The sequence below is a fragment of the Pseudomonas sp. NPDC089752 genome, assembly GCF_044748725.1.
Taxonomy (GTDB): Bacteria; Pseudomonadota; Gammaproteobacteria; order Pseudomonadales; family Pseudomonadaceae; genus Aquipseudomonas.
Window position 1 is genome coordinate 228,976 of record NZ_JBIVGP010000001.1, and the last position, 42,828, is coordinate 271,803.

The following is a 42,828-nucleotide window of genomic DNA, read 5'->3' on the forward strand; positions in this document are numbered from 1 at the left end:
CGGCCTGCCGGGCGCCGCGTTGCCAAGCGTGCTCGGTGGGCGGGTCAACCGTCAGCTGATGATCGCCGTGGGATTGGTGGCGGTGTTCATCTCCATCGCCCTGCTCACTGGCCACACGCGCACCCCGATGCAGCTATGTGCCGCGCTGTTGTTGCTGAACTTCGGCTGGGTGCTGTCGCTGTCGTACTACATGGCACTGATCACCACCAACGACCCGACAGGCAAGCTCACGCCGCTGGTCAGCATCACCTTGATGGGAGCTGCAGCAGTGACCCCGGCGCTGATCGCGATGCTGGTGGACGGCTCCAATCAGCAACTGATCTTTCTGCTGGGGACCGGGGCGCTGGTGATTGCCTTTGCCGTGACAGGCCTTGGGGCCATGCCCAAGCGAGTGCGCACTCGGGCTGCTTGCTGATCGAGGCCGGATAGTCGCCGCTACTGCAACGTTGGCGGCTTCACACCCAGAGGTAACCTCTCGACGACTGCCTCGATCTGTGCAATCTGCCGCGCAAGCTGCAGCGCCTCTTCAAGCATGCCGGCCGCCTTCAGACGGTCTCGTTCCTTGCGTAATGCGAGCAGGTTTTTTTGCAGTGCCAAGCCAGACGTATTGAACGGGTCCATGTATCTCTCACGCTAAGGGGCCTCCGTGCCGTTGTAGGAAAATGGACCGTAGCAGCTCAATAATCCTGCGGAAACTGAGGTTTCATACAGCGAATGCTCGACACCACGAAACGTCGCACCTGTAGTGGAGAAACGTCCTACAAATTGGAGTTGTACCTGTTTCCATTCGTGTAGAAAGGAGACCTATCTGATACCCGAATTTGCTGGGGCTTATGGCAGTGGGCGGGCGGAAGATGCTGAAGACTGCGTCCATGGCGCAGAGGCGCAGTCTGAAATCTGATGTAGCAATTAAGCGCCATCTGATACGCTTTTTTTTCACCAACCTGAATCTGTAACCGTATCAGCCCGCCGCCCATAATGCTTTTCATCCCCACACCACATTTGAAGAGGTTCCAATGGGCAAGCTCGCGCTGTTTCTGGGTGGTTTTTTGCTGCTGACGATTCTGATCGGCCTGCTGGGCACTATTCCGCCAAGCTGATTTTTCGCCCACCCTCCGGCCCATCTCCTCCGTCAGATGGGCCCATTTCCTGCCTGGCTCCGCAGCGTATCTTGGTATACCGCTGGACTAGCGGTAGCTGCAAGTCGTTCTCAAGTGCAAACAGCTCGTGTACTCTCGCGCTCGCGTCACAATGGGTCGCATAGCACCTGGTCTTTTGCTTTGGAGTCGATACATAGATGGAATGCAAGAAGGGCACTTCAGCCATGCTGGAGTGGCGTAGCCGTTTTCTCACTGCCGACATCCTCGAAGAGGACGAATACGATCAGGCGTTGCGCAGTGCCGAAGCCTTGGAACAATCGGGTGAGATCACCGCGGTTGAATGGATCGAGCTGGTCAAAGCGGCGAATGCGGCACTGCTGCGCGTGCGATAAGTCCTTCTTTGCAAGAGGAAATCTGTCCACAAAAATCGTGGGTAGGTCTGTGGATAAAATGCTGCAAGCCAAGCCGTTTGTGGCTTCTGTTAAATTGAGCAGATTTTGAACAGCCCTCAGCCGGCCTGTTCAATCGCCGCTTCACCTGCCTGGCGCAGCGCCATTAGCAGCTCGCGTACCCGTGCTGGCAGCTCCCCGGCGGGGTACACCGCATGCATCTGAGGGTCTTGTCCGGTGCTGGAAGTCAACCGGTATTGCGCGCATACACGCACCAGGCGTCCGGCTCTGACTTGCGCTTCGCCGACCCAATCAGCCAGCCGAGCGATGCCGGCACCTGCCAGCGTGCTGTGGTACACCGCATCACCTGAACTCAGCCGCAGCCGCGGATGTGGGCGCAGGCTGGTGATGCGGCCATCGCGACAGAAATGCCAGGCCTTGAGAATGCGTGGAGCGGTGTGCAGGATCAACGCATGATCCACTAGCTCTTCTGGCTGCCGAGGTGTGCCATTGCGGGCCAGGTAGGCAGGGCTGGCATAGACATGGCGTTGGTAGCGCCACAGCGGATAGCCGATCAGCTCACTCGATTGTGGGAAGGCGCCGCGCACCACGAAATCGAGCTTGCCCAGCAGCGGGTCCATGGCCTCATCGCCGTACTGCACATCCAGGGTGACCTGCGGGTGACGTTGGAAAAACGCCGCCAGCACACCCGGCAGCACATGTTCACCGAGCAGTTGCGGCACGCCGAAGCGGATCCAGCCTTGGGCGCTTCCGCTGAGCGCAGCCAGCTCGTCGGCAGCGTCACGTTGCACATCCAGCAAGCGTTCGGCATGTGGGAGCAAGCGTTCACCCGCGTCGGTGAGTGTCACCGCATTGGCATTGCGGTTGAGCAGCTTGCACCCGGTGTTCTCTTCAAGCATCTGCACCGCGCGCGTCACGGCGCTGGGAGAGCGGCCAAGGGCACGGGCGGCGGCGACGAAGCTGCGCTTGTGCGCGACGCTGACGAAGGCCTGGATTTCGCGCAGCATGTCCAATGCCATGAATGGCTCCTTGTTGCGGTTTTTGCAATATGGCATTTCAACACAAGCGCGCTGTTTTGATTAGCCTTGCCGTCTGACATCCCTGCCTGGAACCGCGTCATGATGGATATTGCCGTACTTTCCCTGTTCGCCTTTGCCGCCGGCCTGATCGATGCCGCCGTCGGCGGCGGCGGGCTGATCCAGATCCCGGCACTGTTCAACGTGCTGCCTACCGCGCAACCCGCAGCCTTGCTGGGCACCAATAAGCTGGCTTCAGTCTGCGGTACGGCCTTCGCGGCGCGCTCGTTCATCCGCAAGGTGACATTGGATTGGGGATTGATCGTGCCTGCGGCGCTCAGCGCGTTCGTCATGTCGTTCGCAGGCGCCGCCACGGTGTCGCTGGTGCCGCCCAGCGTGATGCGTCCGGCGGTGTTGGTGATGATCGTGCTGATGGCGATCTACACCTTCTGCAAGAAGGACTTCGGCACTTTGCACAAACCGGCGAAGATCGGCCGCAAGGAGCAATGCCTGGCCGTGCTGATCGGGGGCGCCATCGGCTTCTACGATGGTCTGTTCGGCCCGGGCACCGGCAGTTTCCTGATCTTCCTGTTCATTCGCTTCTTCGCCCTGGACTTCCTGCATGCCTCGGCCTCGGCCAAGGTGGTCAACATCGCTACCAACCTGGCGGCGCTGGTGTTCTTCGTGCCCTCCGGCAATGTGCTGTACGCCATTGCCCTGCCGATGGCGGCGTGCAATGTGCTCGGCGCGCTGACCGGCACCTGGCTGGCGGTACGCAAGGGCGCAGGGTTCGTGCGCGGGCTGTTCCTGATTCTGCTGTGCGTGCTGATCGCCAAGCTGTCCTGGGATTTGCTGACGGGTTGAGTCAGACAACCTGGCGCTGGGCTTCGGCCAGTTCGACGCGATTGCGGCCGTGGGCCTTTGCGCGGTACAGCGCCTGGTCCGCGCGGGCCAACAGTTCGTCAAGGCCTGGCGCCGCGACATCGGCAGCGCAGCCGTCGAGGCCGATACTGACAGTCATCTGCAGGCGCGCATCGCGTTGAGCCACATGCAGGTCCTGCACCGCCCGGCGCAAGCGTTCGGCGGTGAACTTGGCACGTTCCGGCGCAAGCCCCGGGAGTAGCACGACGAACTCCTCTCCGCCCATGCGCGCCAGCAGCTCGCCGTCCTGCAACTGGTCCTGTAACGTGCGGGCGAACTGGCGCAGAACCTGGTCGCCAACGCCATGGCCGTGGCGGTCGTTGATCGATTTGAAGTGGTCGATATCCAGCATCATCAAGGTCAGTGGCAGTGCCTGAACATGCTGTTGGCGGCTGTCGAGCAGAGCGCTGGCGCGCTGGGTAAAGGCGCTGCGGGTCAGCACGCCGGTCAGATGATCGATGGTGGCCTGATGCGCCAGGCGTGCCAGCAGGCTGCGGTTGGCCTGGCTGACACAAGCGACCACCAGGGGCCCGAGCACCAGCATGGCGATGCCCAGGCGCGCCGACATCAGCGTGGTGACGCCCGGCTCGCTCTGCGGCACGCTGAAATGCATGAGGTTCTGCGCCACCGCGACGATCAGCGTGCTGCCAGCCGTGAGTGTCAGCAGGGACACCAGGAAGGGTGAGTAGGTCCAGGCGCACCACAACAGCGCCGCGATCGGGAAGGCAATCGCCCCCGGCCCGCCGAAGAAAATGCTCAAGGCCAGCGACGCCAGCAGCACCAGCAGGGGAGCCAGGCGGATAGCCTGGGCGCCGCTGCGTACCAGCGCACGGACCGAGGGCGCGGTAAGCAGCACGGGCAATACCAGCACGCTGGTCGAGAACTGCTCGCTGAACCAGGCCAGCCAGGTGGAGCGCAACGATTGCTCGAACCATGGCGCGGCCATCACGCAGGCCAGGCTGGCCGCCACTGCGGCCCCTGCAGTGCTGGCGCCGAACATGCTGAGCACGCCCTGTGGGCTGCGCATGCGTCGGTGGCGGCGCGGCAGGCGTGACAGCAACTGCCACACCGTCACTACAACACCCAGGTTGCACAGGTTGAACCACAGCGCCGGCGCCCAGGCGCTGCCGCAGGCCAGGTCGGCGGCGACCATCGCCAGCCAGATCAGGGCGAAACCGACCGGGCCGGCTTGGCGTGGGTAACGCAACAGCATGCCCGCCAGCACGGCATTGACGGGCCAGAACAGCGACAGGGACTCGATCGGCCTAGCCAGAATCCCGCCCAGGGTCAGGGCAAAGGTCAGCCCGAACAGGGCGACATGGGGCAACAAGCGCGATTTGGCTGGAAAAACCATAGGCTCGACCGACAAGCGGAGACGAAATCCAGGACAACGGCTGTAGGCACCTGGGGCAGTAACGTGTCAGTGTGTTTCCATAGTCTAGTTGATGTCAATGTGCTGCGATTGCGCAGGATAGTGCCAATTAGCATGCCTTCACTGCCAAAAGGCTCATAAGCCGTAAAACCACGGCACCGTCAACACCGTTACTATCATCACCAGGAGCGTGAAGGGCACCCCGACCTTGACGAAGTCGCCAAAGCGGTATTGGCCTGGGCCCAGTACCAGGGTATTCACAGGCGAGGAGACCGGGGTCATGAACGCCGCCGAGGCTGCCAGGGCCACAGTCATGGCGAACGGGTAGGGCGACAGACCCAATTGGGTCGCGGTGCTGATTGCCACGGGCGCCATCAGCACCGCAGTGGCGGTGTTGGAAATGAACAGGCCAATCAGGGCGGTCACCATGAACAGGCAGGCGAGCATGACGAGCGGGCCGGCGCCACCCAGCAGGCTGACCAGCCCGCCCACCGCCAGGTCGATGCCGCCGGTCTTTTGCAGGGCCTGGGCGAACGGCAGCATGCCAACGATCAACACCAGGCTTTGCCAGTGGATTGCCCGGTAGGCGCTGTTCATGTCGATGCAGCGCCCGGCGCCCATCAGCAGGCAACCGATAAGCGCGGCGATCACGTTGGGCACCGCACCGCTGACCATCAGCCCGACCATTACCGCCAGGCTGATCAAGGCATAAGGGGCGCGAGCGCGCGCCGGTGCCACCTGGTCGATCTCGGCGGGCAGGCTCAACACCAGAAAGTCCTTCGGTTGGCTTTGCAGCTGGCGCACCGCCTTCCAGAGGCCGACCACCAGCAGTGTATCGCCCTGGCGAAGCGGCTCTTCCACCAGATGTTCTTCGATCGCTGCCTGCTCGCGGCGCAGGCCGACCACGTTGAGGTCGTAGCGGGTGCGGAAGGCAAGGTCCAGGATGCTTTTGCCGATCAGTTGCGAACCAGGTGGCAGCGAGACTTCGGCCATGCCCAGCTCCTGGGACTGGTCGATGAAGTAGGCCGCCTTGAAGTGCAGCGGTTCCAGTTGCATGGTCTGGCACAGGTTGCGCAGGTCGTCGCGATTGGCGAACAGGTCGAGCAGCAGGACATCGCCCTGATGCAGCACGGTATTGGAGTCGGCGGCGATGACCCGCGTGGTGAACTTGTGCTGGCGCTCGATGCCGATCACGTTGGCGCCATGCCGGGTGCGCAGCGCCAACTCGCCGAGGGTATGGCCGATCAGAGGCGATTGCGGGCGAATACGCAGGCGCCGTTCGCGGCCATTGAGTTTGTAATCGAGCACCAGGTCGAGCAGGGTGCGGCGGCTTTCCACCCGCCCATCTTTGCGTACCTCGCCGTTCAGCCAATTGCGCGTCAGCAGCATGTAACCGACGCCCAGCACCAGCACTACCAGGCCAAACGGGGTAAAGCTGAAAAAGCTGAAGCCCGATTCACCATGGCGCACCAGTTCGCTGTGCACCACCACGTTGGGTGGGGTGGCCACCAGGCTGAGCATGCCACTGATCAGGCCGGCGAAGCTCAGCGGCATCATCAGGCGGCTGGGTGAGATCCTCAGGCGCGCGGCGATGCTCAGCACCACCGGGATGAAAATTGCCACCACGCCGGTCGAGCTCATCACCGAGCCCAGCCCGGCCACCGACACCATCAGCAATACGAGAAGGCGCGCCTCGCTGTTGCCGGCACGCGCGCTCATCCATTCCCCTATGCGGTAGGCAATGCCAGTACGCACCAGCCCCTCGCCGATCACGAACAAGGCGGCGATCAGCACCACGTTGGGGTCGCTGAAACCGGCCAGCGCCTGTTCGGCGGTGAGAATGCCCATCAACGGCAGAGCAAGGATCACCAGCAGGGCGACCACGTCCATGCGCGGGCGGTTGATGACGAAGAGGACGACGACGACAGCCAGCAGGCCGAGGACCCAGAGTAGTTCCTGATTCATGGGGCGGGGGTGTTCCTTCACTCAAGGGGCACGCGAGACAATAGCAGTCAGTGTGGCAGCTTGTAGTGAAAGGGTATTGATGTGTTGCAGGGTTCACGCGAGCGCTTGAACAAAAAGGGCCGCGAAGGCGGCCCTGATGCTGTATGACTCAGTGACGGTGACGGCGGTGCTTCTTGCCGTTGTTATCACCCAAATGGTTGCCGATAGCGCCACCCGCCGCGCCGCCAAGGCCGGCGCCGATGGTCGAGCCGGCCGAACCGCCGACCTTGCCGCCCAGCAGCGAGCCGCCCGCCGAACCCAGGCCACCGCCGATGGCGGCTTCGGTGCGGTTGCCCTTGCGTGCGGCGACTGCGCTGCCTGCCGCGCCGCCCACGCCAGCACCGATGGCCGCACCGGTGCTGCCGCCGAGCTGTTTGCCGACAACGTTACCCAGGACGCCACCCAGGCCACCGCCAATGGCGGCAGTGCCGTCACCGGCGAAAGCGCCTTGGCACAGCAGCAGGCCAAGTGCAAGGGAAGGCAAAGTCAGACGCATGATAGGAGCCTCGGAGAATCATCAGTTATGTGTGGAGTGGAAAGACGTATCAACGGTAATCGCGGTCACGGTAGCGGCGATCATCATCGTCGCGATCATGCCGCTGGTGGTGACGGTGGCCGCGATCACCATCACGCCAGCCGTCATCGTCATCGTGGTAATGGTGGTGGTGGCAGCCGGCGATCAGCAGGAATGCACCGATCAGCGAAAAGCTTGCAAGGCGGGTCATCACGATATAGGTCCTTGATCCGCATGGGTTTACGGGGCACTTGCTAGGACTGTTATCGATCCATTTGGTTTCCTGCGCGCACAACATTTGCTGCGCCGTCGATGAGCGGCGCAGCATGATGCCTTGAGTCAGGAGGCGGGGTGGATAGCGAGAACTACGCCGTTGGTGATCTGCACCAGTACATAGTGATCACCCATACGCACCCAGTGGCTTTCCTTCTCGGGTTCCGGCAAGCCCTTGGCTTTCCAGTCCTTGATGGTCTGGTCGTCGCGTTTGTATTGATCCGGTGCTTTGTCACCCACTTTGAGTTCGCGGTTATGGGTTTCCGGAGCGGTGACACTTTCTTCGGCCGATGGCGCAGCTGAAGCGACCAGGGGCAGGCAGGGCAGGGCGGCGAGCAACAGCGATGGCAAAAGACGGCGTGCTTTCATGACGAATCTCCTGTTATAGGCATGCCTTAACTGCGACAGCAGCCAGTGCGGGACAATTCACTCGCCCTGCCCGGCAGTGCTAGAGTCGCTTTCTTTTTTGCCCCGAGGATGGAACATGCGAGCAATTCTGCCGATGGCTGCAGCGCTGGTGTTGGTCGGTTGCGCTTCAGCGACCATGGATACGGCACGCGGCGGTAAGCCGACTGCGCAGCTCGACTCGCGCAAGGCGCCGGAGTTGGTCGCCCAGTGCATTCAGTTCAGCTGGCAGAAAGAGGATGTGTTCGGGGATGACGCCAGTGGCTACCTGGAGGCGCGCAAGCAAGGCGGCCTGACTGTTTATACGCGTGAGGCGGAATCATTTGTAGATGTGTATTCGCAGGGCAGCGGCACGCGGGTGGACTACTATGCGCAGAAGAACGATGGCGTGGCATTGCAACGCCGCGCGGCGGCTGCTACCTGCTTGTAATCAGCCGCTGGAAAACCAATGGCAACAAGGATGTTCACCATGGATCGATCACAGCAACTCAACCGTGCCAGCTGGGACGAACGTGCCCCTCTGCATGCCGCGTCAAAGGACTACGAAGTCGAGCGGCTGGTCCAGCAGCCTGCGCATCTCTCTGAAACCGTGTGCTTCGACTTGCCGCGGCTCGGCGACATTCACGGCTTGAGCACCGTCCACCTGCAATGCCATATCGGTACCGACACCCTTTCACTGGCACGGCTGGGCGCACAGGTGTGCGGCCTGGACTACTCGGCAGCTTCTCTGACCGAAGCGCGCCAGTTGGCCACGCGTTGCAATACGCAGATCGAGTATGTCGAAGCCGATGTCTATCAGGCTGATCAGGTGCTGCAGGCGGGTACGTTCGACCTCGTCTACACCGGTATCGGCGCGCTCTGCTGGCTGCCGCATATCGAACCCTGGGCCCGCACCGTGGCGGCCTTGCTCAAGCCGGGAGGGCGTCTGTTTCTGCGTGACGGGCATCCGATGCTGATGGCGGTCAACGAAGACCACCAGGATCGGCTGCTGCTGGAATATCCGTATTTCGAGCACGAGACGCCAACGATATGGCACAACGACCAGACTTACGTCGACAGTGACCAGCGGCTCACCCTGACCGAGACGCATGAGTGGAACCACGGCTTGGGCGAGGTGATCAGCGCCTTGCTGGCGCACGGCCTGCAACTGACGGCTCTGGTCGAGCACCAGAGCATCCCCTGGGAGGCGCTGCCAGGGCAGATGGACAAAGGCCCCGACGGCGAGTGGCGCCTGCGCGAGTATCCCGAACGCCTGCCGCTCAGCTACACGCTGCAGGCGATCAAGGGCTGATCAGGACAGGTAGCCACCGTCCACATTGAGCGCGGTGCCCGTGGTGTAACTGGAAGCATCGCTGGCCAGGTACAGTACCGCGCCGGCCATCTCCTTCGGGTCGGCCACGCGCTTGAGGGGGATCTGCTGCAGCGCGGCATTGAGGATGGCGTCGTTTTTCACCAGTGCCGAGGCGAACTTGGTGTCGGTCAAACCTGGCAACAGGGCGTTGCAGCGGATGCCGAATTGCGCGCATTCCTTGGCGAAGACCTTGGTCATGTTGATCACTGCGGCCTTGGTCACCGAATAGATGCCCTGGAAGTGGCCTGGCGAAACACCGTTGATCGAGGCCACGTTGATAATGCTGCCGCCGCCGTTTTCACGCATCAGTTTGCCGGCTTCCACCGACATGAAGAAATAGCCGCGGATATTGACGTCGACGGTCTTCTGGAAAGCGTTCGGGTCGGTGTCCAGCACGTTGCAGAATTGCGGGTTGGTGGCGGCATTGTTGACCAGCACATCCAGGCGCCCGAACTGTTCGCGGATGCCGGCGAAGACTTGCTGAATCTGCTCCAGCTCACCGATGTGGCAGGCCACTGCGGTGGCCTTGCCGCCTGCCGCGATGATCGCGTCGGCCACTTGCTGGCAGCCATCGAGCTTACGACTGGAAACGATCACATGAGCGCCCTGCTGCGCCAGCAGGTGGGCGATGGCCTCGCCAATGCCACGGCTGGCGCCGGACACGAAAGCGATCTTGCCATCGAGGTCGAACAGGTGGGTCTTGGACATGCTGTTTTCCTTGTTGTCTGCCGTCAGAGCGTGGACTTGGCGATGACCTGCAGGCTCATTTGCTCCAGCAACCGGTTCATGTGGATGAACTGGGCGAAGCGCTTGTCCTGAGTCTGGCCGTGGTAGAAGCGGTAGTAGATCTGCTGGACGATGCCGGCCAGGCGGAACAGGCCGTAGCAATAGTAGTAGTCGAAGTTGTCCAGGCTGATGCCTGCGCGCTCGGCGTAGTAGTCGACGAACTGGCGGCGGGTGAGCATGCCGGGGGCATTGCTCGGTTGGCGGCGCATCAGTTGCACCGGCGCCGGGTCGCTCGCTTCGATCCAGTAGGCCAGGCTGTTGCCCAGGTCCATCAGCGGGTCGCCGATGGTGGCCATCTCCCAGTCGAGCACGCCGATGATGCGCATGGGGTTGTCGGCGTCGAGGATGACGTTGTCGAAGCGGTAGTCGTTGTGCACGATGCCTGGCCGCGGATGGTCGGCCGGCATCTTCTCGTGCAGCCAGGCGACGACTTGTTCCCAGCGTGGGGCATCGGGCGTCAGGGCTTTTTCATAACGGCTTGTCCAGCCTTCGATCTGACGCTGCACATAGCCTTCCGGCTTGCCCAGGTCGGCCAGGCCACAGGCCTGATAGTCGACTTGATGCAGCTCCACCAGGCGGTCGATGAAGCTTTTGCACAGCGCTTCGGTGCGTGTGGCATCCAGGCCAAGCTCGGCAGGAATGTCCGAGCGCAGGATGATGCCGTTGACCCGCTCCATCACATAGAACTCGCCGCCGATCAGTGTTTCATCGGTGCAATGAGCATAGGCCTTCGGACAGTACGGAAAACCGCTGTTGAGCTGATTGAGAATGCGGAATTCGCGGCCCATGTCGTGGGCCGATTTGGCTTTCTGGCCGAACGGCGGGCGCCGCAGCACGAATTCGCGGCCCAGGTAGGCAACCAGATAGGTCAGGTTGGACGCGCCGCCGGGAAACTGGCTGATCCTTGGCGTGCCTTCCAGGCCTGCGATGTTGGCCTTCAGGTAATGGTCGATGACGGCCGCGTCGAGTTCTTCGCCGGGGCGTACCTGGGTGGACTGGTCGGTGAGCGTCATGCGTGTACCTTATTATAGATCGCAAGGATTATTGGCTAATCTAATGGCGTTACTGCTCTGGAACAAGCGTGCCAAACGCCCAATAGGTGAGGGTGTTGCCGGCCGATCAATACCCCGAATGCCGCCGCCGGGCAAAAAAAAACCGAAGCTGTTCAGGCTTCGGTTTTCGCTTCGCTTGGCGCGTCCGTCACTCAGGAAGGGAACAGCTCGCTGAGCTTCATCGACAGCATCATGTCGCCCTCGACGCGCAGTTTGCCGCCCATGAAGGCCTGCATGCCGTCGGTTTCACCGCTGACGATGCCTTTCAGGGTTTCGCTGTCCATTACCAGGGTGCAGTTGGCATCCGGGTTCTCGCCTTCCTGCAGGTCGCAAGTACCGTCCTTGACGATGAGGGCGTATTTTTTGCCTTCGTCGGTGATGTCGAAGCCGAACACCAGGTCCAGGCCGGCGGCAGCGGCTGGGTTGAACTTCTCTTGCATCTTCTTGACGGCATCAGCTACGGAGGTCATGGCGTATTCCTTATAGAGTGATTTACACGTCCCCGCAGGGACACAACAGGCCGGGCTCATCGATAAGTGATGAGTTCCGGCGCCTTCAACAGCTGCACATGGGCTTGGCTGTTGAAGGAGGCCAGTGCCACGTCGCGGCCACGGAATTTCAATTGGCTGAGCGACGTGTTGATGATCTGCCAGTTCAGCGCGAAGGCTTGACTGGGGGTAATACCGGTTACCAGGTGAAGCAGGGCGGCAATGGTGCCGCCTGAGGTGAACACGGCGATGTTGTCGCCACTGCCAGCAGTTTCCAGCACACGCTGCAGGCCGGCGTTGACCCGGGAGGTAAATGCCTGCCAGGTTTCCAGGCCATCGTCGGCATGTTCGCCGGCGTGCCAGCGCTGCACCATCAGCGCGAACAGGCGCTGAAACTCGCTGCGGTTTTGCACACCGTTACGCAAGATGTGCCGCGCGTTCGGCTCATCGGCCAGGAGGCCCGGCAGCAGAGCGCCGATCACGCCATCGGCATCGAACTCATTGAACGCCGCATCGGTTTCAATGGCCGGAACTGCGTGGCCATTGTCTTGCAATGCTGTGAGTGCCAGCCGCGCTGTGTCCTGCTGACGGCGCAGGCTACCCGCAACGCAACGGTCCAACCTCAGGCCCAGATGCGCGAAATGCTCGCCGAGTGCCTGGCTCTGCTGAACGCCTACGCCCGACAGGACGTCATAGTCGTCGGCACCAAAGGAGGCTTGGCCATGTCGGATCAGGTAGAGGTTGCCCACAAAAGTGTCCGGCCGCTTGAAGGTTGATGCGAGGTTAGGACGCGCCACACAGGCTGTCAACGAAAAAACATACAAGCGTTTGAAAAGGTTGTTTGAACTGTGTTGCCAGCGTTTGCCGCCGCTGGCAGCGCCACGGTCGCACCGGTATGCTTGCAACAGTTTCGCGCCGTACTGGCGCTGGTTCATGAAGGAGTCAACGTGGAGTTTCTTGCCGAATACGCAAGCTTTCTCGCTAAAACCGCCACCTTGGTGATTGCCATCCTGGTTGTGCTGTCCGCCATCGCCGGTTTGCGCGGCAAGGGGCGGCGCAAGGCGGGCGGGCAATTGCAGGTCACCCGTCTCAACGAGTTCTATAAAGAGCTGCGCGAGCGCCTGGAGTCGGGCCTGCTCGACAAGGCCCAGCTCAAGGCCCTGCGCAAGCAGCAGGCCAAGGCGGAAAAACAGCAGAAGAAGGTCAAGGCAGAGGAGAAGAGCCGGGTTTTCGTGCTCGACTTCGATGGCGACATCAAAGCATCTGCCACCGAGAGCCTGCGTAATGAAATCACCGCACTGCTGACCCTCGCCACACCGCGAGACGAAGTGGTGCTGCGCCTGGAAAGCGGTGGCGGCCTGGTCCACAGCTACGGTCTGGCCGCCTCGCAGTTGGCGCGTATCCGCCAGGCTGGCATCCCGCTGACCGTTTGCATCGACAAAGTGGCCGCCAGCGGTGGTTACATGATGGCTTGTATCGGCGAGAAAATTGTCAGCGCGCCTTTCGCTGTGTTGGGCTCAATCGGTGTGGTCGCGCAATTGCCCAACGTCAACCGGTTGCTGAAGAAGCACGACATCGATTTCGAGGTTCTGACCGCAGGCGAGTACAAGCGCACCCTGACCGTGTTCGGCGAGAACACCGAGAAGGGCCGGGAAAAATTTCAGGAAGACTTGGACATCACGCACCAGCTGTTCAAGGACTTCGTCTCCCGCTATCGCCCTCAACTGCACATTGACGAGGTCGCCACCGGGGAGGTCTGGTTGGGCGTCGCCGCGCTGAACCGGCAGTTGGTGGACCAATTGCAGACCAGCGACGAGTATCTCAGTGACCGCGCCCGCAACGCCAATCTCTTCCATCTGCACTACGCCGAACGCAAGAGCCTTCAGGAGCGTATCGGCATGGCTGCCAGCGGCACCGTGGAGAACACCCTGGTGGGTTTGTGGAGCAAACTGGGCCGCTTGCGCTAACACCTTGAACACCTTGAATATTTTTTCTGTTCAGGGGGTTGCAAGGTTGGATGAATGCAGACATAATGGCGCCCATCGAAACGCAGGAAACTTTGAAAAAGGTTCGGCGTTTCAAGGAGGTAGAAGCGTAAGCAACTAGCTCCGAACTTTGAGGCCGAGTAGCAAAGTGGTTATGCTCCGGATTGCAAATCCGTCTACGCCGGTTCGATTCCGACCTCGGCCTCCACATTCGAAAGCCCCGCAGATTAACGTCTGCGGGGTTTTTCATTGGGCGATTGAAAATGCTTGACCAATCCCCTCCTGGTACATCGATGTGCAGAGGCGAATGGCTAGGGCGTTGACAAAAGGGCGGCGGTGGAGTTTTAGTCCGACCGCCGGTGAGGACGACCATTACCCAACGGTGCAAATCCAGCGATGGTTGTGTCGGTATGGCGCTCTGGTAAATGCAACGTCTGTCACAAGGGTCATGCCGCGCTCTTGAAGGGCTTCGGCAAGTTGAGCGAGTGTCTCTGCTTCGATAGTCATTGCTGTTACCTCGTCAGATTTACTGCGTTCATAATTCCTGACCGAGTGAACAACCAGCAGATTCAATTTATTTGCCTGCTTCGAGTCAGCATTGGGGATGATCTGGTAGTGCGTTTCGGCGCAGCCATCCATGCAGCTTGAATTTCAGCGGCCACGTCTCAAAATCACACAGCGATTGTGTGATTGCGTCCTTAGAGGGCCACCCAGAAAAGAAAAACCCGCCAACAAGGGAAGTGGCGGGCCTAAAGAACGTACGAAGCAATCTCATTGTGCCTAAGCACTTGTCATGAAAATGTGAAAGAGAAGGCTCCGCTTGATGGCTCGTTGGTTGATGAGCGAGCAGGCAAAAAAAGCCCGCCGTGAAGGCGGGCAAGGAGCGTTTGAAGGGAAAGGCTGTAGGATGAAGCCCTGCGGTTAAGTCAGCATTAACCATCATCCATTGACCCTGGCGGACGATGTGCCTATACAGGCGAACCCCATTCCCAGGAGCGACCATGCACGACGAAGACGACCTGCCCGAACCCGAACACGATCACCTGCTCGATCACGAGTTTCTCTACGACGACATCGAGCCCGAGGCCGACGCCCAGGGTGCCGAGGATGAGGTCGAGGAGGATGAAGCGGGGCTGGATGACCTCGATGACGACGAGTACGATCACCCCGCCTGGCACGATGACCTGGACGACTGATTCAGCGTCCGTCGAGCGAGAAGCGCCCGGGGCCGGTCACTGCAAGCAGTAGCAGGCCGCCCATGATGCTCAGGTTCTTCAGGAACTGGGTCATGTTGGCGGCACGCTCAGGGTCGACCATGTTCCAGAACGGATGACCAAGCAGCGCTGTGCCTAGCACGAACAGGGCGAACAGAAACGCCAGCGGGCGGGTATAGAAGCCCAGGATCAGAATGATGGCCACGAAGAACTCCATGATCACCGCTACCGCTGCGGCGAGCATGGGGGCGGGGGCGCCCAGCGAGGTCATGTAGCCGACCGTACCGTCGAATCCGGTGAGCTTGGCCCACCCTGAAACCACGAAAAGAATCATCAACAGCACGCGGGCGATCAGGATGATAACGTCGCGTTGACTGGCGAAAAGGGAGTAGCGCATGGTCGGATTCCAGTGGACGGTGACAAGCTCCACTCTAGCAGTTGCGCAAAGTATTTCCGCCGCATAGCAAAAAGGCGCCGCAAGGGCGCCTTTTAAAAATGGTGCGAGTGGCGGGACTCGAACCCGCAAGGCTCACGCCGACAGATTTTAAGTCTGCTGTGTATACCAATTCCACCACACTCGCACGCTTGAAAGGGTCGCTTGGACCGGCGCGCTTCTAAGCAGAAGGGCCTGACAATCAAGGGCGCTTTATAACCCATTGTTATATTTGAGTCAACTACAGCACCTATGATCTAAGGATCGAAGCGGCAATCCGGCGGAGAATTGACAGGATGCTGCCATTAGGCCACTGTTGCCCTCCTGGTTGGATCCAACGAGTGCAATCGCCATGTCGCAGAGCAGCCCCTTCAACACTCACGGGCCCATTGTCCGGCCTCGGCTGATCTGGCGTCTGCTATTCGTGCTGGTGTGCCTGCTGGGCGCTTTCCTCTACTTCAGCCTTCTCTGTTTCGCCGGTTATCTGCTGATGCTCGGCTTCGATGGCGAACATCCTTCGGAGCAACGGCTGGTGGCGCTGGGCAGTGGCGGCCTGATCCTCTTCGTGGCGCTGTGGCTGTTGAAGGTGGCGATGCCGCGGCGGTTCAGCCCGTTGCTGGTTGAGCGTGAGCGCTGATTCCCCGTGGCCTGACCGAAGCGAGTACTATTGGCTAAGCTCATAACGTCCCCCTCGCTGCGCCTGTGGAGTTTGCATGGTTTCGGCTGACTGTATCGATCACCCTGTCATGCCCGCCAGCCGCTACGAGCAGCTGGTGCAATCGGTGGTGGATTACGCCATCTATATGCTCGACCCTTCAGGTCGCGTTGTATCTTGGAACGCCGGGGCCGAACGCATCAAGGGCTACCGCGCAGAGGAGGTGATCGGGCGGCATTTTTCCCTGTTCTTCACCCCCCAGGATTGCGCGGATGGGCGCCCCGACCTCCTGCTCAAGCAGGCCTTGGAACATGGTGTGGCGCAGGATGAAGGTTGGCGGATGCGCAAGGACGGTACCCAGTTCTGGGCGCTGGCAGCACTCGATGTGATCCGCGATGACTCGGGCCAGGTCATTGGCCTGGCGAAGGTTACTCGCGATATCACCGACCGGCGCGAGTCGGCGCTGCAGCTCGACGCTATTCGTGCGCAGCTGTTCCAGGCGCAGAAGCTCGAAGCGCTGGGCCAGCTGACAGGAGGGCTGGCGCACGACTTCAATAACCTTTTGACCATCATCATCACCTCGGCCAAGTTGGCTCTGGGCAGCCAAGACTCGATTCGCGTGCAGCGCATGCTCGAGCACATTCTCGATGCCGGCCAGCGGGGTACTGAACTGACCCAGCAACTGCTCACCTTTGCCCGCCATCGCCAGTTGGATGTCAGCCTTATTGCGCCCGCTGCGGTGCTGGCTTCGACGCGAAGCCTCCTGGAGCACGCGTTGCCTCGCGAGATCGTTCTGCAAGAGCGGCTGCAGCCCGGCCTGCCTTCCATAGAGGTGGATGCCGGGCAGCTGCAGATGGTGCTGCTCAACTTGCTGTTCAATGCCCGTGATGCAATCGGCGAACGTGGCACGATCTGCATAGCCCTCGACGCCGTTGCGCTGAACGGCGAAGTGGACGGATTGCACGGCAAGTTCGTGCGCTTCGAGGTGCTTGACGACGGGGCAGGCATCGACCCGAAGGTGTTGCTGCGCATCTTCGAGCCTTTCTTCACCACCAAGCCTTTTGGCAAAGGCACGGGCCTGGGGCTAAGCCAGGCCTACGGCTTTGCCAAGCAGAGCAATGGCGCAATCACTGTTGACAGTACGGTTGGCGTGGGCACTTGCATGCGCCTTTATTTGCCAGCGTCCGAGCAGGACTCGGGTTTACAACCCCATAGGTAGCAAGATGGTTCAGGCACTCAAACGACTGGCGACGGGAATAGAAGGGCTCGATGCACTGCTCAAGGGCGGCCTGGTTGCGGGCGCTTCGTACATTGTTCAAGGCCCGCCAGGAGCGGGCAAGACCATTCTTGCCAACCAGTTGTCCTTTGGTCATGTACGCAGCGGTGGCCGGGTATTGGTGGCGACCTTGCTCAGCGAGTCGCATGAGCGGCTGTTTCAGTACCTGGCGACCCTCGACTTTTTCGACCCGAGCCTGGTCGGTGATCAGATTCAATTCGTCAGCGCCTTCGATACCCTCGAGCAGGAAGGGCTGGATGCGGTGGTCAAGTTGCTTCGCCAGGAAATCGTGCGGCAGCAGGCCAGCCTGTTGATCGTGGATGGCGTACTCAACGCCCGGGTACGCGCGGAAACCACGCTGGACACCAAGAAGTTCGTTTCGGAACTGCAGGGCCATGCCGCTTTTGCCGGGTGTACCGTGCTATTGCTGACCAGCGCACGGCTGGACGAGGGCAGCCCGGAGCACACCATGGTTGACGGCGTCATCGAGTTGGGCGAGCAACTGATAGGCAGTCGTGCCGTACGCCATGTACAGCTGCGCAAGACGCGTGGCAGCGGCTCGCTGTCCGGGCGCCATGAATGCCTGATCGATGAGGCGGGGATGCATGTCTACCCACGCCTGGAGTCCCTCTACAGCCATCCCAGCCAGTTGGGCTCGGCCACATTGGCGAGAGTCAGCACGGGAGTGCCGGCACTCGATGAAATATTGGGCGGCGGGTTGGTCGCAGGCTCGGTCAGCCTGCTGATGGGCCCTTCCGGGATCGGCAAGACCTCGCTGGGTATGGCGTTTCTTGGCGCCGCCACCTGCGATGCGCCCGCGCTGCATTTTGGATTTTACGAAACACCGGCGCGGCTGCGCCTGAAGGCCGCGTCGCTGGGTTACGACTTTGCCGAGCTGGAACGGCAAGGCGCCTTGCAACTGTCCTGGCAGCCGACAACCGAGGGGCTGCTCGACCAGGTCGGCGCGCGGCTGCTCGAGCGGGTCGAGCAACAGGGCAGCAAACGCGTGGTGATCGACAGCCTGGGCGCGTTCAGCCGTCTGGCGGTTGATCCGGCGCGGCTCAACGCGTTCTTCCGCGCGCTGGCCGGGGAGTTGCGGGCACGTGATGTCAGCGTCATGCTCACCTGGGAGATGCGCGACCTGTTCGGTTCGGAAATCACCGCTCCGGCGCCTGATCTGTCCAGCATCGTCGACAACCTCATGCTGATGCGCTTCGTCGAGTACGAGTCACGGTTACGGCGCATGCTATCGATCCTCAAGGTGCGCGACAGCCACCACGACCCCGCGTTGCACGAGTTGCAGATAGGCTCGCAGGGGATCAGCCTGTGCAAGGCCTTCGAGGGCGCCTGTGGCGTGCTCTCGGGGACACCGATGCCGCAAGGGAGCGGGTGACGGGTCTGCAGATGAACACCATCCTGATCGTCGATGACGAATACCTGATCGCCGACATCCTGGGGTTTGCCCTGGAGGATGAAGGTTTTCTGGTAGAAAAGGCGAGCAACGGGCGTAAGGCCTTGGAGGCACTGAAGGAGAAGCGGGTGGAGCTGGTGATCACCGACTACATGATGCCGGTGCTCAATGGCGAGGAGCTTGCCAAGGCGATACGTGAAGAATTGGAATTACCCGACCTGCCTGTGATTCTGATGAGCGGCGCCCAGGCCAGCAAGGGTCGCCCGGATCTGTTCGCTGCAGTGTTCGACAAACCGTTCGACATGGACAGGATGATCGCCAAGGTGCGCGAACTGCTCGGCACCTGAAGCCTGGGCATCTGCCAACCACTCGATCAAGCGCTTCCGTGCGGCTTGAGGCGAAGCACTCAGTGCTGGTCGTCGTGTTTTTCCGGGGCCGGACTACCAGCCTGAATGCGCTTGAAGATTTCCTCGCGGTGCACCTGAACATCTTTGGGTGCATCGATGCCAATCCTCACCTGCATCCCTTTGACGCCCAGAATGGTGACTTTGATGTCATCGTTGATGACGATGCTTTCGCCAACCTTACGGGTGAGTATCAGCATGTAGTTCTCCTTGGTGATGTCGAAATCCGCCAGGCCAAGCGCCGCAGCGGTGGGAGCCTGTCCCTCTTCCTTCTCATTAAAGACGCTTTCGACGAATATTAATTCCCCGAAGATCAAATTCTGTTGGCCATCTTGCGTTGCAAGCAGCGAAGTTGAACGCCATAAGGGTGTCGGTGGAGGTGCTCGCTGGCAAGGATAGGGGTCTTCGGGCTGAATGGGAAATTTCTCTGCACGATGACAGACATAGTCCCGCTCAATCATCGCGTGCCTCTTCCAGTGCCTGGAGGAACAGCAGCAGCGCCACTTCCTCTGGCTCCAGGCCTTTGCGCACACGGCGCCCTGGCAAGTCGGGCAGCCGGCCCAGCGCGTAATGCTCGAGTACCGCAGGGTGGATGTAGCAACGCCTGCACACGGCAGGGGTGTTGCCCAGGCGTGCGGCGACTTGCTTGACGATGGCTGCAACCTGGCGCTTGGCTTCGCTTTCCGGTTCCCAGCCCAAGGGCCTGAGCAGGCTCAGCGCCAGGCTGCTGCCGGCCCAGGTGCGGTAATCCTTGGCAGTGAAATCGGCGCCCGTGAGTTGTTGCAGAAATTGGTTGACCTCGCTGGAGCCGATGCTGTGCCGCTGGCCTTCCTCATCGAGGTACTGGAACAACGCCTGCCCGGGCAGTTCCATGCAGCGCTTGAGCAGGTTCGCCAGCCGCCGGTCGCGCAGGGTGACGTTGTGCTCCACGCCTCGCTTGCCGCGGAACTGAAAGCGTATGGTGCTGCCTTCGACCTTTACGTGGCGGTTGCGCAGGGTGGTCAGCCCGTAGGATTTGTTATCGCGCAAGTAGCGCTGGTTGCCAATGCGGATCAACGTGTGGTCAAGCAGACTGACCACCAGTGCCATGACCTTTTCCCGATCCAGCCCTGGGCGGGCCAGGTGGGCCTCCAATTGCGCACGAAGCTTGGGCAGCGCTTGGGCAAAGGCCAGCATCCGCCCATACTTGTGCTGGTCCCGCAATTCGCGCCATTGTGCGTGATAGCGGTACTGCTTTCGGCCACGGGCGTCCTTGCCGGTGGCTTGCAGGTGGCCTTGCGGGTCCGCGCAGATCCACACGTCGGTGTAGGCAGGCGGGATTACCAGGGCAGCGATGCGCGCGAGGGTCTCAGCGTCGCGCACCCTTTGGCCCTGCGTGTCCAGGTAGATGAATCGGTCGCGCCAGCGGCGCCGGCTCAGGCCAGGTTGGCTGTCGTCAACGTAATGCAGGCTGGGGGGCAGGGTGCAGTCGAGCATTGCGGGGGCCTCGGTCAAGTTCTCTGAACAATGGACAGCGGCCGATCGCTCGATGCTCAGCCCAACAGCGCCACCGACTTGATCTGGGCGTACAACGCCTGGCCCGGGTGCAGCCCGAGCTGATCTGCCGAAAAGCGAGTGATGCGTGCCAGCAGCGCATTGCCGCCGGCATCCAGGCTCACCAGAACATGCGCTGGGTTGTCTGCTGGGCGCGCTTCTCGCACTCGCACCGCCAGCCGGTTGAGAATGCTCGACGCGCTGTCTGCGGTCAGCGTCAGGCTCACGTCACGGGCCTGGACTTTGACGCGCAAGGTGCTGCCCATACTGTGCGCCGGGTGAGCGATGCGCAACACGGGGGCATCGCTGCCAGGCAGGCGCAGATCGAGCAGATCGTAATGCGGGTCGTGGCCGACCACGAGGCCTTCGAACACCACGCCGGCATCCTCGCCCTGCGCCAGCGACAGGTCGAGGCGGGCCAGCGTCTCGCCGATTGGCCCGCTGGCAATGGCCTTGCCTTGCTCCAGCAGGACCAAGTGATCGGCCAGCCGTGCCACTTCGTCCTGGGCATGGCTGACGTACACCAACGGGATGTCCAGTTCGTCGTGCAGCCGCTCGAGGTAAGGCAGGATTTCGCGTTTGCGTGGCCCGTCCAACGCCGCCAGGGGCTCGTCCATCAACAGCAGCCGCGGGCTGCTGAGCAACGCGCGGGCAATCCCGACGCGCTGCGCCTCACCACCGGACAAGGTGGCAGGCCGGCGCTCAAGCAGATGGCTGATGCCCAACAGATGGCACGCCTGGTCGAGGCTGACTTTGCGCTCACCTGGGGCAACACGCCGCCAGCCAAACTCCAGGTTGCCACGCACCGACAAGTGCGGGAACAGGCTGGCTTCCTGAAACACGTAGCCCACCGGTCGCAAGTGTGGTGCCTGGAAATAGCTGCGTGCGCTGTCTTCCCAGACTTCGCCGTTGACTTCGATGTACGCATTGGCCGCCCGCTCGAGCCCGGCCAGGCAGCGCAGGCACGAGGTCTTGCCCGAACCTGAGTGGCCAAACAGCGCGCTGACGCCACGTCCAGGCAGTTGCAAGTCGACATCCAAGGTGAAGTCGTCGCGGGCCAATTTCAGGCGCGCCACAATCGATCCGCTCATTTCAGCTCCAGCCAGCCTTGCCGCGGCGCCCAGCGTACAGCAGGAGCAGCACCAGGAACGAGAACACCAACATGGCGCCGGCCAGCCAATGGGCTTGTGAATATTCCATGGCCTCGACGTGATCGAAGATCTGCACCGAGACCACGCGAGTCTTGTCAGGTATGTTGCCGCCGATCATCAGTACCACGCCGAACTCGCCCACGGTATGGGCGAAGCCGAGGATGCTGGCGGTAACGAAACCCGGACGCGCCAGTGGCAGCACCACGTGAACGAAGGTATCCCACGGGCTTGCGCGCAGCGTCGCTGCCACTTCCAGTGGGCGCGGACCAATGGCACTGAAGGCGTTTTGCAGCGGTTGCACCACGAACGGCATGGAATACACCGTCGAACCGATCACCAGGCCGGTGAAGCTGAACACCACGCTGCCCAGGCCCAGCGCCTGGGTGGCCTGGCCAATCCAGCCATGGGGGCCAAGAGCGATCAGCAGATAAAAGCCGATCACCGTCGGTGGCAGCACCAATGGCAGCGCTACCACCGCGCCCACTGGGCCGCGCAGCCAGGAACGCGTGCGCGCCAGCCACCACGCGATAGGCGTGCCAATGATCAGCAGGATCAGGGTGGTCAGGCTGGCCAGTTTGAGGGTCAGCCAGATCGCACCCAGGTCACTGGCATCCAGTGGCATCAGAGCTCATATCCATAGGACTTGATCACTGCAGCGGCTTTAGGGCCTTTGAGGTAGTCGACCAGCGCCTTGGCCGCAGCACTGTCCTTGCCCTTGTTGAGGATTACGGCGTCCTGGCGGATCGGGTCATGCAGATTGGACGGCACGACCCATGCCGAACCATTGGTCACCTTGCCGTCCTTGTAGATCTGCGAAAGGGCGACGAAGCCAAGTTCCGCGTTGCCGGTGGAAACGAACTGGAATGCCTGGGTAATGTTCTGCCCTTCGACGATCTTGCCCTTGGTGGCTTCGGCCAGGCCCAGCTTGTCCAGCACTTGAGTCGCGGCCAGGCCGTAAGGCGCGGCTTTCGGGTTGGCGATGGCGAGATGCTTGTAGTCATTCTTTTTCAGGGCTTCACCTTTGCCATCCACGTAGCCCTCTTTGGCCGACCACAGGGCCAGGGTGCCGACAGCGTAGGTGAAGCGCGAGCCTGGCACGATTTCCTTTTCCTGCTCGAGCTTGGCCGGGGTGCTGTCGTCGGCGGCGAGAAACACTTCGAACGGCGCACCATTCTTGATCTGTGCGTAGAACTGCCCGGTCGCGCCGTAGGCGGCGATCAGCTTGTGGCCGGTGTCTTTCTCGAAGTCCTTGGCGATGGCCTGGATCGGCGCGGTGAAATTGGCGGCGACCGCAACCTGCACCTCGTCAGCCCAGGCGTTGTTGAGGGTGATCAGGCTTGCCAGGGTGGCGGCGGCCAAGTGGGGCAGGCGGATACGCATGAAGACAGCTCCGTAGGTTATCGTTATAGCCGTAACTATATAGCGATAGGCCATTGGCCGGGAAGAGCCTCCTGAGGCTGGGTCGTTTCAGCGTGAAACAGCGGCCAATGCCTGACCGGCAATCTCCCGGGTCAGCTGTTCTGCCGGCAGCGTTCTGCCCAGGCGCAACCCCTGGCCTGACCACAAATTGCTGAAGTCACTGTTGCCTCGCGGGTCGGTGATCGCTCGCAGCGGGATCAGCGCGCCGCCGGCCAGCGGGAAGCTTGGCGCCAATTCGCTCATCGGCCCCAGTTCGCGCATGATGCGGTTGTTGATGCCGCGTGCCGGACGCCCGGTGAACAGATTGGTCAGGGCCGTGTCGCTGGCCGATGCGCTGTCCAGCGCCTGGCGGTGGGCCGGTGACACCTTGGCCTCGGGGCAGAACAAATAGGCCGTGCCGATCTGCACGGCGCTGGCGCCCAAGGCCAAAGCTGCCACCAGGCCACGATGATCGGCGATACCACCCGCGGCGATCACCGGCAAGCTCACTGCGTCGGCAATCTGCGGCACCAGGGCAAAGGTGCCGATCTGGCTGGTAATGTCTTCACTAAGGAACATGCCGCGATGGCCGCCCGCTTCATAGCCCATGGCGATGATTGCATCGCAGCCATTGGCCGCTAGCCAGAGGGCCTCTTCGACCGTGGTGGCGCTGGAGAGCACCTTGGCACCCGCGGCCTTGACTCGCTGCACAAGTGCCGCTTCGGGCAGACCAAAGTGGAAACTCACCACCGCTGGGTGCACTTGTTCTACCAGTTGGCAGCTCTGCTCGTCGAACGGCGCGCGGCTGGAGACCGGAGTGGGCGCGTCGAAATCGGCGCCGAGCTCTTCATAGTAAGGCTTGAGCGCCTGCTTCCAGCGTGTCTCGCGCTCGCTGTCGGGCTCAGGCGGTTGGTGGCAGAAAAAATTGAGGTTCAGCGGGCTATTCGGGCAAGTGCTGCGAAAGATGGCGATTTCGCTGCGCACCTGCTCGCCGGTGAGCATGGCGCAAGGCAGGGCGCCGAGGCCACCGGCCTTGGCCACGGCGATGGCCAGAGCCGAACCGCTGGCCCCGGCCATGGGCGCCTGGAGTATGGGCAACTCGATGCCCAGCAGATCGAGGATACGACGGTCGGGCCAGTTGCTCATGCAGTTCTCCTTGGCGCGCAGCCTTACAGTGCTTTGCTCACCTGAATGTCGCTGATCTTGTCGGCGTCGTCGCCGTGGATCTTGCGCAAAGCGTCCAGCGCCTGCTCGTGCGAGGCGTCGGGCATGACGGCGAAATCCCAGCGGCGCTCGCCGTCGAGCTTGTATTTGATGACGTATTTGATGTTCTGGGTCATGGCGGCCTTACCGGAGTTTCGACGACGAGCGACGGATGATCTTGATCTTGTGAGTCAAGGTTGGCTTGCGCGTTACCGAGATCGGGCGAGTGGTCACAGTGTCGATGGTGATGTTCCAGAAACCGGTGCTGGGGACTGTGATCTTGGCCGGGAAACGCTCGAAGTGACCGCCGTGGTAAGTGTGTCGGCCGCCATTTTTGAAGCTGCGGAAGTTGGCGTCGTTCATCAGGCGGATGTTGCAGCGCTGAGAACACTCGATGACGACGATATCGTCCTCGTTGAGGTGCTCGCGCTGGTGTACGAATTTCATGGAGGGCTCCGCAAGGTTTGTTTCTGCAAACGCGAACGATACCACGATGTCGGTATGCGCTGCGGGGCATGATGGCCGGGTGCCGGATAAATATGCCAAAGCACGGAGCAAAAGTGCCTGATCGTGGTCCAAGCCATTCCTGATAGCTGAGGTGCGGCAAATGAAGTGGATGGTTGCGGCGTTATTCCTGACGCTGGGTGGTTGCGTCAGCGTGTCGGAGCTTGAGCAATCGCATGAAACGCTGGACGTGATCTCTGGCAAGAGCCCGCGCGAGTATGCCGATTGCGTCAAGCATGAACTGGTCGATTCCCGTGATGAGTTGGTCGAGGAACAACGTGGTGATGGCCTGCGCCTGATCGTGCCGCAAAAGCTGACATCCGGTGCCGGGCCGGCTGCGCTGGTGGATATCGACAAGCGCGGCAGCGGCAGCAGCATCAAGCTGCATGAGCGGCTGAACAACTTCCCGCTGCGCCTGGGCGATGTGCGCACGGCGGCGACCAAATGCATCTCCGGCAGTTGATCTGGCTCAACTGAACCGCAGTTAGTGGGCTGATAGCCACCCTTTGGGCGGGGTAGGCGTTGTTACGTACTTCTGGGCAGGGCTAACATCCATTTGCTTATGTTTTTTAAGCCTAAGCTTATAACAAAAGAAATGGAGATTCTTGATGAGCCCCTTCAGTCGAGTCGCGATCGGCAGCCTGCTGGTCCTGGCCTGGCCCATGGTGCATGCCGCCGATGGCCAGAAAGTCTTCACCCAGGGCGGGGCCAATCCGGCCGCCATGGCCTGCCAGAGCTGCCATGGCGCTGACGGTAACGGCATTGCCGCCGCAGGGTTTCCGCGCCTGGCAGGCCTGCCGGCCGGTTATATCAGCAAACAATTGCATGACTGGCGCGATGGCAGTCGCAAGCAGGCGGTGATGGAGCCGTTGGCCAAGGCCCTGAGCGAGGAAGAAATCACTGCGGTCAGCCGTTATCTGGCCAGCCTTCCCGGCACACCGGCGCCCGGATTGCGTCGCCAGCAGATCGCCGACGACGCCACCACGCGCCTGGCTCTCTACGGCGACTGGAACCGCCAGATACCCGGTTGCGTGCAATGCCACGGCCCGGGTGGCAGCGGAGTTGGCGAGCATTTCCCCGCACTGGCCGGGCAGCCGGCAGGTTACCTCATGGCGCAACTGAACGGCTGGCGCGACGGCAGCCGCAGCAACGACCCCAACCAGCTGATGGTGGGTGTGGCCAAGGCCATGACCGAGGAGGAGGTCAAGGCTATTGCCGAGTACTTCGCCAGGGCCGCCAACCCGGAGGCCCAGCCATGAAAATATTGATGCCATCCTTGCTGCTGTGGGGCGTGAGCAATGCCATTGCGGCGCCTATCGCCATGGAAGACCAGTCACAGCTGAAAATTCCGCCTGCCCAGGCTTCTGCTCCATTCGTGCCGCCGGCAGAGAGCGAGCTGCCGGACAACGCGTTCGGCAAGATGGTCCGCGAAGGCCATGCATTGTTCGTCGACACGCGTCGCTTGATGCCTGAAGCGGTGGGTAACGGCATGAACTGCAGCAACTGCCACCTCGACCAGGGCCGTCTGGCCCACTCTGCGCCGATGTGGGGGGCTTACCCGATGTACCCGGCGTATCGCAAGAAAAACGACAAGGTGAACACCTATGCCGAGCGCATTCAGGGTTGTTTCCAATTCAGCATGAACGGCAAGCCGCCGGCGGCCGATAGCCCGCAGATGACCGCGCTTTCGGTATATGCCTACTGGTTGTCGAGCAAGGCGCCGACGGGGGTTGAAATCGCCGGCCGCGGTTACCCCGACGTTGCTCAGCCGCAAGGCGGCTATGACTTCAAGCGTGGCCAGCAGGTCTACCGTGAACAGTGTGCGATCTGTCACGGTGATAACGGCGAAGGGCAGAAAGTCGCTGGTGAATACGTGATGCCACCGTTGTGGGGCCAGGAGTCCTACAACTGGGGTGCCGGCATGCACCGGATCAACACGGCTGCGTCCTTCATCAAGCACAACATGCCGCTGGGCCGGCCAGGAAGCCTGAGCGACCAGCAGGCCTGGGACGTGGCGGCGTGGGTCAACCGTCATGAGCGGCCGCAGGATCCTCGGCTGGTGGAGGGCTCCATCGAGAAAACCCGGTTGAAGTTTCACGCCAACGATGGCGTCAACCTCTATGGGCAGAAGGTCGAGGGGGTGCTGATCGGGCAGGGGACGGGGAGCTGATGGCGTAAGCCGGCACTCGCTGCGGGTCGTAATATTCACGATCCGCAGGAACTATCTACACTGGGTTATCTCTATGATCCCATCGGTCAGCCGCAGGCGGGGCATTGTAAGGTGACTGCCGCCTGATTAGACTGCGCCGAACTCCACAGTGTCTGCCTTTGTTTAAGGACGTTTATGATCAAGAAATGCTTGTTCCCGGCAGCCGGTTACGGCACTCGCTTCCTGCCCGCTACCAAAGCCATGCCCAAGGAAATGCTGCCAGTGGTCAACAAGCCACTGATCCAGTATGGCGTTGAAGAGGCATTGGACGCTGGCCTGAACGAGATTTCCATCGTCACCGGCCGCGGCAAGCGCGCCCTGGAAGACCACTTCGACATCAGCTACGAGCTGGAAAACCAGATCAAGGGCACCGACAAGGAAAAATACCTGGTCGGTATCCGTCGTCTGCTCGACGAGTGCTCGTTCTCCTACACCCGCCAGACCGAAATGAAAGGCCTGGGCCACGCCATTCTGACAGGTCGTCCCTTGATCGGTGACGAGCCGTTCGCGGTGGTGCTGGCGGACGACCTGTGCGTCAACCTCGAGGGTGATGGCGTACTTGCGCAGATGGTCGCGCTGTACAAGAAGTACCGCTGCTCGATCGTCGCCATTCAGGAAGTCGATCCGCAGGAGACCAACAAGTACGGCGTCATCGCCGGTGAAGAAATCAAAGACGGTATCTTCCGCGTCGACTCCATGGTCGAGAAGCCGAAGCCGGAAGACGCACCTTCCAATCTGGCGATCATCGGTCGTTACATCCTGACGCCGGACATTTTCGAGAAAATCGAACAGACCGAGCCTGGCAAAGGTGGCGAGATCCAGATCACCGACGCGCTGATGAAACAGGCTGCCGAAGGTAACGTGATCGCCTACAAGTTCAAGGGCCAGCGTTTCGACTGTGGTGGTGCCGAAGGCTACATCGAGGCGACCAACTTCTGCTTCGAGCACTTCTACAAGGCCGGCAAGGCGTACTGATTCGCCCCTGCAGGTCGACGAGCCACCCTTCGGGGTGGCTTTTTTGTTTGTGGCGGCCAACGGCGGTATGCTGAGCGCCAGCCAAGGAGACTGAATACATGGCCTACGATTTTGATCTGTTCGTGATTGGCGCCGGTTCCGGCGGTGTGCGCGCGGCGCGTTTCGCTGCGGGCTTCGGTGCAAAAGTGGCAGTGGCCGAGAGCCGCTACCTGGGCGGTACCTGCGTCAACGTCGGTTGCGTACCCAAGAAGCTGCTGGTTTACGGCGCACATGTCGCCGATGAGCTCGAGCAGGCCGCAGGCTTCGGCTGGACCCTGGAAGAGGGCCATTTCGACTGGGGCACCTTGATTGCCAACAAGAACCGCGAAATCGAACGCCTCAACGGCATCTATCGCAACTTGCTGGTCAACAGCGGCGTGACCCTGTTGCAAGGCCATGCGCGCATCACCGCGGCCAACGAAGTGGAAGTGGAAGGCCAGCGTTACAGTGCCAAACACATCCTGATCGCCACCGGCGGTTGGCCGCAGGTGCCGGATATCCCAGGCAAGGAACTGGCCATCACCTCCAACGAGGCGTTTTACCTCAAGGAACTGCCACGTCGCGTGCTGGTGGTGGGCGGGGGCTATATCGCCGTGGAGTTTGCCGGGATCTTCCAGGGGCTGGGCGCCAATACCACCCTGCTGTATCGCGGCGATTTGTTCCTGCGCGGATTCGATGGGTCGGTCCGAACCCATTTGAGAGAGGAGCTGGAAAAGCGCGGCTTGGATTTGCAGTTCAATGCCGATATCCAGCGCATCGAAAAACAGCAAGACGGCAGCCTCAAGGCCACCCTCAAGGACGGTCGCGAGTTGCTTACCGATTGCGTGTTCTATGCCACTGGCAGGCGCCCGATGCTCGACAATCTGGGCCTGGAAAACACCGGTGTGGAGCTGGACCCGCGCGGTTACATTCGCGTTGACGAGCAGTATCAGACCACTGCGCCGTCGATTCTGGCCATCGGCGATGTGATCGGTCGCGTGCAGCTCACTCCGGTTGCCCTTGCCGAAGGCATGGCGATTGCCCGGCGCCTTTTCAAACCTGAGCAGTACCGCCCGGTGGACTACCAGAACATTCCCACGGCAGTATTCAGCCAGCCGCCCATCGGCACCGTGGGCCTGACCGAAGAGCAGGCGCTGGAGGCCGGACACAAGGTACAGATCTTCGAGAGCCGCTTCCGCGCCATGAAGCTGACCCTTACCGATATTCAGGAGAAAACCCTGATGAAGCTGGTGGTGGATGCCGAGACCGACAAGGTGCTGGGTTGCCACATGGTCGGGCCGGACGCTGGCGAGATCATTCAGGGCCTGGGAATTGCGCTCAAGGCGGGCGCGACCAAGCAGCAGTTCGACGAGACGATTGGTGTGCATCCTACGGCAGCCGAAGAATTCGTGACAATGCGTACGATGACCCGTTAACGGCTCTCGCCAGGAAAATGACCTCAAAAAAAATGAGGTCATTTTCCTACTCATGCGGCCCATGATTCGTAGGGCTGACTGATGAGTCACCCTACATTTTTACCCCGTCGCCTTACTGATACTTAAACGCGCCGCCAAAGTGGTTGCGACCAGGCAGTCATTGCCTGGCAATTTCTATCAGAATGAAAAGGTGACTATGAACACTTTCTCGAAATACATGCTTGCAAGCAGTTGCACCCTTCTTTTCTGGGCTCAAGCAGCCCAGGCCGACTTCGGTGAGATTACCTTCAATGGCCATGTAGATGCGCCAACCTGCGTCGTTAATGGAGGTTCCGGTTCCTTACCGGTATCGCTGCCAAACGTGAACGCCTCTCTGCTCAGCAGGGCCGGTCAAACCGCCGGTCAGACGCCTTTCCAGTTGAATCTTTCCGCCTGCTCGCCCGGCATAACCCGAGTATCGACCTATTTTAACGAGGGTCCGATCAGCCCAGAGGGCCGCCTGATCGTGGATGATGGCGGTAGCAGGAATGTCCAGCTGGAGTTGCTCAACGATCAACAAAGCCCGATGAACCTTGCAGCTGCCCAGGGCCAGCAGAACTCGCAAGTAGTTCAGATCGTTAATGGCAACGCGACATTGCGTTACACCGTACGGTACTACTCCACAGGCGGGACCACGCCTGGTGACGTTATCTCCCGCGTGCAGTACGCGCTGGACTACCCGTAACACCTGAATGAGGGCAGCCCAATCCGGGCTGCTGAGCACAATTATCATGCGCCTTTTATCCAACGCCTTGCGGCGAGGTGTGCTGCTGGCTGTATGCCTGGCATCCCCGCACCTCGCTGCCAATGTGGTTATCGCCAACACTCGGGTGGTCTTTCCCGCCGACCAGCCTGAAGTGACCGTCAAATTGAGTAACGTCGGCGGCACGCCATCGCTGGTTCAAGCCTGGATCGACGATGGTAGCCCGCAGAGCCAGAAGCAGGACCTGCATATCCCCTTCAATGTAATGCCGGCAATGTTTCGCCTGGATGCAGGTAAGGGCCAGAGCCTGAGGCTGTTCCACGCTGGCGATGCCATGCCCACTGATCGCGAAAGCCTTTATTGGCTCAATGTGCTTGAAGTACCGCCAAAAGAGTCGGGCAATGCCCTTCAGCTTTCATTGCGCTCGCGGATCAAGTTGTTGTATCGGCCAGCTGGTTTGCAGGGCCAGGCCAGGGATGCTTACCAGAAAATTTCCTGGCAATGGCTTCGCGAAGGCCGGCAATGGCTATTGGTGGCAGAAAATGCCAGCCCCTATGTGGTTAATCTGGCCAACTTGACCGTGCTGCAGGAAGGCCAGGCTGAGATGGCCTTGGAGCCAAGCCACGTGCTGCCATTTGCCAGCACCCGTTTCAGGCTCGAGGGCATGGCTAACCCGGCCAAGGCTCAGTTGCAGTATGCCTTCATTGATGACCATGGCGCAGTGCGCGAGGCGCCGCCGTTGACGAAGGTGCGGGTGGCAGATTGAGGCGCGATGCCACAAGGGTCCTACGATGAGTATTCGCCACATTCATCGCCAGACGCTTGCTGGTATTTTCTTCGCATGTTCCGCAGGCCCTGCCACCGCCATCGAGTTCGATACCGGGCTTCTGCGAGAAGGCACCTCGGTCGACCTTCGCCGATTCGAGCAGGAGGCGACAGTGCCAGAGGGGACGTACACCCTCGATGTCTCATTGAATCAACAATGGGTAGGGCGCCACACGGTGTCTTTGCGTGTGCAGGTGCCAGGCGGTCAGGCAGCGCCTTGCTACAGCGAGCCTCTGTTACAGAAATTCGGCGTTGATCTGCATCGGCTGGACGGTCAAATCCGCGAGCAACTGGCGCAAGACGGGGCCTGCGTCGGGCTGGCTGAAAGTGTTGCGGCTGCCAGCGAAACACTGGATTTCGGCAACCTGCAGTTGCATCTGCAAATGCCCCAGCAAGTATTGGTGCGTATACCCAGTGGCTATCTCCCTCCAGAAAATTGGGACAGCGGTATCACTGCAGCTTTTATCGACTATCGACTGAATCTGTTCGAACAGCAGAACCTTGAGCAAGGCGATTCCACCCGTCAGGCCTACCTCGGGCTACGCAGCGGACTCAACACTGGCCAGTGGTACTGGCGTCATGAGGGTAGCTGGCAAGCTTCTGCGGGCATGCCTGTGCGTTATCAGCCTTTATCGACTTCGGTGCACCGGGACATTCCAGCCTGGTCCGCGCAGTTGATGCTAGGTGACAGCTACAGTGGTTCTGAGGTGTTCGAGAGTAGCGCCATGCGTGGCGTGCGGCTGGGCAGTGACCCGCGCATGCTGCCGGAGGAACAGCGCGGATACGCTCCGGTGGTCAGAGGGGTTGCGAACAGCATTGCTCTGTTGAGCATTCGCCAGCGTGGGGTGTTGCTGCATGAGTCGACTGTCACGCCGGGCCCATTTGAAATCGACAGCTTGTACGCCAGCGGTCTGAACGATGACCTGGAGGTCAGCCTGCGCGAAGCCGATGGTAGCGTGCGAACGTTCTTCCTGCCTTATCAGGCGGCACCACTTGCGCTACGCCCAGGAGCCTCGCGTTTCGAGTTGGCCAGCGGGGTGTTTCGCGAGGGGCGAGGTCAACCGGGCCCTGGCTTCGTGCAAGGCAGTTGGCAGCAAGGGCTGGATAACCGCTTCAGCGTACACGGCGGCACGTGGTTAGCCGAGGATTACCTGGCAAGTGCCATGGGCGTGGCAATGAACACCGCGGTGGGTGCAGTGGGCCTGACCGGCTATCACGCGGCTGCCAGCTTACCTGGAAATCGGGACGTGCAAGGCCAAGCCTGGCGGCTGAGCTGGCGGCAGCGTTTGAGCGAGACCGGAACCGACCTGGGCGCGACCTTTACCCGTAGCGAAGGGCCTGACTACTACAGCTTCAACGACTATGCCCGTTCATTGAGCAGAGCGCGTGCCGACGCGCTTCGCTGGCAGGCGGGCCTGACGGTTGGCCAATCGTTGGGGGAGCGGGGCGCGCGCCTGGCCCTCAGCGCCAGCCTTCGGCAAAACTGGTCAGGCCTGAGCCAGAACAGCTACTCACTCGCTTACAACCACCGTTTCGGCAGGATCAATTACGGCATCAACCTGAGCCGTGAGCTGCGCGGGACACGCGAGCCCATCAATACCCTGATGTTCAGTGCCAGCATTCCACTAGGCGAGCAGCGCCGATCTTCGCTCAGCACGACGCTGGACAGGGATTCACGAGGGCAGGTCAGATCCAACGTGCGTTGGAGTGGAGTGTCGGGGGATCGAGGGGAGTGGGGTTATGGCTTGGCGTTGCTTCATCAGGACGGGGATCGAGCAGATGGTGGCTTTGACGCCAACGTGCTGCACCGCGGCTCAAGCGGCGTGATCACGGGCTCTTTATCGAACCGTCGCGGTTATCGCCAGGCAACGTTGGGAGCGCAAGGGGCTGTGGTTGCCCATGCTGGCGGGGCTCTCGCTGCACCGCCGCTGGGCGAAAGTTTTGCCATCGTGCACGCGCCGGGTGCCGACGCAGCCCGCATCCGGCAGCAGGCAGATGTGAAACTTGATCGCCGTGGCTATGCAGTGATCCCGTCGTTGTTGCCGTACAGCATCAACACGATCGAGCTCGACCCCAAAGGCATGTCGCGTGATACCGAATTGCTGTTGGCCGCGCAATCGGTGGTACCACGGGCTGGCGCTGTATCCCTGTTGCATTACCCGACGCGCACTGGTCGGGAGTTTACGCTGCAAGGGACGTTGGACGATGGCAGTGCCTTGCCGTTTGGCGCGCAGGTCTACGATGCGCAGGATAATGAACTGGGTATGGTCGGGCAGGGTGGGCGACTGCATGTGCGCTCTGATGCCGATGAGGGCACGCTCAAGGTCAAATGGGGCGATGAGCATTGCTCGATCAACTACCAGTTGCATGCGGATCAACGCCCGCCGACGTACCTCTGCCGGCAATAGAGCGTCGTTGGAATCAAACAATCTATCGGGATGAATTCTTTATAGCCAAAACCAATCACCAGCATGAGCTTTGCCAATGAGCCTTATCGGCGACCAGCGGTTAGGATCAACTCCATCAACTGATTCCAACCCCATGAAGGAGTGTCTCTCATGCCAATCATCAACAGCCAGGTCAAACCGTTCAACGCCACTGCTTACCACAAGGGCGAGTTCGTCCAGGTCAGCGAAGCCGACCTGAAAGGCAAATGGTCTGTCGTGTTCTTCTACCCGGCCGACTTCACCTTCGTCTGCCCGACCGAGCTGGGTGACCTCGCCGACAACTACGCCGAGTTCCAGAAGCTGGGCGTGGAAATCTACGGCGTGTCCACCGACACCCACTTCACCCACAAAGCCTGGCACGACACTTCGGACACCATCGGCAAGATCCAGTACCCGCTGATCGGTGACCCGACCCACATCATCTCCCGCAACTTCGACGTGCTGATCGAAGAAGCCGGCCTGGCCGACCGCGGTACCTTCGTGATCAACCCGGAAGGCCAGATCAAGATCGTCGAGCTGAACGACGGTGGTGTTGGCCGTGACGCAGCCGAACTGCTGCGCAAAGTGAAGGCTGCCCAGTACGTTGCCGCTCACCCAGGTGAAGTTTGCCCGGCCAAGTGGAAAGAAGGCGAAGCCACTCTCGCCCCGTCGCTGGACCTGGTCGGCAAGATCTAAGGTCATGCGTCAACCGTGGGCGGTGAGCAGCCGCCAAAGCTGAACGTCTCATTGCCCCGCCAAACGCCCGGGCGCTAGTGCCTGGGCGTTTTTGTATCCGAAATTCGAAAAAGGAATCGCCCGTATGTTGGACGCCACGCTTAAATCGCAACTGAAAACCTACCTGGAGCGGGTCACCCAGCCGATCGAGATCGTTGCCTCCCTCGACGACGGCGCGAAGTCCCGCGAATTGCACGACCTGCTGGTGGAAATTGCCGGCCTGTCGAACCTGATTACCTTCAGCGCGGACGGTACCGACGCTCGTCGTCCATCGTTCTCGCTCAATCGCCCAGGGGCAGACATCAACCTGCGTTTTGCCGGCATCCCCATGGGCCACGAATTCACCTCCCTGGTACTGGCGCTGCTGCAAGTCGGTGGCCACCCGTCCAAGGCCAGTAGCGACGTGATCGAGCAGATCCAGGCGCTGGAAGGCGAATTCACCTTCGAAACCTATTTCTCGCTGTCGTGCCAGAACTGCCCGGACGTGGTCCAGGCGCTGAACCTGATGGCTGTGCTCAACCCCAACGTGCGCCATGTGGCCATCGACGGTGCGTTGTTCCAGGCTGAAGTCGAGTCGCGCAAGGTCATGGCAGTGCCGAGCATCTACTTGAACGGCGAAGTGTTCGGCCAGGGCCGCATGGGCCTTGAAGAGATTCTCGGCAAGCTCGACACCAACGCCGGCAGCCGGCAGGCCGAGAAAATCAACGCCAAGGATGCGTTCGACGTGCTGGTGGTCGGCGGTGGTCCTGCTGGTGCCTCGGCAGCCATCTACGCTGCGCGTAAAGGTATCCGCACCGGTGTCGCCGCCGAGCGTTTCGGCGGCCAGGTGCTCGATACCATGGCCATCGAAAACTTCATCTCGGTGCAGGAAACCGAAGGGCCGAAGCTGGCCACGGCGCTGGAAGAACACGTCAAGCAATACGACGTCGACATCATGAACCTGCAGCGCGGCGAAGCGCTGATCCCGGCCACCGACGGCGGCCTGCATGAAGTACGCCTGGCCGGCGGCGCCTCGCTCAAGGCCAGGACCGTGATCCTCGCCACCGGCGCCCGCTGGCGTGAAATGAACGTGCCGGGTGAGCAGCAATACCGTGCCCGTGGCGTGGCCTACTGCCCGCACTGTGACGGCCCGCTGTTCAAGGGCAAGCGTGTGGCGGTGATCGGCGGTGGCAACTCTGGTGTTGAAGCGGCCATCGACCTGGCCGGTGTCGTCGCCCACGTAACGCTGATCGAGTTCGACAGCCAGCTGCGTGCCGACGCCGTGCTGCAGCGCAAGTTGCACAGCCTGGCAAACGTCAAGGTGATCACCAGCGCGCTGACCACGGAAGTGCTCGGCAACGGTGAGAAAGTCACCGGCCTGCGCTACAAGGACCGCACCACCGACCAATTGCATGACCTGGCGCTGGAAGGCATCTTCGTACAGATCGGCCTGCTGCCGAACACTGACTGGCTCAAGGGCACGGTCGAGCTGTCGCCGCGTGGCGAGATCATCGTCGACGCCAAGGGCGCGACCAATATCCCTGGCGTGTTCGCAGCGGGTGATGTGACGACTGTGCCGTACAAGCAGATCGTCATCGCCGTGGGGGAGGGCGCCAAGGCTTCTCTGTCGGCCTTCGACCACCTGATTCGTACCACGGCGCCGGCGTAAATCTGGCGCAAACCTGAGGGTGTCTATCATTACCCAGACACTCTCAGGAATCTCACCCATGACCCTGATCAGCCGCGAACCCTGGTGGCTAGTGCCACCACAGCCCGGGCAGAAAGAGCAGGACCTGCACTGGGGCTACCTGGAAATCTACGCCGACGGCCGCACCGTGTTCGTCGACCAGCGCCCCAGTGACCAGGAGCTGGCAGAACGCAAAAGCTGCCGCAACTTCCCTGAACCGGAATACTGAGTGGGCTTAGCCTTCAAGTTCGGCCAAGCGCGCCTCCAGCGCTGCAATCCGCGCTTCGAGGGCTTCGATCCGTTCTTCCGAAACACTCCCACCACTGCTACGGCTGCTACCTTCCTGCTGGCGCGCGGCGAGAATCGCCTCGATTTCCGCCGGATCGCCGAGCGCATGGGTATAGCGGTCTTCGCGCTGGCCGGCCTGGCGCGGCAGGTGCAGGGCAAGGTCGCGCGAAATCAGGCGTTCGAGCTGGTGCTGGATCTGTTCGGTGTCGTCGAAGTCGTGCAGGCGGTTGCTGCGGGTCAGCAACTCGTTGAGGGTCTGCGGCCCGCGCAGGAACATCAGCCCCATCAGGATCAACTGCGCCGGTACCAGTTCCAGCGCTTTGTCCACGCGCTGTTCCCAGCGGTCGGCGCGGCTGCCCATCTGCAGCCGGGTCATCTCCTTGCCTTCAAGGGCACGCAGTGCCTGGCCGACCTGGCCTTGGGTCAGGTTCATGACCGGTTCGCGGCTGGTCTTCTGGTTGCATGCCAAGAGCAGGGCGTTGAGGGTCAGGGGGTAGCTTTCGGGGCTGGTGGCCTGTTTTTCGATGAGTGCGCCGAGAATGCGGATCTCGATACCGGTGAAGCGGCCTTCGTCTGCGGTTTGGTGTTCTGACATGGCCCTGTCTCATTGCGAGGAAAAGGCCACTAGCGTAGGTAAAGCCGACGCTCAAGGCAATCGGGGCCGCATCGCGGCCCCTGCCATTTCAGCCGCGGCGCTCTTCTGCCTGGCAGGCCGCTGCAGTGAACAGCACGTCGGTCGACGAGTTCAGGGCAGTCTCTGCCGAGTCCTGCAGCACGCCGATGATGAAGCCCACCGCCACCACCTGCATGGCGATCTCGCTGGGAATCCCGAACAGGCTGCAGGCCAGCGGAATCAGCAGCAGCGAGCCGCCGGCCACGCCCGAGGCGCCGCAGGCGCATACAGCTGCGACCACGCTCAGCAGCACCGCGGTCGGCAGGTCGACCGGGATACCCAGCGTGTGCACCGCAGCCAGGGTCAGCACGGTGATGGTGATGGCGGCGCCGGCCATGTTGATGGTGGCACCCAGCGGGATCGACACCGAGTAGGTGTCTTCATGCAGGCCCAGGCGCTCTGAAAGCGCCAGGTTGACCGGAATATTGGCCGCCGAACTGCGCGTGAAGAACGCCGTGATGCCGCTTTCACGCAGGCACAGCAAGGTCAGCGGATAAGGGTTGCGGCGTATTTTCCAGAACACGATCAACGGGTTCATCACCAGCGCCACGAACAACATGCAGCCGATCAGCACCGCCAGCAGGTGCAGGTAGCCCAGCAGGGCATTCAGGCCAGACTGGGCGAGGGTCGAACTGACCAGGCCGAAGATACCCAGCGGGGCGAAGCGGATCACCACACGCACGATCAGAGTCACGCCGTTTGACAGGTCCTCGACCACAGTACGTGTGGTTTCTCCTGCATGGCGCAAGGCGACACCCAGGCCGATGGCCCAGGTCAGCACGCCAATGAAGTTGGCGTTGAGCAGGGCATTGATCGGGTTGTCGACGGCGCTCAGCAGCAGGTTCTGCAGCACTTCGCCGATGCCGCCGGGGGCGCTCAGCGTGGCCTCGCCGGTGCTCAGGGCCAGGTGCGAAGGAAACAGCATGCTGGCGACCACGGCCACCACCGCGGCAGCGAAGGTGCCCAGCAGGTACAGCCAGAGAATTGGGCGGATGTGGGTTTCCTGGCCATGGCGATGGTTGGCGATCGAAGCCATGACCAGGATGAACACCAGCACCGGCGCCACGGCCTTGAGGGCACTGACGAACACCTTGCCGAGAAAGCCCAGGTCGCGGGCGATGGCGGGCGCGACCAAGGCCAGGGCGATGCCGGCAATCAGGCCGATGACGATCTGGGTGACCAGGCTGGTGCGGTTGAGCAGGCGGAGGATGGGGGACATGTGCAGCGAAATCTCGGTAACGTCAAAGGGCGTGACTTTAACACGTCACCAGTGAAACAACTCCCTTCTCGCGCCCTCGGTGATCGCCACGATCCCTGGATGCTTGACCTTGCGCTCCACTGAAATGGCATAGAACGACTCCAGGACCGCGTCGGTCTGCCCAATCAGCTCGACACCGTACTGGCGACACACTTCCTCAGCGATCACGCTTGGGGCGATGAAAATACCGCTGCCAGACTGGCCGAACGCCTGCATCAAGGCACTGTCATCGAACTCGCCCACGATCCTCGGTTGCACCTGCTGTTCTGCGAGCCAGCGCAACAGGCGGCTGCGCACCACGGTTTCCTGTCCGGGAATCAGCAAGGGTGCATCGTGCAGGCAGGCGGGAAAGCCACCGGCATGGCGCTGCGCCAGGGCCTTGGTGGCGAAAAAACTCAGGCCACATTCGCCGAGCTTCTGGCTGTAGCCTTTGATGTCCAGGTGATTGGGCATCGGGCTGTCGGTAATCACCAGGTCCAGGCGCTGGATCGCCAGGTCGGCCAGCAGGCGTTCCAGCTTGTCCTCACGGCAGTTGATGCGCAGCACGTCATCCAGCTCCATGGTGGGTGCGAGGAGGCGGTAGACGATCGACTTTGGCACCACGTCTGCCACCCCCACTCGGAACAGGATCTGTTCCTGCGGGCCCGCGCGCAGCATGGCCTCCAGTTCGCCACCAAGCTGAAACATCTGCTCGGCATACACCAGGGTTTGGCGACCGGTCTCGGTCAGCTCAAGCTGCCGGCCGACCCGCTGGAACAGTTCCAGCCCGTAGGTCTGCTCGAACAGGCTGATCTGCCCGCTAATGGTCTGCGGGGTCAGGTTCAGCTGCTCACTGGCACGGGCAATGCTGCCGGTTTTGGCCACGGCCCAGAAGTAATGCAGCTGGCGATAATTGAGCATCACTCATCTCGATTCGTAAAAACCGAAGTATAGCCGCTGAAAATACGAATTTTCCTGATGTATCTGGATGTTTAAGATCCTGCTCCATCAGGCGCACAGCGCGCCGCCGGGATATCGACAAGCGAGGACCCCATGCTGCAATTCAAATCCATCGGCACACCGTTGGTGCTAGCCTTGGCTCTGTTCAGCCTTGCTGGCTGCGACCAGGCCGAGAAATCCGCCCAGCAGATGCTCGATCAGGCCGCCAAATCGGCCAAACAGGCCATCGATGACACCAACAAGGCGGCCCAGGATGCATTGAGTGACGCCATCGGCACCGAGGGCCAGAAGGCCAAGGATGCCGAGCCGCAAGAAAAGACCCAGGACATCTGACCCAGAACCGATGCAGGACTGAAAAATGGAATATTTGCTGGAACTCGCCGCAAGCCCCACCGCCTGGGTAGCCCTTGCCACCTTGGTGGCCATGGAAGTCGTACTGGGTATCGATAACCTGATCTTCATCTCGATCCTGACCAACAAGCTGCCGGTCGAGTACCGCTCCAAGGCACGCCGAATCGGGATCAGCATGGCCCTGATCATGCGCCTGGCACTGCTCAGCACGGTGGCCTGGATCGTTCAGTTGACCGATCCGGTGTTCGAAGTGTTCGGCAATGCGTTTTCGTGGAAGGACGTGATTCTGATCGCCGGTGGCCTGTTCCTGCTGTGGAAGGCGACCAAGGAAATCCACGAGAACGTCGACCCGCACGGCGCCAAGGAAGAATCCAAGGTCTCTTCTACGGTCACCCTGGGTTTCGCAGCGGCGATCTTCCAGATCCTGTTGCTGGACATCGTCTTCTCGGTGGACAGCATCATCACCGCCGTGGGCATGACCGAGCACCTGCCGATCATGATCATCGCCGTGATCACTGCCGTGATCGTCATGATGGTGGCTGCCGACCCGCTGGCAAACTTCATCAACGACAACCCGACCGTGGTGATGCTGGCGCTGGGTTTCCTGATCATGATCGGCATGACCCTGATCGCCGAAGGTTTCGGTGCCCACGTGCCCAAAGGCTACGTGTATGCGGCGATGGCGTTCTCGACAGTGATCGAGATGCTCAACATCTTCGCTCGCCGTGCACGGCTCAAGCGTGAGGCGGCTGAGGGGTAAGACGATGCCGAGGGGCGTGTTGCGCCCCTTTCGCGGGCTGCGCCTTGGCTGCGGCCTGCGGTGGCAGGTGATGATGGTGTGAATGACGCCGCACGATACGCAAAACGCCCCATAACATGGCGGCAGCGACACTAAGCCACATACCCACCAGCATGAGAATTGCCACAGTCATACTCATGTGTGCCTCCTTCTCTCGGGCCAGCCCACGGCTCGCCCTCCAGACACTGCTTTAGTCTAGCTGCGCGTTTGTGACGTTCCATTGATCGAAGGTCTATTGCTTGGTTTGTTTGGCTCCAAGCGTGCGCCGGGCTATACCCGCGCGGCGCTGAGCCCTATGATCCGTGGTCAGGTGTCAGAAAAAGCGAGTGTTCATGCAGCGTCTTTCCTACAAATTTTTTGTCCTAGACCCACGCCGTCTGTTCCTCGCGTGCCTGCTCGCGGTGAGCATCAGCGGTTGCGCCAGCGCACCGCCCGCCACGCTCAAGGGGCTGCCACAGCGGGTCGAGATCAGCAGCGTGCCGTTCTATCGTGGTAATGCCAACCACAGTGGGGCCATGGCCCTGGCGGCGCTGCTTTCGCAACAGGGCGCACCGATCACCCCGGGGCTGCTGGACAAACCCTTGAATCTGCCGCAGGAGGCGGAGTCGCTGGCCACCAACATTCCTCGCGTGGCGCGCGAGTACGGCATGCTCGTATATCCGCTGGACAAACAGCTCGATGCCTTGATGGCCCAAGTAGCCGCCGGCAACCCGGTGTTGCTGCGCTACGAGGAAGGTTCGGCGTGGTGGAGCGAGCCCCGCTACGCGCTATTGATTGGCTATGACCGCTACAAGCAACGGGTGCTGTTGCGCTCAGGCATGCATCGGCGGCAAATGATGGCCTTCGACGATTTCGAGTCGGCGTGGGTGAAGGAGGGGAGTTGGGCGGTGCTGATTCAGCCGCCGCGACAACTGCCGGCCCAAGTGGATCGGCAGCGCTGGCTGCAGGCTGCCGATGAACTGGCCCGGGCGGGCCAGGAGGTGGCGGCTAAACAGGCGGTGAATAGCCTGAATAAATAGCGCTTTCATCGCCGGCCTCTTCGCGGGGCAAGGCCGCTCCCACAGGTTTTGTCAAGAATAGTGCTGAACCTGTGGGAGCGGCGGTCCGGCGATCCGGCTTGCCCCGCGAAGAGGCCGGACCTGCCTAAACCATCAGAAGCCCAGACGATCGCGCAGGCTGTAGTACCAGGCACCAATGGCGCTGAACGGTACACGCAGCATCTGGCCACCCGGGAACGGGTAGTGCGGCAGGCCGGCGAACGCGTCGAAACGCTCGGCCTGGCCACGCAACGCTTCGGCCAGCACTTTGCCTGCCAGGTGCGTGTAGGTCACGCCGTGGCCCGAGCAACCTTGCGAGTAATAGATGTTGTCGCCGATACGGCCGACTTGCGGCAGGCGCGACAGAGTCAGCAGGAAGTTGCCGGTCCAGGCGTAGTCGATCTTGACGTTCTTCAGCTGCGGGAAGGCCTTGAGCATCTTCGGGCGGATGATCGCTTCGATGTTGGCCGGGTCGCGCGCACCGTAGACTACGCCACCGCCGAAGATCAGGCGCTTGTCGCTGGTCAGGCGGTAGTAGTCGAGCAGGTAGTTGCAGTCTTCGACACAGTAATCCTGCGGCAACAGGGTGCGCGCCAGTTCTTCGCCAAGCGGTTCGGTGGTGATTACCTGGGTGCCGCATGGCATCGACTTGGCAGCCAGTTCAGGCACCAGATTGCCAAGATAGGCGTTACCGGCGACGATGATGAACTTGGCGCGGATTTTACCCTGTGGGGTGTGCACGACCGGGTTGGCGCCGCGTTCGATGCGAATGGCCGGGGTCTGTTCGTAGATGATGCCGCCCAGCGACTCGACTGCAGCGGCTTCGCCCAGGGCCAGGTTCAGCGGGTGGATATGACCGCCGCTCATGTCCAGCATGCCGCCGATATAGCTGTCGCAGGCCACTACTTCACGGATGCGCTTCTGGTCCATCAGCTCCAGCTGATTATGCCCGAAGCGCTCCCACAGGCGCTTTTGCGACTCCAGGTGACCCATCTGCTTGGACGTCAGTGCGGCAAATACGCCACCGTCTTTCAGGTCGCACTGGATGTTGTACTTGGCCACGCGCTCACGGATGATGCGGCCGCCTTCGAAGGCCATATGACCGAGCAGTTGTGCCTGCTGGGGGCCGACGGTGCGCTCGATGACGTCGATGTCGCGGCTGTAGCTGTTGACGATCTGGCCGCCGTTGCGGCCCGATGCGCCGAAACCGACCTTGGCCGCTTCGACGATGCTCACCTTGAAGCCGTTTTCCAGCAGGAACAATGCGCTGGACAGGCCGGTGTAGCCGGCGCCGATGATGCACACATCGGTTTCCACCTCACCCTGCAGCGCCGGACGTGGCGGCACCGGGTTGGCCGAGGCGGCGTAGTAGGACTGGGGGTAGGGGGTGTTAGCCATGTTGCAGGAACCTCGTGTTTTATATTTTTAACGAATGTACCGATGCTATCAATAATAATAAACACCCGCTAGTCGTCCGTTGAAAATCCTTTACTGCCCATGGGCACCCCTTCTCTATAAAGGGTTTAAGATTCAGTAAGTTATCGCGAAAAAAAGTGTTGACACTGGTTTTGGAATGCGTAGAATGCGCACCA

The 42,828-nt window shown here is 61.1% G+C and carries 51 protein-coding genes and 2 tRNA genes (1 of these 53 only partly in view); 26 read left to right on the forward strand and 27 right to left on the reverse strand.

Features of this window, described 5'->3' with window-relative positions:
• Positions 1-415 carry the 3' end of an MFS transporter gene (locus ACIPZF_RS00900; protein ID WP_400794358.1) on the forward strand. It extends 740 nt beyond the left edge of the window, so only the last 415 of its 1,155 coding nucleotides appear in the window; the start codon falls outside the window, past its left edge; its stop codon occupies positions 413-415.
• A 20-nt stretch (positions 416-435) separates the two neighbouring features.
• Here ACIPZF_RS00900 and ACIPZF_RS00905 read toward each other — a convergent pair whose 3' ends face one another.
• Positions 436-621 carry a hypothetical protein gene (locus ACIPZF_RS00905; RefSeq protein ID WP_400794359.1) on the reverse strand — a complete coding sequence of 62 codons (186 nt, stop codon included), beginning with the start codon at positions 619-621 and terminating at the stop codon, positions 436-438.
• A gap of 676 nt (positions 622-1,297) precedes the next feature.
• On the opposite strand from ACIPZF_RS00905, the gene ACIPZF_RS00910 reads away from it, so the two are divergent.
• Entirely contained in the window at positions 1,298-1,492 is a 195-nt protein-coding gene (locus ACIPZF_RS00910; protein WP_400794361.1) for a hypothetical protein, read from the forward strand.
• Between the two features lie 116 nt (positions 1,493-1,608).
• On the opposite strand, the gene ACIPZF_RS00915 is transcribed toward ACIPZF_RS00910, so the two are convergent.
• Positions 1,609-2,529, reverse strand: a complete 921-nt coding sequence (locus ACIPZF_RS00915) for a LysR substrate-binding domain-containing protein (RefSeq protein WP_400794363.1) — start codon at positions 2,527-2,529, stop codon at positions 1,609-1,611.
• Between the two features lie 99 nt (positions 2,530-2,628).
• Here ACIPZF_RS00915 and ACIPZF_RS00920 point away from each other — a divergent pair, with 99 nt between their 5' ends.
• Positions 2,629-3,390 (forward strand): sulfite exporter TauE/SafE family protein, encoded by a 762-nt coding sequence (locus tag ACIPZF_RS00920; protein WP_400794365.1) that lies wholly within the window; start codon positions 2,629-2,631, stop codon positions 3,388-3,390.
• Position 3,391: 1 nt separating this feature from the next.
• Here ACIPZF_RS00920 and ACIPZF_RS00925 read toward each other — a convergent pair whose 3' ends face one another.
• From ACIPZF_RS00925 to ACIPZF_RS00945, 5 genes are all read right to left on the reverse strand, one after another.
• Complete coding sequence (locus ACIPZF_RS00925) at positions 3,392-4,816, reverse strand: diguanylate cyclase (protein WP_400794367.1); 1,425 nt, start codon at positions 4,814-4,816, stop codon at positions 3,392-3,394.
• Between the two features lie 138 nt (positions 4,817-4,954).
• Complete coding sequence (locus tag ACIPZF_RS00930) at positions 4,955-6,784, reverse strand: SLC13 family permease (protein ID WP_400794369.1); 1,830 nt, start codon at positions 6,782-6,784, stop codon at positions 4,955-4,957.
• Positions 6,785-6,932: 148 nt separating this feature from the next.
• The gene (locus tag ACIPZF_RS00935) at positions 6,933-7,319 is read right to left on the reverse strand and encodes a glycine zipper domain-containing protein (RefSeq protein ID WP_400794370.1); all 387 of its coding nucleotides are present in this window, start codon (positions 7,317-7,319) and stop codon (positions 6,933-6,935) included.
• 49 nt (positions 7,320-7,368) lie between these two features.
• Positions 7,369-7,548, reverse strand: a complete 180-nt coding sequence (locus ACIPZF_RS00940) for a hypothetical protein (RefSeq protein ID WP_400794372.1) — start codon at positions 7,546-7,548, stop codon at positions 7,369-7,371.
• A gap of 128 nt (positions 7,549-7,676) precedes the next feature.
• Positions 7,677-7,979 carry an RcnB family protein gene (locus tag ACIPZF_RS00945; RefSeq protein ID WP_400794374.1) on the reverse strand — a complete coding sequence of 101 codons (303 nt, stop codon included), beginning with the start codon at positions 7,977-7,979 and terminating at the stop codon, positions 7,677-7,679.
• Positions 7,980-8,094: 115 nt separating this feature from the next.
• On the opposite strand from ACIPZF_RS00945, the gene ACIPZF_RS00950 reads away from it, so the two are divergent.
• Positions 8,095-8,445 (forward strand): hypothetical protein, encoded by a 351-nt coding sequence (locus ACIPZF_RS00950; RefSeq protein ID WP_400794376.1) that lies wholly within the window; start codon positions 8,095-8,097, stop codon positions 8,443-8,445.
• Positions 8,446-8,484: 39 nt separating this feature from the next.
• The gene (locus tag ACIPZF_RS00955) at positions 8,485-9,306 is read left to right on the forward strand and encodes a class I SAM-dependent methyltransferase (RefSeq protein ID WP_400794378.1); all 822 of its coding nucleotides are present in this window, start codon (positions 8,485-8,487) and stop codon (positions 9,304-9,306) included.
• On the opposite strand, the gene ACIPZF_RS00960 is transcribed toward ACIPZF_RS00955, so the two are convergent.
• From ACIPZF_RS00960 to ACIPZF_RS00975, 4 genes are all read right to left on the reverse strand, one after another.
• On the reverse strand, positions 9,307-10,074 hold the full coding sequence (locus ACIPZF_RS00960) for an SDR family oxidoreductase (protein WP_400794380.1): 768 nt from the start codon (positions 10,072-10,074) through the stop codon (positions 9,307-9,309). It lies immediately after the preceding gene.
• A 23-nt stretch (positions 10,075-10,097) separates the two neighbouring features.
• Positions 10,098-11,165 carry a phosphotransferase family protein gene (locus ACIPZF_RS00965; RefSeq protein WP_400794382.1) on the reverse strand — a complete coding sequence of 356 codons (1,068 nt, stop codon included), beginning with the start codon at positions 11,163-11,165 and terminating at the stop codon, positions 10,098-10,100.
• Positions 11,166-11,356: 191 nt separating this feature from the next.
• On the reverse strand, positions 11,357-11,674 hold the full coding sequence (locus ACIPZF_RS00970; RefSeq protein ID WP_012273165.1) for an SCP2 sterol-binding domain-containing protein: 318 nt from the start codon (positions 11,672-11,674) through the stop codon (positions 11,357-11,359).
• A gap of 56 nt (positions 11,675-11,730) precedes the next feature.
• Positions 11,731-12,441: a histidine phosphatase family protein gene (locus tag ACIPZF_RS00975; protein WP_400794384.1), complete on the reverse strand. Its 711-nt coding sequence runs from the start codon at positions 12,439-12,441 to the stop codon at positions 11,731-11,733.
• Between the two features lie 198 nt (positions 12,442-12,639).
• On the opposite strand from ACIPZF_RS00975, the gene sohB reads away from it, so the two are divergent.
• Positions 12,640-13,659 (forward strand): protease SohB, encoded by a 1,020-nt coding sequence (gene sohB, locus ACIPZF_RS00980; protein WP_400794386.1) that lies wholly within the window; start codon positions 12,640-12,642, stop codon positions 13,657-13,659.
• Between the two features lie 152 nt (positions 13,660-13,811).
• Positions 13,812-13,885, forward strand: a tRNA-Cys gene (locus ACIPZF_RS00985).
• Between the two features lie 164 nt (positions 13,886-14,049).
• Here ACIPZF_RS00985 and ACIPZF_RS00990 read toward each other — a convergent pair.
• Complete coding sequence (locus ACIPZF_RS00990; RefSeq protein WP_400794388.1) at positions 14,050-14,316, reverse strand: hypothetical protein; 267 nt, start codon at positions 14,314-14,316, stop codon at positions 14,050-14,052.
• 362 nt (positions 14,317-14,678) lie between these two features.
• Here ACIPZF_RS00990 and ACIPZF_RS00995 point away from each other — a divergent pair, with 362 nt between their 5' ends.
• Positions 14,679-14,873, forward strand: coding sequence for a hypothetical protein (locus ACIPZF_RS00995; RefSeq protein ID WP_400794390.1), 195 nt, complete (start codon positions 14,679-14,681; stop codon positions 14,871-14,873).
• Position 14,874: 1 nt separating this feature from the next.
• Here ACIPZF_RS00995 and ACIPZF_RS01000 read toward each other — a convergent pair whose 3' ends face one another.
• Together ACIPZF_RS01000 and ACIPZF_RS01005 are read right to left on the reverse strand one after the other, a co-directional pair.
• Entirely contained in the window at positions 14,875-15,288 is a 414-nt protein-coding gene (locus tag ACIPZF_RS01000; protein WP_400794392.1) for a DoxX family protein, read from the reverse strand.
• A gap of 99 nt (positions 15,289-15,387) precedes the next feature.
• Positions 15,388-15,472, reverse strand: a tRNA-Leu gene (locus ACIPZF_RS01005).
• A gap of 204 nt (positions 15,473-15,676) precedes the next feature.
• On the opposite strand from ACIPZF_RS01005, the gene ACIPZF_RS01010 reads away from it, so the two are divergent.
• The 4 genes from ACIPZF_RS01010 (at position 15,677) to ACIPZF_RS01025 (ending at position 19,013) form a co-directional block, all read left to right on the forward strand.
• Positions 15,677-15,961: a hypothetical protein gene (locus ACIPZF_RS01010; RefSeq protein WP_400794394.1), complete on the forward strand. Its 285-nt coding sequence runs from the start codon at positions 15,677-15,679 to the stop codon at positions 15,959-15,961.
• A 76-nt stretch (positions 15,962-16,037) separates the two neighbouring features.
• Entirely contained in the window at positions 16,038-17,198 is a 1,161-nt protein-coding gene (locus tag ACIPZF_RS01015) for a nitrogen regulation protein NR(II) (RefSeq protein WP_400794396.1), read from the forward strand.
• 4 nt (positions 17,199-17,202) lie between these two features.
• A complete protein-coding gene (locus tag ACIPZF_RS01020; protein WP_400794397.1) occupies positions 17,203-18,648 on the forward strand; it encodes an ATPase domain-containing protein in 1,446 nt (481 codons plus the stop codon).
• A gap of 11 nt (positions 18,649-18,659) precedes the next feature.
• A complete protein-coding gene (locus ACIPZF_RS01025) occupies positions 18,660-19,013 on the forward strand; it encodes a response regulator (protein ID WP_400794398.1) in 354 nt (117 codons plus the stop codon).
• 59 nt (positions 19,014-19,072) lie between these two features.
• Here the strand turns inward: ACIPZF_RS01025 and csrA are convergent, their stop codons facing one another.
• The 8 genes from csrA to ACIPZF_RS01065 form a co-directional block, all read right to left on the reverse strand.
• Positions 19,073-19,270, reverse strand: a complete 198-nt coding sequence (gene csrA / locus ACIPZF_RS01030) for a carbon storage regulator CsrA (RefSeq protein WP_012315047.1) — start codon at positions 19,268-19,270, stop codon at positions 19,073-19,075.
• Positions 19,271-19,523: 253 nt separating this feature from the next.
• Complete coding sequence (locus tag ACIPZF_RS01035) at positions 19,524-20,546, reverse strand: DNA topoisomerase IB (RefSeq protein WP_400794399.1); 1,023 nt, start codon at positions 20,544-20,546, stop codon at positions 19,524-19,526.
• A gap of 56 nt (positions 20,547-20,602) precedes the next feature.
• Positions 20,603-21,694 carry a molybdenum ABC transporter ATP-binding protein gene (modC, locus tag ACIPZF_RS01040; protein WP_400794400.1) on the reverse strand — a complete coding sequence of 364 codons (1,092 nt, stop codon included), beginning with the start codon at positions 21,692-21,694 and terminating at the stop codon, positions 20,603-20,605.
• Position 21,695: 1 nt separating this feature from the next.
• On the reverse strand, positions 21,696-22,376 hold the full coding sequence (gene modB, locus ACIPZF_RS01045) for a molybdate ABC transporter permease subunit (RefSeq protein WP_400794401.1): 681 nt from the start codon (positions 22,374-22,376) through the stop codon (positions 21,696-21,698).
• Positions 22,376-23,134, reverse strand: coding sequence for a molybdate ABC transporter substrate-binding protein (gene modA / locus ACIPZF_RS01050; protein WP_400794403.1), 759 nt, complete (start codon positions 23,132-23,134; stop codon positions 22,376-22,378). The genes modB and modA overlap by 1 nt, the downstream gene beginning before the upstream one ends.
• A gap of 87 nt (positions 23,135-23,221) precedes the next feature.
• Positions 23,222-24,298 (reverse strand): NAD(P)H-dependent flavin oxidoreductase, encoded by a 1,077-nt coding sequence (locus ACIPZF_RS01055; RefSeq protein WP_400794405.1) that lies wholly within the window; start codon positions 24,296-24,298, stop codon positions 23,222-23,224.
• A 23-nt stretch (positions 24,299-24,321) separates the two neighbouring features.
• Positions 24,322-24,492, reverse strand: a complete 171-nt coding sequence (locus ACIPZF_RS01060) for a hypothetical protein (protein ID WP_012315041.1) — start codon at positions 24,490-24,492, stop codon at positions 24,322-24,324.
• 7 nt (positions 24,493-24,499) lie between these two features.
• On the reverse strand, positions 24,500-24,802 hold the full coding sequence (locus ACIPZF_RS01065) for a DUF1883 domain-containing protein (protein ID WP_039602623.1): 303 nt from the start codon (positions 24,800-24,802) through the stop codon (positions 24,500-24,502).
• A gap of 160 nt (positions 24,803-24,962) precedes the next feature.
• Here ACIPZF_RS01065 and ACIPZF_RS01070 point away from each other — a divergent pair, with 160 nt between their 5' ends.
• The 11 genes from ACIPZF_RS01070 (at position 24,963) to ACIPZF_RS01120 (ending at position 36,120) form a co-directional block, all read left to right on the forward strand.
• The gene (locus tag ACIPZF_RS01070; RefSeq protein ID WP_400794407.1) at positions 24,963-25,322 is read left to right on the forward strand and encodes a hypothetical protein; all 360 of its coding nucleotides are present in this window, start codon (positions 24,963-24,965) and stop codon (positions 25,320-25,322) included.
• A gap of 145 nt (positions 25,323-25,467) precedes the next feature.
• Positions 25,468-26,118: a c-type cytochrome gene (locus ACIPZF_RS01075; protein WP_400794409.1), complete on the forward strand. Its 651-nt coding sequence runs from the start codon at positions 25,468-25,470 to the stop codon at positions 26,116-26,118.
• On the forward strand, positions 26,115-27,029 hold the full coding sequence (locus tag ACIPZF_RS01080) for a c-type cytochrome (RefSeq protein ID WP_400794411.1): 915 nt from the start codon (positions 26,115-26,117) through the stop codon (positions 27,027-27,029). The genes ACIPZF_RS01075 and ACIPZF_RS01080 overlap by 4 nt, the downstream gene beginning before the upstream one ends.
• Before the next feature lie 174 nt (positions 27,030-27,203).
• Positions 27,204-28,043 (forward strand): UTP--glucose-1-phosphate uridylyltransferase GalU, encoded by an 840-nt coding sequence (gene galU, locus ACIPZF_RS01085; protein WP_400794413.1) that lies wholly within the window; start codon positions 27,204-27,206, stop codon positions 28,041-28,043.
• Positions 28,044-28,141: 98 nt separating this feature from the next.
• Positions 28,142-29,497, forward strand: a complete 1,356-nt coding sequence (gorA, locus tag ACIPZF_RS01090; protein WP_400794415.1) for a glutathione-disulfide reductase — start codon at positions 28,142-28,144, stop codon at positions 29,495-29,497.
• A 196-nt stretch (positions 29,498-29,693) separates the two neighbouring features.
• Entirely contained in the window at positions 29,694-30,221 is a 528-nt protein-coding gene (locus ACIPZF_RS01095; RefSeq protein WP_400794417.1) for a fimbrial protein, read from the forward strand.
• 46 nt (positions 30,222-30,267) lie between these two features.
• Entirely contained in the window at positions 30,268-31,005 is a 738-nt protein-coding gene (locus ACIPZF_RS01100) for a molecular chaperone (RefSeq protein ID WP_400794419.1), read from the forward strand.
• 25 nt (positions 31,006-31,030) lie between these two features.
• Positions 31,031-33,472: a fimbria/pilus outer membrane usher protein gene (locus ACIPZF_RS01105; protein ID WP_400794421.1), complete on the forward strand. Its 2,442-nt coding sequence runs from the start codon at positions 31,031-31,033 to the stop codon at positions 33,470-33,472.
• Positions 33,473-33,622: 150 nt separating this feature from the next.
• Entirely contained in the window at positions 33,623-34,186 is a 564-nt protein-coding gene (gene ahpC, locus ACIPZF_RS01110) for an alkyl hydroperoxide reductase subunit C (protein ID WP_274909605.1), read from the forward strand.
• A 124-nt stretch (positions 34,187-34,310) separates the two neighbouring features.
• Positions 34,311-35,873 carry an alkyl hydroperoxide reductase subunit F gene (gene ahpF, locus ACIPZF_RS01115; RefSeq protein WP_400794423.1) on the forward strand — a complete coding sequence of 521 codons (1,563 nt, stop codon included), beginning with the start codon at positions 34,311-34,313 and terminating at the stop codon, positions 35,871-35,873.
• A 58-nt stretch (positions 35,874-35,931) separates the two neighbouring features.
• Positions 35,932-36,120, forward strand: a complete 189-nt coding sequence (locus ACIPZF_RS01120; RefSeq protein WP_400794425.1) for a hypothetical protein — start codon at positions 35,932-35,934, stop codon at positions 36,118-36,120.
• Positions 36,121-36,126: 6 nt separating this feature from the next.
• On the opposite strand, the gene ACIPZF_RS01125 is transcribed toward ACIPZF_RS01120, so the two are convergent.
• From ACIPZF_RS01125 to nhaR, 3 genes are all read right to left on the reverse strand, one after another.
• Positions 36,127-36,774 (reverse strand): YceH family protein, encoded by a 648-nt coding sequence (locus ACIPZF_RS01125; RefSeq protein WP_400794427.1) that lies wholly within the window; start codon positions 36,772-36,774, stop codon positions 36,127-36,129.
• 88 nt (positions 36,775-36,862) lie between these two features.
• On the reverse strand, positions 36,863-38,071 hold the full coding sequence (gene sstT, locus ACIPZF_RS01130; RefSeq protein ID WP_400794429.1) for a serine/threonine transporter SstT: 1,209 nt from the start codon (positions 38,069-38,071) through the stop codon (positions 36,863-36,865).
• 45 nt (positions 38,072-38,116) lie between these two features.
• A complete protein-coding gene (gene nhaR, locus ACIPZF_RS01135) occupies positions 38,117-39,010 on the reverse strand; it encodes a transcriptional activator NhaR (protein WP_400794430.1) in 894 nt (297 codons plus the stop codon).
• Between the two features lie 132 nt (positions 39,011-39,142).
• On the opposite strand from nhaR, the gene ACIPZF_RS01140 reads away from it, so the two are divergent.
• On the forward strand, positions 39,143-39,382 hold the full coding sequence (locus ACIPZF_RS01140; RefSeq protein WP_400794432.1) for a hypothetical protein: 240 nt from the start codon (positions 39,143-39,145) through the stop codon (positions 39,380-39,382).
• A gap of 25 nt (positions 39,383-39,407) precedes the next feature.
• Positions 39,408-40,160, forward strand: coding sequence for a TerC family protein (locus tag ACIPZF_RS01145; RefSeq protein WP_400794434.1), 753 nt, complete (start codon positions 39,408-39,410; stop codon positions 40,158-40,160).
• Here the strand turns inward: ACIPZF_RS01145 and ACIPZF_RS01150 are convergent.
• Entirely contained in the window at positions 40,135-40,338 is a 204-nt protein-coding gene (locus tag ACIPZF_RS01150; protein WP_400794436.1) for a hypothetical protein, read from the reverse strand. The genes ACIPZF_RS01145 and ACIPZF_RS01150 overlap by 26 nt on opposite strands.
• A 193-nt stretch (positions 40,339-40,531) precedes the next feature.
• Between ACIPZF_RS01150 and ACIPZF_RS01155 the strand changes: the two genes are divergently transcribed.
• On the forward strand, positions 40,532-41,218 hold the full coding sequence (locus ACIPZF_RS01155; protein ID WP_400794438.1) for a peptidase C39 family protein: 687 nt from the start codon (positions 40,532-40,534) through the stop codon (positions 41,216-41,218).
• Positions 41,219-41,350: 132 nt separating this feature from the next.
• Here the strand turns inward: ACIPZF_RS01155 and ACIPZF_RS01160 are convergent, their stop codons facing one another.
• Positions 41,351-42,634 carry an NAD(P)/FAD-dependent oxidoreductase gene (locus ACIPZF_RS01160; RefSeq protein WP_400794440.1) on the reverse strand — a complete coding sequence of 428 codons (1,284 nt, stop codon included), beginning with the start codon at positions 42,632-42,634 and terminating at the stop codon, positions 41,351-41,353.
• Between the last annotated feature and the right edge of the window lie 194 nt (positions 42,635-42,828).

Coding starts and splice junctions, on each gene's coding strand:
- ACIPZF_RS00905 (WP_400794359.1), bottom strand. CDS start 621: ATGGACCCGTTCAATACGTCTGGCTTGGCACTGCAAAAAAACCTGCTC.
- ACIPZF_RS00910 (WP_400794361.1), top strand. CDS start 1,298: ATGGAATGCAAGAAGGGCACTTCAGCCATGCTGGAGTGGCGTAGCCGT.
- ACIPZF_RS00915 (WP_400794363.1), bottom strand. CDS start 2,529: ATGGCATTGGACATGCTGCGCGAAATCCAGGCCTTCGTCAGCGTCGCG.
- ACIPZF_RS00920 (WP_400794365.1), top strand. CDS start 2,629: ATGATGGATATTGCCGTACTTTCCCTGTTCGCCTTTGCCGCCGGCCTG.
- ACIPZF_RS00930 (WP_400794369.1), bottom strand. CDS start 6,784: ATGAATCAGGAACTACTCTGGGTCCTCGGCCTGCTGGCTGTCGTCGTC.
- ACIPZF_RS00935 (WP_400794370.1), bottom strand. CDS start 7,319: ATGCGTCTGACTTTGCCTTCCCTTGCACTTGGCCTGCTGCTGTGCCAA.
- ACIPZF_RS00940 (WP_400794372.1), bottom strand. CDS start 7,548: ATGACCCGCCTTGCAAGCTTTTCGCTGATCGGTGCATTCCTGCTGATC.
- ACIPZF_RS00945 (WP_400794374.1), bottom strand. CDS start 7,979: ATGAAAGCACGCCGTCTTTTGCCATCGCTGTTGCTCGCCGCCCTGCCC.
- ACIPZF_RS00950 (WP_400794376.1), top strand. CDS start 8,095: ATGCGAGCAATTCTGCCGATGGCTGCAGCGCTGGTGTTGGTCGGTTGC.
- ACIPZF_RS00955 (WP_400794378.1), top strand. CDS start 8,485: ATGGATCGATCACAGCAACTCAACCGTGCCAGCTGGGACGAACGTGCC.
- ACIPZF_RS00960 (WP_400794380.1), bottom strand. CDS start 10,074: ATGTCCAAGACCCACCTGTTCGACCTCGATGGCAAGATCGCTTTCGTG.
- ACIPZF_RS00965 (WP_400794382.1), bottom strand. CDS start 11,165: ATGACGCTCACCGACCAGTCCACCCAGGTACGCCCCGGCGAAGAACTC.
- ACIPZF_RS00970 (WP_012273165.1), bottom strand. CDS start 11,674: ATGACCTCCGTAGCTGATGCCGTCAAGAAGATGCAAGAGAAGTTCAAC.
- ACIPZF_RS00990 (WP_400794388.1), bottom strand. CDS start 14,316: ATGGATGGCTGCGCCGAAACGCACTACCAGATCATCCCCAATGCTGAC.
- ACIPZF_RS00995 (WP_400794390.1), top strand. CDS start 14,679: ATGCACGACGAAGACGACCTGCCCGAACCCGAACACGATCACCTGCTC.
- ACIPZF_RS01000 (WP_400794392.1), bottom strand. CDS start 15,288: ATGCGCTACTCCCTTTTCGCCAGTCAACGCGACGTTATCATCCTGATC.
- ACIPZF_RS01010 (WP_400794394.1), top strand. CDS start 15,677: ATGTCGCAGAGCAGCCCCTTCAACACTCACGGGCCCATTGTCCGGCCT.
- ACIPZF_RS01015 (WP_400794396.1), top strand. CDS start 16,038: ATGGTTTCGGCTGACTGTATCGATCACCCTGTCATGCCCGCCAGCCGC.
- ACIPZF_RS01020 (WP_400794397.1), top strand. CDS start 17,203: ATGGTTCAGGCACTCAAACGACTGGCGACGGGAATAGAAGGGCTCGAT.
- ACIPZF_RS01025 (WP_400794398.1), top strand. CDS start 18,660: ATGAACACCATCCTGATCGTCGATGACGAATACCTGATCGCCGACATC.
- csrA (WP_012315047.1), bottom strand. CDS start 19,270: ATGCTGATACTCACCCGTAAGGTTGGCGAAAGCATCGTCATCAACGAT.
- ACIPZF_RS01035 (WP_400794399.1), bottom strand. CDS start 20,546: ATGCTCGACTGCACCCTGCCCCCCAGCCTGCATTACGTTGACGACAGC.
- modC (WP_400794400.1), bottom strand. CDS start 21,694: ATGAGCGGATCGATTGTGGCGCGCCTGAAATTGGCCCGCGACGACTTC.
- modB (WP_400794401.1), bottom strand. CDS start 22,376: ATGCCACTGGATGCCAGTGACCTGGGTGCGATCTGGCTGACCCTCAAA.
- modA (WP_400794403.1), bottom strand. CDS start 23,134: ATGCGTATCCGCCTGCCCCACTTGGCCGCCGCCACCCTGGCAAGCCTG.
- ACIPZF_RS01055 (WP_400794405.1), bottom strand. CDS start 24,298: ATGAGCAACTGGCCCGACCGTCGTATCCTCGATCTGCTGGGCATCGAG.
- ACIPZF_RS01060 (WP_012315041.1), bottom strand. CDS start 24,492: ATGACCCAGAACATCAAATACGTCATCAAATACAAGCTCGACGGCGAG.
- ACIPZF_RS01065 (WP_039602623.1), bottom strand. CDS start 24,802: ATGAAATTCGTACACCAGCGCGAGCACCTCAACGAGGACGATATCGTC.
- ACIPZF_RS01070 (WP_400794407.1), top strand. CDS start 24,963: ATGAAGTGGATGGTTGCGGCGTTATTCCTGACGCTGGGTGGTTGCGTC.
- ACIPZF_RS01075 (WP_400794409.1), top strand. CDS start 25,468: ATGAGCCCCTTCAGTCGAGTCGCGATCGGCAGCCTGCTGGTCCTGGCC.
- ACIPZF_RS01080 (WP_400794411.1), top strand. CDS start 26,115: ATGAAAATATTGATGCCATCCTTGCTGCTGTGGGGCGTGAGCAATGCC.
- galU (WP_400794413.1), top strand. CDS start 27,204: ATGATCAAGAAATGCTTGTTCCCGGCAGCCGGTTACGGCACTCGCTTC.
- gorA (WP_400794415.1), top strand. CDS start 28,142: ATGGCCTACGATTTTGATCTGTTCGTGATTGGCGCCGGTTCCGGCGGT.
- ACIPZF_RS01095 (WP_400794417.1), top strand. CDS start 29,694: ATGAACACTTTCTCGAAATACATGCTTGCAAGCAGTTGCACCCTTCTT.
- ACIPZF_RS01100 (WP_400794419.1), top strand. CDS start 30,268: ATGCGCCTTTTATCCAACGCCTTGCGGCGAGGTGTGCTGCTGGCTGTA.
- ACIPZF_RS01105 (WP_400794421.1), top strand. CDS start 31,031: ATGAGTATTCGCCACATTCATCGCCAGACGCTTGCTGGTATTTTCTTC.
- ahpC (WP_274909605.1), top strand. CDS start 33,623: ATGCCAATCATCAACAGCCAGGTCAAACCGTTCAACGCCACTGCTTAC.
- ahpF (WP_400794423.1), top strand. CDS start 34,311: ATGTTGGACGCCACGCTTAAATCGCAACTGAAAACCTACCTGGAGCGG.
- ACIPZF_RS01120 (WP_400794425.1), top strand. CDS start 35,932: ATGACCCTGATCAGCCGCGAACCCTGGTGGCTAGTGCCACCACAGCCC.
- ACIPZF_RS01125 (WP_400794427.1), bottom strand. CDS start 36,774: ATGTCAGAACACCAAACCGCAGACGAAGGCCGCTTCACCGGTATCGAG.
- sstT (WP_400794429.1), bottom strand. CDS start 38,071: ATGTCCCCCATCCTCCGCCTGCTCAACCGCACCAGCCTGGTCACCCAG.
- nhaR (WP_400794430.1), bottom strand. CDS start 39,010: ATGCTCAATTATCGCCAGCTGCATTACTTCTGGGCCGTGGCCAAAACC.
- ACIPZF_RS01140 (WP_400794432.1), top strand. CDS start 39,143: ATGCTGCAATTCAAATCCATCGGCACACCGTTGGTGCTAGCCTTGGCT.
- ACIPZF_RS01145 (WP_400794434.1), top strand. CDS start 39,408: ATGGAATATTTGCTGGAACTCGCCGCAAGCCCCACCGCCTGGGTAGCC.
- ACIPZF_RS01150 (WP_400794436.1), bottom strand. CDS start 40,338: ATGAGTATGACTGTGGCAATTCTCATGCTGGTGGGTATGTGGCTTAGT.
- ACIPZF_RS01155 (WP_400794438.1), top strand. CDS start 40,532: ATGCAGCGTCTTTCCTACAAATTTTTTGTCCTAGACCCACGCCGTCTG.
- ACIPZF_RS01160 (WP_400794440.1), bottom strand. CDS start 42,634: ATGGCTAACACCCCCTACCCCCAGTCCTACTACGCCGCCTCGGCCAAC.